This is a genomic window from Paraburkholderia sp. A1RI_3L, assembly GCF_048957895.1.
In the GTDB taxonomy this organism is placed as follows: domain Bacteria; phylum Pseudomonadota; class Gammaproteobacteria; order Burkholderiales; family Burkholderiaceae; genus Paraburkholderia; species Paraburkholderia kururiensis.
In genome coordinates, this window is record NZ_JARCHA010000005.1 from 171,124 (window position 1) to 225,318 (window position 54,195).

Here is a 54,195-nt window from a genome sequence, read left to right on the forward strand (position 1 = left end):
TCGACTCCACCGTGCAGATGATCCGCAACATTCCCGCGCTCGCAATGATTCCACTCGTGATCCTCTGGTTCGGCATCGAGGAAGAGGCGAAGGTGTTTCTGGTTGCGCTCGGGGTGTTCTTCCCCGTGTACGTGAACACGTTTCATGGCATCCGGTCGGTGGACGCGAATCTCGTGGAGATGGCGCGCAGCTACGGCGTGAAGGGTTTCGCGCTGTACCGCGACGTGATCCTGCCGGGCGCGCTGCCGTCGATCCTCGTGGGTGTGCGCTTCGCGTTCGGGCTCATGTGGGTCACGCTGATCGTGGCGGAAACGATTTCGGCGCAATCGGGCATCGGGTATATGACGATGAACGCACGCGAGTTTCTGCAAACCGATGTGGTGGTGGTCGGCATCCTGCTTTATGCCGGGCTCGGCAAGCTGGCGGATCTGCTCGCGAAGGGCATCGAACGCGTGGCGCTGCGCTGGCATCCGGCTTACCAGGGAGGCAGCAAGACATGAACGCCACGACATTCGCGGCGAACTTCGGCGGCATTACGGGCAGCGATCTGGAAGCGGAGTTGGCGCAGCCGCGCGAGCAGGATGGCGAGGTATCGCGTGCTGTGGCGTTAGAGCGCGAGGGCTTGCGTGCGCAGAGGCAGCATCAGGATGGCGCTCGTGAGACGTTACAGCGAAGCTGGGTTGCGCGCGACAGCGTGGCTACGCCCGGCGTAGCGACGCCCGACGCCCCCGCCGACTACTCCGTCGAACTGCGCGGTGTGATGAAGCGCTACGGCGAGCGCACCGTGCTCGACAGCTTCGATCTTTCCGTCGAGCGCGGCAGCTTCGTGGCGATCGTCGGTCGCAGCGGCTGCGGGAAATCGACATTGCTGCGGCTCGTAGCGGAACTCGAAACGCCGCAGGGCGGCTCGCTCGTGAAGCGCGCGGCGCACGGCGCGCCGCTCGACACGCGGATCATGTTCCAGGATGCGCGCCTTCTGCCCTGGAAAACCGTGCTGCAGAACGTGATGCTGGGTCTGCCGCGCGGTGCTCGCGAGAATGCGCGCGCAGTGCTGGCGGAGGTAGGGCTGCTTGCGCGTGCCGACGACTGGCCCGCGCAACTCTCGGGCGGCCAGCGTCAGCGTGTGGCGCTTGCGCGTGCGCTCGTGCATCGGCCGAGTCTGCTGTTGCTCGACGAACCGCTCGGCGCGCTCGACGCGCTCACCCGCATCGAGATGCACGCACTGATCGAACGGCTGTGGCGCGAGCACCGTTTCACGGCGCTGCTCGTCACGCACGACGTACACGAAGCCGTTGCGCTGGGCGACCGGATTCTGCTGGTCGAAGACGGCCGTATCGCGCTCGATCAGCCGGTGTCGCTCGAACGACCGCGCGTGCGAGCCTCGGCGCGTTTCGCGGAGCTCGAAGATTACGTGCTGCAGCGTGTGCTGAAGACGCAACCGGGCGATTCGGAGCCAACAGGGCCGCACAGTGCATTCGGCTTGCGGGCGAGTGTGCGGCCTCATGAAGTGCGGTGGGCTGTCTGAAACCGGAATACGAAGTCTGAATAGTCAGGATGCCGAATATCGGCACGGCACACACCCTCTCTCCACGGAGCCATCCCACATGAGCATTTCCGCCATCAACGTGCGCAACCAGTTCAGGGGCAAGATTCGCGAGATCATTCGCGGGCCGGTTGTCTCCGAAGTCGACGTCGATACGCCCTTCGGCATCGTGACGTCCGTCATCACGACGCGCTCCGTCGACGAACTCGACCTGAAGGTGGGCGCCGAAGTGGTGGCGCTCGTCAAGTCCACCGAGGTTTCTCTCGCGCGCCTCTGAGCGCCAGCTCCGCCGCTACTTTGGGGTTCCGCCGCTCGCGGGCGGCTCGCGCGCCATACCCTCGTTGACCGGTTTGCGCGGACGCTTGACCGGCATGTTGTCGGGGTTATCGGCGTTCACGGCGTCGGAGGCCGCCTGCGGCGGCTTCACCATCGACGCCGGGCGACCGACGGCTGGCGGGTGCACCGGCGCTTGGGGTGTCGCCTGGGCATGTGCCGTTGCCGGCAGGGTCCCGATCATCGCTATCGCTGCGACGGCGAGCACCCGTCGTTCTCCTGAAAGCGCTTTCCTGTCCATCTCGCGTGCCTCCGTTTCGGCATCGGACGCTTCGCGCGCATTCTGCGGTCGAACCGGCCGTTTGAATCGGCGAGGCGTCCGTTCTTCCGGCATGCCGCACGTAGCGTGCCGCTGCCTTCGCGCGTTTGTGGGCGTTGGCACGTCTCCCCTTGTCGCCTGGTGCTTGCACGAATTAAAGGTTCCAGGTCGCGTGCCGTAAATTCGCGGACGGGTCAATAAAGGGCAAAACCGGAGCGATCCGGCGACGCAAAGCTAGAGGGACTTCCATTCCTGGAAGTCAGCCAGTTGCCCGCCGGCTGCCGTCGGCGGCGGGCCGAACGATGGGCGCGTTCCGGCAACCGCTGGAGCCGCCGTTATCAGGAGGCACGACATGAATGCATCTTTGGGACGCCGCGCAACCAGCAGGGCCACGGCAGCCAACTGGCTCTGGACAGCGGTGATGGCTGCCGCTGCGCTGGCGGCGCCCGTTGCGGCACGCGCCGAAGCGCTCCTCGTGCCCGCGTACTTCGCTACGTACGGCTCCGGTCTCACCGGCTGGCACACGCTGGCCACCACCGCTCGCACGGTACCGACCACCGTGATCCTCAATCCCGACAGCGGGCCAGGAAAGTCGGTGGACACCGGTTACACGACGGCGATTGCCAACGTGCACGCGGCGGGCGGCAAGGTGATCGGCTACGTGTCCACCGTGTACGGCAAACGGTCGCTCTCGGCGGTCGTGAAGGACATCAATGCCTACGTGTCGTTCTACAAGCTGGACGGCTTCTTCATCGACGAGATGACGGCCGACAGCGTGATGTCGCACATTCAGTACTACCAGTCGGTCTACAACTACATCAAGGGCCTCTCGGCTGCGTACGCCGTGACCGGCAACCCGGGCACCAACGTGCCGGAAATCTACGCGAGCCTGCCTGTGGCCGATCAACTCGTCGTATTCGAAGACAGCGCGAAGCGGTATGTCCGATACACACCGCAGGCGTGGCAGACCGGCTATCCGAAGGCGCGGTTCGCGCACATCGTGTACGCCGTCAATGCCGGGCAGGTCGCGGCGTTTACCGCGCAGGCGTCGGCACGGGGCGCGGGCTCGGTCTATCTGACCTCGAAGACGCTGCCAGATCCGTACAACGGGTTGCCCAGGTACTGGAGCGAGGAAACCCAGGACGCGCTCGCGGTCCATTGAATTTGTACAGAGCGGTCGAACACCAGGCGTCGTCGCCGCTCTATACGCCGCCACACGTCGTGGGAAGTGCTAGCATGAATTTCGGCACCACGACGGAGACGGCCATGTCGAAGTCACTGAGTCTCGAAGCGATCGAAGCCCTGCGGCAGTTGAACGATACAGCCAGCGAGCAGGCGCCGCCTGTGCTGTCCCCGGATCTGACCCAGGAGCTGGTGGGCGCCGGCCTTGCGACAGGCGCCGGCGCCGATCGCGTCCACATCACCTGCGACGGCCGCAAGTACCTGGCCGGCGACTGCGACTGACGGTCGTTCGTCATCAAGGCGTGTATGCGGTGCGCCTCACGGCGTGTTCGCACGTCGTGCGGGCGATTTCGTGCCTGCGCGGCGAGTAGGGAAGGCCAGCCCTGCGCCACGCCGCGCCTTCGTCACGAAGGAGGCGAACATGGAGCCCAAGGGCATCGACATGGGCGACTACGCGGAGCGCTACCGGAATCACGACATCGAGGTAGCGGTCGAGCAGGTCATGACAGGCGTAAAAGCCCATTTTCGCGTGCTGAAAGACGGCGCCGTCGCGCTCGACTGGCGGCTCGTACACATCGACCGGCTGTGGCCGACCGAACGCGCGGCCGCCGAGGCCGGGCTCGAGGCGGCGCGCACCGTGATCGACCGGGAACTCGTTAAGGATTGAGAGGCGGGCGCGGGGTGTACGGAAAGAAAGGGATTGCGCGCTTGCGATAACGTCAGGAAGGGAAAAGGGCTGCCGCGCGATCTGCGCGAGCAGCCCTTTTCGTGTGTCCGCGGATCGGGCGCTTATGGCGCCCGGTTCGCGGGTAGCTCGATCAAGATGGGGACGCTTTGAGCGGTGGCCCGACGGCGATTAGTGCGCGCCGAAGTAGACCGACTGCGGACCGCGTTCCAGCGAGCGGGCGCTACCGGCTTGCGACGAAGTGCTCGATACGCCGCCGTAGGCGGTTTCGTTCGAGCGGGCTTGCGCGGCTTCCGCTGCCAGCGTCTGGCTGTTCTGGCCTTGCTGCGAAGCCGGCGCGCCGACGGCCGGGCTGTAGTACGGCGCGGGGCCGTAACCGCTGGCGAAAGCCGGAGCGGCGATGGAGGCGGAGGCTGCAACGAGCAGGGCGGCGAGGGTCTTGGTCTTCATGGTGTCAACTCCAATGAGGTTCAACTGCATTTCGGAATGACGCGGCGCCGAGGGTGGTGCGGTAGTGCCCGTGAGCTACGTCAGTGATGCTCAGTGTAAACACCTACTATTGGAAAATAATCACGATAATCCGAATTTACTGTTCTAGACCGGGAAACAATGCTGGAGACCAATGCCAGCATGCGTTTCCGGTGATTCAACCCCAAAAACTGCATTTTTCGACGCAGGCAGATTACATACTGGGAGAGGGGTTTTGCAGTGCGGCAATCCGTGTCGAGCGCCGTTGTGCGGCGAAAGTGACAGATCTTGGCGCCGGGAAGCCGCCTGCGCGGCTTGCGGTAGAATTACGGGCTGATTAGTGTCGTGCGGTCCGGTTTGCAGCCGGGTTGTGCGGCCCGCCGGTTTACCCGCTGTTCATCTGCTTTTTCCATGTCTCTTTCCCGTTCCCCCAGTCCTCGCCGCGTCAGCGTGGCGCCGATGATGGATTGGACCGATCGCCATTGCCGCGCCTTCCACCGTTTCGTGTCGCGCCACACGTGGCTCTATACCGAGATGGTGACGACGGGCGCACTGATCCATGGCGACGTTGCTCGCCATCTGGCCTTTACGCCCGAGGAGGCGCCCGTCGCGTTGCAACTGGGCGGCAGCGAACCGGACGACCTCGCGCGCGCGGCGCGGCTTGGCGAGCAGTGGGGCTACGACGAGATCAACCTCAACTGCGGCTGCCCGTCCGAGCGGGTGCAGCGCGGCGCGTTCGGCGCGTGCCTGATGAACGAGCCGCAGCTCGTGGCGGACTGCGTGAAGGCGATGCGCGACGTAGTGTCGGTGCCCGTCACGGTGAAGCATCGGATCGGCGTGGACGCCATCGAGGAATATGGCTTCGTACGCGATTTCGTGGGCACGGTGGCTGAGGCCGGCTGCAACGTTTTCATCGTGCACGCGCGCAACGCGATCCTTAAAGGATTGAGCCCAAAGGAGAATCGCGAGATTCCGCCGCTGAAGTACGAGTACGCGTACCAGTTGAAGCGCGACTTCCCGCAACTCGAGATCGTCATCAACGGTGGGATCAAGACGCTCGACGAAGTGGCGATGCACCTGGAGCACGTAGACGGCGTGATGCTCGGGCGCGAGGCGTATCACAACCCGTATGTGCTCGCGGACGTCGATGCGCGTTTCTACGGCTCGACTGCCGCAGCGCCGAGCCGCGCGGAGGTGGAGGCGAGGCTCGTCGAGTACTGTGCAACCGAACTCGCGCGCGGTACCTATCTCGGCGCGATGACGCGCCACGCGCTTGGCTTGTACCGCGGCGTGGCAGGCGCACGAGGCTGGCGTCGTGTGCTGTCGGACAGCCGCAAGCTTGCTGCCCGTGATCTCGCGATCTTCGACGAGGCGCGACAGCATCTGCGAGAAGACGCCGAAATGTTTGAATAAGGGCTAGGCAAATGCAGAAGGTGTTTGTATAATCTCGCTTCTTCATCGGCGAGCCATTCAAGGCAAGCCAAAAGTTGTAGCAGTGGTGGCTGTAGCTCAGTTGGTAGAGTCCAGGATTGTGATTCCTGTTGTCGTGGGTTCGAGTCCCATCAGCCACCCCAAAACACCGCCAAGGCTTTCACGCCTGCCCTCGTAAGTCCCCGTCCAGCAGCACCCACATCAGCCGGTCACCGAATAGCCGTAGCCACCCAAACATGTGCGGCGGCGTACTCCGTCGAGGCGTACCGTACGACGTTCCAGCCGGTGCGCCGCAAGATTTCGCGGAAGTAGGTTTCCTGGAATCCAAGCTCCAGCCACCCGTGTTGCCGGATTGCCCAGAGCGATTCGCCATCGAGGCGAACGCCCCATGGCATCGGTAGCCTGTCTTCAATAGGCTCCCCGACGAAATACACGCGCCCCTCGGGTCGGACGATTCGATGGAGCGCGCGCAGAAGCCGCGGATGATCCGCGCAATGGTGGAAGCACTCGAAGAAGACGACGGCGTCGAAGCGCTCCGCGGCAGTTTCCGCCCACATGAAGTCGGCGTTGATCGTTCGGACCGGAAGGTCCATCTGCGTCGCGCGTCGCCGGATCAGGTCCGTGAAACCTTTCTCGATGTCGACTGCTGTCACCTCGTATCCGGACTGCGCGAGAGCGAGCGCCATGTTGCCCCATCCCGCGCCGAACTCGACGATGCGAGCGGGCGCGCTGACATGAAGACGCCGGATAAGCGAGCCGATCGCCAGATACTGGCCGCCAATGACTTCGGGCGCGCCGGTGCTGTAGGGAAATGGCTTGTCGAGCTGGGCGATATCGTGCGGGTATGCCTCGTTCTGCAACCGATACGGCTTGCCCGCGATGCCCTCGTAAAGGGCCATCTGCTGGTTTGCGTACTCCTTGCCGAACGGGTCGAGATCGGTTCCGGTGGGCGCCATCCTGAAGGTCGTAAAGGCACGGCGCATGGCGGCGTCGGAAATGGCTGCAGCAGCATGGCACTCGGCCATCTTCCGGTCGAGTTCCTCGATCGTGAAGATCATGCCCGTCTCTTCTTTTGCGACGGGCTCCGGAACGGTGACGACTTCTTCGCGATGGGCGAAACGATTCATCAGGCTCTTGAGGCGATCCTTCACGTGGCACTCCTCTCGGCTGGCGGTGCGCCAATAATAAGCCGTGATTTCGTGAATCTTTCCAGAAGTTACCTATTTATGCTGTTTGAATCGGTCGAATTTGATCCGCCCCATCCCCCACGTTTGAGTGCCTATCGAGATCAAGCTTTTTCCTGATGAGATAAACACCAGTGAGGACTTTTTTGTAGACAAAACCGAAACCCCACATAGGGTCGGCACCCCTGATCTGCATCAATTACGCAGCTCCGACGCCGCCTATATTGAATTTCAGCAAGCACAAAAAAAGCGCTGCACGGGCACACAAAAACACGCACTCGCGCACCCGCAGCCACCACACCGCAAACAGGGGAGACACCATGATCAATCGGCCATTCGCGGCGCTTGCCGCGCTGCTTGTTGCGCATACAGCGTTCACAGCCGCTCACGCGCAAACCCTGGACAAGATCGCTCGATCGAACGAGATCGTCGTTTCCTCACGCGAATCCGCAGTGCCCTTCAGCTATCTGCTCACGCCGCATAAAGCGGTCGGTTTCTCGGTGGATATCACCGAGGCGATCGTTGACGACGTTCGCCGCACGCTCAAGCGTCCGGATCTTCGTACCCGATACATTCCCGTCACCGGGCAGAACCGGATTCCGCTGCTCGTCAACGGCACCTACGACCTCGAATGCGGATCGACCACCAACACGGCGGCGCGTGGCAAAGACGTCGCTTTCTCCATCAACTTTTTCTACGCGGGAACGCGTCTGATGGCGAAGCGCGCCTCGCATATTGGTGGCTACGCCGATCTTGCGCGCAAGACGGTCGTCACGGTCGCGGGGAGTACCAACGAGAAGGTGCTGCGTCGCCAGCTCGATACGCAGCACATCGACGCCGAGGTCGTGCTTGCAAAAGATTACGGCGAAGCGCTGAAAACCGTTGCGGACGGCCGCGCGGCCGCGCTCGCGCTGGACGACGTTCTGCTTTACGGCATGCGTGCGAACACGGGCGAGCCGGATACCTGGGTGGTTGCCGGAGAAGCGTTGCAGGTGGAACCGTACGCCTGCATGGTGCGCAAGGATGATCCCGGGTTCAAACGGCTCGTTGACGGCACGCTCGCGCGCTTGATGAAAAGCGGCGAGTTCGCGCGGCTCTATACGAAGTGGTTCGAGTCCCCGATCCCGCCGCGCGGCGCCAATCTCGACATGCCGATGAGCGCAGCGCTAAAGCGCAACCTCACGGTCCGCAGCGACCAGCCGGTGCAATAGACGGTGCAATAGACGGTGCAATAGCCAGGGTGCCCGCGTCCTACCGCTTTGCGTGTCCGCTTACCTCGGCGCCCGCATGTCGCGCCAATCCGAACACGTCGTAGAGCGCGGCAAACCCCACCAGCGAAACGAGCACGAATGCGAGACTGAAGTCCGCGGGCGTGACCGACTGCGCGGGATGTCCATGCAGCCACGCAGCAACGCGCATGGCGATGGCGCCCACGGCCACGCCCATGCCCATCGTCATCTGGCTGAGCGTGCTGGCGAAGGTGGAGGCGGCGCTCATCTGCGTTTTCGGCACGTCGGCGAAACTCAGTGTGTTGATCGCCGTGAATTGCAGCGAGCGTGCAAGGCCCGAGAAAAACAGCAGCGTGACGACCCACACGTACGGCGTGGTCGGCGTCAAAAGGCTCATGGCGGCGAGCGAGAGCGCGGCGAGCGCGCCGTTCACGAGCAGCACCGAACGAAAGCCGTAGCGCCGCATCACGGGCGTGGTGACCACCTTCATCGACAGATTGCCCGCGAACACTGCAAGCGTCAGCAGTCCGGATTCGAAGGCGTTGAGCCCGAAGCCGAGCTGGAACATCAGCGGCAGCAGAAACGGCACCGTGCTGATCGAGATGCGAAAGAGCGAGCCGCCGCCCATCGCCACCGCGAAGGTGCGCACGCGCAATGCGCTCAGATCGACGACGGGATGCGGGCAGCGCCGCAAGTGGAAGAACGCCGCGACACCGGTCGCCACGCTCGCGGCAAAGAACGCGAGCGCTTCGCGCCACGGTGCATCGCTGCGGCCAATCAGCTCCATCGCGTACATGAGCGCCGTGCAGCAGACACCGGACAGTACGAAGCCGAGGCTATCGAAGGGGCGACGCTCGGTATCGTCGTCGCGACCGTCGATGAAACGCCACGCGAGCACCATGCCGATCAAACCGAGCGGCAGGTTCAGGTAAAAGATCCAGCGCCACGACGAATACGTGGTGATGAGCCCGCCCAGCGGCGGCCCGATCACGGGCGCAACGAGCCCCGGCCACGTGATGATGGAGATGGCGCGCATGAGGTCGTCCTTCGGCGTGGCGCGCAGCACCGCGAGCCGACCGACGGGCACCATCATCGCGCCGCCTATGCCTTGCACGATGCGCGCCGCCGTGAAGCTGACGAGGCCATCGGTCATGCCGCACACCACGGAGGCCGCGGTGAACACCGCAAGCGCGGCCGTGAAGACGCGGCGCACGCCGAAGCGGTCGGCGGTCCACCCGCTGATCGGAATGAACACGGCGAGCGTGAGCAGATACGAGGTGATGCCGATGGAAAGATCGACGGGATGCACGCCGAACGAGCGCGCCATCTGCGGAAGGGCGGTCGCGATGATGGTGCCGTCGAGGTTCTCCATGAAGAACGCGCCTGCGACGAGGAACACGATCAATGGCGATTCCGGTGCGCGAAGGGCGGTAGACGAGGAACCTGACATGGGTGGCAAGCGAGGAACGCAGCGCGCGAGGCTAAATGGATTGACTGTGGAAAACCGGCCTGCTTGAGACTGCTTGAGACCGCTTGAGACTGATTGAAACTGAATTGCGACGTAATCGAAAAGCGTCTGAAATCCGTTTGAAAAAACGTCGCGCGTCGCGAATGACACAGTACCGAGCGAGCGACATGCCGCGCCGGATCGCCATTGTAGCCACGCTGAAGAAATCGCGTCGCTATGGTACGTTTTGCGTTTTTGCCGCCCGCAGCCGCTGCACGGTCAATCTGCGGATCCGGCACACGGTCCACCCATAAATCAACGCACAATCAACCCACAGGACACTGCAATGGAATACCGCAAACTCGGCGATTCGGATGTAAAGGTGAGCCTGATCGGCCTCGGCACGATGACGTGGGGCCAGCAGAACACCGAAAGCGAGGCGCATGCCCAGATCGATTACGCGCTCGATCACGGCGTGACGTTGATCGATACAGCCGAAATGTATCCGGTGCCGCCGCGCGCCGAGACGCAGGGTCTTACGGAGCGCTATATCGGCACGTGGCTCGAGCAACATCCGGCCGCGCGCGAGCGCATCGTGCTTGCCACCAAGATGGCCGGTCCCGCGCGCCAGCCGCACAACCCGCGCTACATTCGCGGCGAAACCAACCAGTTCGACCGCAAGAACCTGACCGAGGCGCTGGACGGCAGCCTCGCGCGACTGAAGACCGATTACGTCGATCTCTACCAGCTGCACTGGCCGGATCGCAGCACGATGACGTTCGGGCGTGCCGCCTATCCGTGGATCGACGACGCGTACACGGTGCCCATCGAAGAAACGCTCGCCGTGCTCGCGGACTTCGTGAAGGCGGGCAAGGTGCGCCACATCGGGGTGTCGAACGAAACGCCGTGGGGCGTTGCCCAGTTTCTGCGCGCGGCCGAAAAGCTGGGGCTGCCGCGCATCGTGAGCATTCAGAACCCGTACAGCCTGCTCAACCGCACCTTCGAAGCAGGGCTTTCGGAGTTCAGTCATCGCGAGGGCGTGGGGCTGCTCGCATACTCGCCGCTCGCGTTCGGCTGGCTCTCGGGCAAATACGAAGGCGGCGCGCGGCCCGCGGGCGCGCGCATCACGCTGTTCGAGCGTTTTCAGCGCTACAGCAAGCCGCAGGCCGTGGAGGCGACGAGCCGCTACGTTGCGCTCGCGAGGCGCCACGGTCTTTCGCCGGCGCAACTGGCGCTAGCCTTCGTCAACAGCCGGCCGTTCGTGACGAGCAACCTGATCGGCGCGACGTCGCTCGATCAGTTGAAGGAAAACATTGCGAGCGCGGACGTGCGGCTCTCGCCGGAGGTGCTCGCCGAAATCGACGCGCTGCACGAAGCGCAGCCGAATCCCGCGCCGTAAGCCCGAGGGCAGGGCCGCCGGGGACGGCCAGGCCGCTGCCGGGTCGCGTGCGATAATTCGAGGCTTGCGCCCCCGGCGCCGGGCGTCGTCGCACGCCGACGGTGGCCGGCACGGGTGGCGCCCCGTTTCCGGTAAGGCCAAATTGAAGAACCTGCTTGCGACCCTGGACCAGCTCGGTGACTTCGACGAGATCGTCGACGTACGCACGCCGCTCGAATTCGCCGAGGACCACATTCCCGGTGCCACGAACGCGCCCGTGCTCAGCAACGAGGAGCGGGTGATCGTCGGCACGATGTACAAGCAGGTTTCGCCGTTCGACGCCACGCGCGTCGGCGCCGCGATGGTCGCGCGCAACATTGCCATGCATCTGGACACGATCTTCGCGGACCGGCCGCGCAACTGGCGCCCGCTCATCTACTGCTGGCGCGGCGGCAAGCGTTCGGGGTCCATGACGACGTGGTTCAACATGATCGGCTGGAAGGCGCGTCAGCTGGACGGCGGTTATAAAACGTGGCGACGCCACGTGCTGGACCAGCTCGAAGTGCTGCCGGGCCGCTACCGGTACGTGGCGCTCACGGGCCACACGGGCAGCGGCAAGACGCGCCTGCTGCAGGCGTTGCGGCTCGCGGGCGCGCAGGTGCTGGATCTCGAGCAGCTCGCGTGTCACCGCGGCTCGTTGCTCGGCGCGCTGCCGGGCCAGCCGCAGCCGTCGCAGAAGGCCTTCGAGACCTCGCTTGCCGGTACGCTCGAGCGCTTCGATGCGAGCCAGCCCGTGTTCGTCGAAGCCGAGAGCCGGCGCATCGGCACCGTCTCGCTGCCCGAGAACCTGCTGCGCGGCATCCACGGCGGCACCTGCATCGAAGTGCAGGCAACACGCGAGGACCGCGTCGCGTTCCTGTTGCAAGACTACGCGCACCTGTTCGACGCGCCGGAGCAGTTCAAGGCGCAGCTCGGCAAGCTCGTGGGGCTGCATAGCCACGAGCAGGTGCGGCACTGGCACGAACTGATCGACAGCGGCGCGCGCGCCGAGCTATTCGGCGAGCTGATCGAACGGCACTACGATCCGGCGTACCGGCGCAGCAGCCAGCAGCATTTTGGCAACCTCGCGCACGCGCTCTGTTTCGAGTTTCGGCCCAATGCCGTCGACAGCGTCGCGCAGGCGAGGGCGCTGCTCGACCGGCTGGGCGGCCACGAAGGTGCTGCGTCCGATGATGCATCGCAGGAGCGCGCGCATCATCCGGCTGCGCAGCCCTGAAGTACGGGCAGGCCGCGTAGCTTGTCCATAGAATTGCGAGGCGCGCGCGGTACAAGGCAACACAAGCAGCGCAAGTAGTACAGGCAATTGAAGCGCCCCGAGTTTTCAATCCGAATCACCCAACGACGATACCGATGAACACCACACGCCACACGCCAGCGCCACCCGCAATGGGATGGATGCTCTTTTTGCTGATTGCCGTCGCGGGCCTTTTCTACGTGAAGTGGTTCCCGTACTACCACCGCGCGTTCACAGCGGCGGAGACGCATTCCATCGGCAAGTCGATTCTGATGGGCACGGCTGCGAGCCCGCCCGCGCCGACGCTGCAGGCTGCGCTCGACTACGCCTGGGCATACGGCAAGGCCATCTGGCAAGCCATGGTGCTCGGTCTGCTGCTTGGCTCTGCCGTGCAGGCACTCGTGCCGGCGCAGTGGGTGGCGCGCATGCTGGGCCGCAACGGCTTCGGTAGCGTGGCGGCGGGCGGCTTGCTCGCTATCCCCGGCATGATGTGCACCTGCTGTGCCGCGCCCGTGGTGGCCGGTCTGCGCGCGCGTCAGGCTTCGCCGGGCGGCGCTATCGCGTTCTGGCTCGGCAATTCGGTGCTCAATCCGGCGACGCTGGTTTTTATGGGCTTCGTGCTGGGCTGGCATTGGACGGCACTGCGCCTCGTGCTCGGCGTGGCGCTCGTATTCGGACTCGGCTGGTTCCTGAACCGGCTCGTGACGCCGCAGGAATCGCGCTCAGCCGACGAACAACTGGCCCGGCTCGTGATGCAGCAGGCCGAAGGCAATATGTTTGCGCGATGGCTGCGCGTGCTCGGCCGCATGGCCGTGCGCCTCGTGCCCGAATACATCGTGCTGGTGCTGGTGCTGGGCGCCGTGCGTGCATGGCTCTTTCCGCACATCGGTCCGGAGATCGGCAACGGCCTCGGCTGGATCGTCGCTTTCGCAGTGGCCGGCATGCTGTTCGTGATTCCGACGGCGGGCGAGGTACCGATCATTCAGGCCATGCTGTCGCTCGGCATGGGTGTGGGGCCGGCCGGCGCGCTGCTGATGACGCTGCCGCCCGTGAGCGTGCCGTCGCTTGCGATGCTGGCGCGTTCGTTCCGCCCCCGAGTGCTCGCAATCGTCGCGCTGACCGTGGTGCTGTTCGGCGTCGCGGCTGGCCTCATCGCAACAGGGCTCGGCTTCTAACCGCGGCCGACGTGCCGGCCACCGGGCCGGTGAAGCGGTGTAGCATGCAACAACGGTGGGATATGCGGCGTACATGACTGGCTGCATGCGCGCCACCCGCCGCGCGCCGTGAGGGCGCGTGGCAGAAGCAAAGGAACCGGGGGCTCAGAATGGCGCAACAGAAAACGAATCCGAAACTCGAACAGGCGCTCACGCGCGGCGATCTGGCGATCCGCCAGGCCAATTCGGCACGCGCGACAGCGGTGCTGCGCGCGCTCGGCAAGATGATCGTGGAGGCATCGGCGACGATCGGCGTGGAAGCGCACACGTCGGTGCCGGACGGCGATCGCATTTACGATCCCGCGAACGGCTTGTGGCCGCAACAACTGTTGGTATCGCTCGACGGTCCGGTCGAGGAAACGGATCCTGAGGAACTGCGTGCGGTGCGTCTGCTCGCCGATACGGCGGCCACCGTGTTTCGCGTGGAATGGCATCGCGCAGACGGCAAGATGGGCCGTCAGGACGGCGGACCGTTCGCGACGGTCGCCTTCATTACCGACGTCGAGATTCCCTGGAGCGACGACGAGGACTGAATGTCTTGCTGAAAAGAGAGACGCCGCTACGGTAGCGGCGTCTCTGCTTCGATCGACGGCTCTTGACCGATGGCATTACGCGCACGCGGTAACGCCCATCACATCGTCTAGCGCATCATGCGCCGGCGGAACAACACCGCCGATATCGCAAACGTCACCACCACGTAAGCGGCCAGCACACCCACGTGCAACGCCGCGTTTTCCACCGGCCGGCCGAGCATGGCAGGCCGCACCAGCGCGACTGCGTGCGCGAGCGGCAGCAGCAGCGTCACCTGCTGCGCCGCTGCGGGCAACTGCGTGATGGGGAAGAACACGCCGGAAAGCAGCAGCATCGGCGTGAGCACCAGCGTCTGATAGAACATGAAGAAGTCGTACGAAGGCGCGAGGGCCGTCACGATCATCGCGAGGCTTGCAAACGCAAGGCCGGCGAGGGCAATGACAGGCAGCGCGAGCAGCATCGACGGAAAGCTCGCGTAGCCGAGCGCCGCGGCCACGATCATGATGGCCGTGCCGGAGAGCAGCGCCTTGCTCGCGGCCCACACAATCTCGCCGAGCACGACGTCGCCGAGCGTGAGCGGCGTGTGCATGATCGCTTCCCACGTGCGCTGCACGTGCATGCGCGAGAAGCTCGAGTACATCGACTCGAAGCTCGCCGACATCATCACGCTCGATCCCACCGTGCCGGCTGCGAGGAACGCGATGTACGAGACGCCGTCCACGTGCCCGACCATCAGGCCGAGCCCGAAGCCCAGCCCGAACAGATAGATCATCGGATCGGCCAGGTTGCCGAACATCGAGGCCAGCGCGAGCTTCTGCCAGACGAGGTAATTGCGCCGCCATACGGCGATCCAGTTCGTGGCGTTGGAGGGCAGCGCTGCAATGCGTTCTCGCATGGGGGCGGGCTGGCCGGGTGTGTCGTAGGTGCGTGCGTCCATGTCGTGCCGTTGGTTGGTCGCGTTCGTTCAGTCCTGCATCTCGCGCCCCGTGAGGCGCAGGAACACGTCTTCGAGATTGGCCGGCCGGTGTAGATAACGCAACTGCGGCCGGTTCTTGATCCGCTCGAGCGCGGCTTGCGGGTCGGTCACATAGCAGAAGAGCGTTTCGCCGCTGATCTCCGTGCGCGTGGCGAGCGGCGCGAGTTCGTCGCGCAGGGCAGCCGGGTCGGGACCATAAATCTCGATCACGTCGCAGCCGATCTCCGACTGGATCAGATCGTTGGGCGCGCCCTCGGCGATCTTGCGGCCTTCCTCGATCACGCACAGACGGTCGCAGAGTCGCTCGGCTTCTTCCATGAAGTGCGTGGTGAGCAGAATCGTCTTGCCGCGTGCGAGCAACGAGCGTAGTCGCTCCCAGATCAGATGACGCGCCTGTGGGTCGAGGCCGGTGGTGGGCTCGTCCATGATGAGCACGTCGGGATCGTTGACGAGCGCCCGCGCGAGGGTAAGCCGCCGGCGCATGCCGCCCGAGAGTTCGTTCACGCGGGCGTCGGCCTTGCTTTCGAGCCGCGCGAATTCGAGCAGCATGGGCACGAGCGCACGCGTGTGTGCGGCCGACAAACCGAAATAGCGGCCAAACACGAGCAGATTCTCGCGCACGGTGAAGTCGGGATCGAGATTGTCGAACTGCGGCACCACGCCGACCCGCGCGCGGGCAAAGCGTGCGCGCGAGGGTACCGGCTCTCCGCACAGGCGAATCGCGCCGGCGTTGGGCGACGAGATGCCGAGCAGCATCTTCAACGTAGTGGTCTTGCCCGCGCCGTTGGGGCCGAGCAGCCCGAAGCACTCGCCGGGACGGACATGGAACGACAGACCGTCGACTACCTTCTTCTCGCCGTAGCGTTTTTCTACCTGTTCGAATTCGATGGCGGCGGACATGGCGATTCGTGTTTGTGTACCAGGAAACCGCACCGGTCACGCAATGCACGGCGCGGTCCGGATGCGGGCAGGAGGGAGGCAAGGCGGCCTATTCTAGTGCATCGCTGCATTTGCGTTTGACCCGCAACGCCTGTCGCGGCAAGCATTTCCGCGCTGCGGCATCGCGCTGAAAATGGCCACGGGCAGGCTGCGGAGGGTTGCGCACACCTGGCGTTTTCCAGCCCTTGCAACCGGAATTGCGGCGCACCATGATGAAAGTACGTTCAAACCGCAGGGAAGGCGGATCGGAGAAACATCATGGCGAGCTACAAGAAAATCCTGCTGTGCTACGACGGCTCGCGCGAAGGCCGCAAGGCGCTGCGATGCGGCGCCGAACTGGCACTGGACCTGAAAGCGGAGACCCATCTGCTTTCAGTGGTCGACATGCGTTCCAGCATTGCCCAGAGCGCGGGACTCTTGACCGACGTGGCCTGCGGCCGCTTCGAAGAGACCGCGCGGCAAATTCTCCAGGAGGGCGTGGACTGGCTGACCGAGCACGGCGTGAAGGCACAGGGCCATTTCGCTTTTGGGCACCCTATCGACGAGATCGCGAATCTGGCCAACGAATTGCAGGCCGACCTCGTCGTGGTGGGGCACCGGTGCCGCACGGGCCTGTCGCGTTGGTGGATGGGAGCGGGCAACACTCAGCTGCTGGATCGTGTGTCGTGCAGCATTCTCGTTGCCTGTTCGTCTTCTGCCGAGGAGAAGCAGGAGGCTGCGGCCGCCTAGTCGGGGCGCGGGGCAGGAGCCGTCGACCGCGCGGAGCCAGACGGCTTACCCATTCAGATCCACGGCGGACAGCTTCCACGAGAAAAGGCCATCGCGACGCAGGATGGCGGCATACCGGGTGTCGCCGACGCCGTGCTGGTAGGTCACAACGAACTCGTTGAGGCTGCGGTATCCGGCGGTGGTCTGCGGTGGCTGAGGAGGGGGCGTTTGCGCCTGGGTAGGTGCCTGGGCGGGTGCCTGGGCAGGTGCCTGGTTAGGCGCTTGCGGAGTGGCAGGCACCGCGGGCGTCTGGCCAGTAGAGGGCGCGGTTGATGCGGTGCTGCCGGCCTCAGGGTTCGGCGTGCCGCCCGATGTACCCGCCGGCGGTGGCCGCTCGCCAGGCTGCCCGCGCGGCGGCATGCCATTGAGAATGGCCGCGACGCCATCGGGTGTGGCGTACGCATCCACCAGCGGACCGATCAGCGCAGCACCGATCATCGCGCCGATCACGGCGAACGGGTTGCCGTGCTTTTGCGCGTCGATGCGCCGCATCAGCAGTTCGGTGACCTGCTGTTTGAGACTCACGCGCAGGGCGGGATAGTCGACATAGGCGTTGACCGTCTCGGCGTCGCGCGCGTCCGCGGCACGTTTGAGCCGATCGAGCACGATGTAGGGCGACGCATAGGCGTAACCCAGCACTGCGACCATGAGCAACACGACGGCCGCGACGACGAGTCGCCGCGTAGCGTGCTTTGCCGGCTCGTTCACGCGCCCGCGCCCTGTTCGGCGATGCAATGGTCGATCATGCGGCACACGGCCTCGAACGTTCCCACCATGATGAGCCGGGAAGGTCCGTGATAGACGCGCACAGGGGCACGGCGCGCGGGCTCGCTGTGTACACCGGCGTTGAGCGAGACACGGGCGAACGCCGGTTGTGCCGATGGCAAGGCCGGCAGCGACTCCGCTTCGTTGCCGAAGAGCGGCGCGGTACGCGGTGCCGCTGCCGCGTCGATAGCGGAAGCAGCGGAAGCGACCGGAATGCAGGGTACCAGCGTGCGCAGGTGACGAAGGCGGCCGAACTGGCGGAAGGGCAGCAGGCGGGCAAGACGTTCCATGAATCTCTCCAGGCGGCGTTCAGATGTTCAGAATTCGGTCGGGCGGATCAGGCCGACCGCAATGCCTTCCAGTGCGAAATCTGCACTGCCGGCTTCCACAAAGATGTTTTCGTAGTCCGGGTTCTCGGCGATCAGCTCGATGCCGTTCGGCCGGCGCTTCAGGCGCTTCACCGTAACGTCGTCGCCCAGCCGCGCCACGATGATCTGGCCGTCTTTTGCCTCGGTGCGTTTTTGCACAGCGAGCAGATCGCCGTCGAAGATGCCCGCGTCGCGCATGGAAAGCCCGCGCACTTTCAACAGGTAGTCCGGCTTGCTCGAAAAGAGCGCGGGGTCGCAGGCGTAGTGCTGCGAAATATGTTCCTGCGCGAGGATCGGGCTGCCCGCCGCCACACGCCCGATGAGCGGTAGCGAAAGCTGCATGAGGCTGGAGTGCGGCAACGTGAACTGATGCGGCATGTCGTCGACGCCCGGCAGCAGGCGAATGCCGCGCGACGCACCCGCCGCCAGTTCGATCACCCCTTTGCGCGCCAGTGCCCGAAGATGCTCCTCCGCCGAGTTCGCCGAGCTGAACCCGAGTTCTGCGGCGATTTCAGCGCGCGTGGGCGGGAACCCCGTGCGCTCGATGGCCCGGCGAATCAGATCGAAAACCTGCTGCTGTCGTGCGGTGAGTTTGGTCATGGCGCCACTGTATGGATAGACAGGTGACTGTATTTTTATACAGTATCCGGCACTTTTCAAGCGTTACTTGAAGTTCGCGCGGCGAGCCTTCGCCGTAACGCCGGATTGCGCCGTTATCGCAGCCGAAAAAACGCCGGAGCGCCCCATCCCGCCGTCGTTACCACTTTTCCGTATTAAAAAATGAAGAAGGATTATTTTTAATCATGAAGGGGTCTCATTAGACTGGTTCGCATCACTTCGAAGCGCCGGCCACGCAACGCACGGGCCGCCACGCCACGACACGACACAAGCGCAGACGCAAGGCACAAGCGCAAAGCCAACACGACACAAAACGGAGCAGGCAGATGCAAAACCACACAACGGGGTTCGCCAGGGCAAGCGGTTCCGGGCCGGCGGCGGCACAGGTGGCACAGGCGGCGCAGGCGGCAAAGCGCCAGGCAAAACACTGGATCGCCGCCCTCGGCCTCGGACTTGCCGCAGCGCTGGGCGCACCGGGTGCCGTCACGACGGCGCACGCGGACACCACGCTGCTCAACGTCTCTTACGACCCCACGCGCGAGTTGTACCAGGACGTCAATCAGGCGTTCGCGAAGGAGTGGAAGGCGAAGACCGGCGAGACGGTGACCTTCAGGCAGTCGCACGGTGGGTCGGGTGCACAGGCGCGTTCGGTGATCGACGGGCTTCAGGCCGACGTCGTGACTCTCGCGCTCGCCTACGACATCGACGCGATTGCGAACAAGGGGTTCATCGACAAGGGCTGGCAGAAGCGCCTGCCCGACAACGCCTCGCCGTACACCTCGACCATCGTGTTCCTCGTGCGCAAGGGCAATCCGAAGCACATCAAGGACTGGGACGATCTCGTGAAGCCGGGCGTGTCTATCGTCACGCCGAACCCGAAGACCTCGGGTGGGGCGCGCTGGAACTATCTGGCGGCCTGGGCCTACGCGCTGCACCAACCGGGCGGCAACGAGCAGAAGGCGAAGGACTTCATCGCGAAGCTGTATCACAACGCAGGTGTGCTCGATTCCGGCGCCCGCGGCGCGACGACGAGCTTCGTGCAGCGCGGCATCGGCGACGTCCTGATCGCCTGGGAAAACGAAGCATTCCTGTCGCTCAAGGAATTCGGCCCGGAGAAGTTCGAGATCGTGGTGCCTTCGGTGAGCATCCTCGCCGAGCCGCCCGTCGCGGTGGTGGACAAGGTCGTGGATCGGCACGGTACGCGCAAGGTCGCCGAGGCTTACCTGAACTTCCTCTATAGCGAAGAGGGTCAGGAAATTGCGGCGCGCAACTTCTACCGACCGCGTTCGACGAAGGTGCCCGCCGAACTCACGCAGAAGTTTCCGAAGCTGAAGCTCTATACCGTGGACGACACCTTCGGCGGCTGGACGAACGCGCAGAAGACGCACTTTGCCGATGGCGGCGTATTCGATTCGATCTATCAGCCCCAGTAACGGCGGTGGCTGGAGCAGCACGGCGGGAGCAGCACAGCAGCACAGCAGCGCGGCGCCGAAGAGCAGTCCCGCGGCATCACCAACGCGTATCACGATAAAAGCGACCGGCAGAGCGCAGCGACGGGAACGGCAGCAGGGCGCGGGCATCATCGTCCGCGTGCGCGGCCGGCCTCGTCGGCTGCATGACCGGACGTCGATGTAACCCTGAAGCAACCCTGACAGAGCATTGGCATGACGACGTTCACCTTCCGCAAACCGGCGGCGTTGCCCGGTTTTGGCGTGACGCTCGGTATTACGGTGGCGTATCTGAGCCTCGTGGTGCTGATCCCGCTCGCCGCCACGTTTCTCAAGACGGCCACGCTCGACTGGGCGCAGTTCGTGCGCGCGGTCACCTCGCCGCGTGTGCTCGCCTCGTACCGGCTCACATTCTTCGCCGCGCTGGGCGGGGCCATGATCAACGCCGTGTTCGGGTTTCTCGTCGCATGGGTGCTCGTGCGCTACACGTTCCCGGCGAAGCGCGTCGTCGATGCGGTGGTCGATCTGCCGTTTGCGCTGCCCACCTCGGTGGCGGGCATTTCGCTTGCCGCCATTTACGCGGGCAATGGCTGGATCGGCCAGTTCCTCGCGCCGCTCGGCATCAAGATCGCGTTCACGCCGCTCGGCGTGCTGGTCGCGCTCACGTTCATCGGGCTGCCGTTCGTCGTGCGCACCGTGCAGCCGGTGCTCGAAGACTTCGAGCGCGAGCAGGAGGAAGCGGCGGCGTGCCTCGGTGCCTCGCGCTGGCTTACCTTCCGGCGCGTGGTGTTGCCCGCGGTGCTCCCCGCGCTGTTGACGGGCTTTGCGCTTGCGTTCGCACGCGCGCTCGGCGAGTACGGCTCGGTGATTTTCATTGCGGGCAACGTGCCGATGAAGTCCGAGATCACGTCGCTGCTCATCATCACCAAGCTCGAGCAGTACGACTATGCCGGCGCGACGGCGCTCGCGGTCGTGATGCTCGTGGTGTCGTTCCTCATGCTGCTGCTCATCAATTCGCTGCAGTGGTATCTGCAGCGGCGCACGAGTCGCAGTGCGTCGGCTGCATCGGCGGGGCCGGGCGCGATACCGGCGCTGGGCACTGCATCGCCCGCGACGGGAGGTGCGCAATGAGCGGCAACCGTAGAGCGGCGTGCGCCGTGAGCGCCGCCGGCGGCGCCGCAACCGAGCTGGGCGGCACGACCGGCGTGGGCGCGCGTCGGCCAGACCCTGTCACCGAATCGCGCTTCGTGCGCTGGAGCCTCACCGCAGTCGCGCTCGCTTTTCTCGCGCTCTTTCTCGCCGTGCCGCTCGCGGCGGTTTTCTACGAGGCGCTGCGCAAGGGCGTAGGTGTCTACTTCGAATCGCTCGCCGACCCGGACGCGCTTGCCGCCATCCGCCTCACGCTCACCACGGCCGTCATCGCGGTGCCGCTCAATCTCGCGTTCGGACTGGCGGCGTCGTGGGCCATCGCGAAATTCGAATTCAAGGGCAAGGCGCTGCTCACTACGCTGATCGACCTGCCGTTCTCGGTTTCGCCCGTCATTTCCGGGCTCATCTACGTGCTGATGTTCGGCGCGCAAGGCTGGTTCGGTCCGTGGCTGCAAGCCCACGACGTGCAGATCATTTTCGCGGTGCCGGGCATCGTGCTCGCCACGATCTTCGTGACGTTCCCGTTCGTCGCGCGCGAGCTGATTCCGCTCATGCAGGCGCAAGGCAACGACGAGGAAGAAGCCGCGCACGTGCTGGGCGCCTCGGGCTGGCAGATCTTTCGCCGCGTCACGCTGCCGAACATCCGCTGGGGGCTTCTGTATGGCGTGATTCTGTGCAACGCGCGGGCGATGGGCGAGTTCGGCGCCGTCTCCGTGGTGTCGGGACACATTCGCGGACAGACCGACACCATGCCGCTGCACGTGGAAATTCTCTACAACGAGTACAACTTCGCGGCGGCGTTCGCAGTGGCTTCGCTGCTGGCGTTGCTCGCGCTCGTCACGCTCGGCCTCAAGCTGCTTGCGGAGCGGCACATGTCGGCCGAGCAGGAGACGGCGCGCGGCGCGGTGCATGCCGGCGCCGCTGCGCTCGCGGGCACCATCGGAGCCGCGTCGAAGGAAACCGCAGCCGCACCGCGCGTGGCGCTGGCGCGCCCGGTTCATCATGGAGAGCAGTAAATGGGCATCATCGTTCGCAACCTGCAAAAGCGTTTCGGCGACTTCACCGCGCTCGACAACGTCTCCCTCGACTTTCCGCCCGGCGAACTCGTCGCGCTGCTGGGGCCTTCCGGCTGTGGCAAGACGACCTTGCTGCGCGTGATTGCGGGCCTCGAATTTGCCGACGCAGGGCAGGTTGTGCTGCAAGGTCAGGACGTGGCTGCCGTGGGCGCGCGCGAGCGGCAAGTCGGCTTCGTGTTTCAGCACTACGCGCTCTTTCGGCACATGACGGTGTTCGAGAACGTCGCGTTTGGTCTGCGCGTGAAGCCGCGCAAGGAACGACCTGCGGAAGCCGTGATCCGCGAGAAGGTGCACGAACTGCTGAAGCTCGTGCAGCTAGACTGGCTGGCGCAGCGCTATCCGTCGGAGCTGTCGGGTGGTCAGCGGCAGCGCATCGCGCTGGCGCGGGCGCTTGCGGTGGAGCCCAAGGTGCTGCTGCTCGACGAGCCGTTCGGCGCGCTCGATGCGAAAGTGCGCAAGGAACTGCGCAGCTGGCTGCGGCGCCTGCACGACGATCTGCACATCTCGACGCTCTTCGTTACGCACGACCAGGAGGAGGCGCTCGAAGTGGCAGACCGCATCGTCGTGCTCAATCACGGCCGTGTTGAGCAGGTGGGCAGCCCGCAGGAGGTGTACGACCATCCGCGCACGCCGTTCGTCTACGAATTCTTGGGCGCGGCGAACCGGCTGCGCGGCAGCGTGGACGGCGGCGGTTTCGTGGCGGAAGGGGCGGTGCAGCCGATCGGCATCGACGCCGCGTTCGAAGGGCCCGCGTATGCGTACGTGCGTCCGCACGATCTCGTGCTTTATCCGCAAGGGGCCGCGCGCGCCGACGGCATCGTCGTGGATGTGAGGCGCGTCGTGCCGCTCGGCGGATCGGTGCGGGTGGAACTCGCCGCACGCGAAGGCAGCGTGCTCGAAGCCGAACTCGACCGCGAAACGTGGCGCGAGCTGCGCCTTGCCGTGGGCGACGGCGCGACCGTCGTGCCGCGCGCGTTGCGCGTGTTTCCGGCTGTTTGAGCCGGTCCGGGTCCGTCCGAACCCATTACTATTTCACTCTGGCAGAACCGGAGACACAGATGAATTTTCAGCAATTGCGCTTCGTGCGCGAGGCCGTACGCCAGAACATGAATCTCACCGAGGTGGCCAATGTGCTGTACACCTCGCAGTCGGGCGTCTCGAAGCAGATCAAGGATCTGGAAGACGAACTCGGCGTGGACATCTTCATTCGCCGCGGCAAGCGGCTCACGGGCCTCACGGAGCCCGGCAAGGCGGTGCACCAGCTGATCGAGCGCATGCTGCTCGACGCCGAGAACCTGCGCCGCGTTGCACGCCAGTTCGCCGACCAGGACAGCGGCCACCTGGTCGTCGCCACCACGCACACACAGGCGCGCTATGCGTTGCCGAAGGTCGTGCATCGCTTCCGCGAAGTGTTCCCGAAGGTGCATCTCGCGCTGCGCCAGGGCAGTCCGCAGCAGATCGCGCAGATGATCATCAGCGGCGAGGCGGATCTCGGCATTTCCACCGAGGCGTTGGACCGCTTTCCCGACATCGTGACGTTCCCGTGCTACTCGTGGCATCACGTCGTCGTGGTGCCGAAGGATCACCCGCTCGTGGGCCGGCCGAACCTCTCGCTCGAAGAGGTGGCGGAGTATCCGATCATCACCTACGACCAGGACTTCACGGGCCGCTCGCACATCGACCAGGCCTTCGCGAAGGCGGGCGCGCTGCCCGACGTGGTGCTCACCGCCATCGACGCCGACGTGATCAAGACCTACGTCGAGCTTGGCATGGGGATCGGCGTGGTGGCGGCGATGGCGTACGACCCGAAGCGCGATACCGGGCTCGTTGCGCTCGACAGCGAGCATCTGTTCGAGGCGAGTACGACGCGCGTGGGCCTGCGCAAGGGCGCGTTCCTGCGCCAGTACGCGTACCGGCTTATCGAGATGTTCGCGCCGCATCTGACCGAAGCGCAGATCGCGAGCCAGTTGCGCGAGGCGGGCTGATGCGGGCGGATTGACGGGCGTGCAATGGCGGCGGCGCGGTTCGCTTGCCGCTCCTGCCGCGCCTGGCGCGCCTGGTGTTACGCGCGAGGCGGTTGCAGTGACTCGATTGCTGGACCGCTGCACCGCTGCACCGCCTATGGCCGCGAATCGCCCGCTCGCGTTCGCTTACAATCGCGGCCATGAATACACCTCTCACTTCCCCATCCGCGGCCGCTCGCGCGCTGCCGCGCATCGCGGTGCTCGCCACGGGCGGCACCATCGCCGGGGCTGCGCCGGACGCGGCCAATACCGCGGGCTATCAGGCCGGCGTGGTCGGCGTCGATCAATTGCTCGCGGCGGTGCCGGCGCTCTCGTCGGTGGCGCGCATTCAGGCCGAACAGCTCGCGAGCATCGACAGCAAAGACATGGCGCCCGCGCTCTGGACCACGCTCGCCGAACGCGTGAACGCGCTCCTTGCCAGCGCCGACGTGGACGGCATCGTGATCACGCACGGCACCGATACGCTCGAAGAAACGGCCTACCTGCTGCATCTCACCGTGAAGAGTGCGAAGCCCGTGGTGCTGACCGCTGCGATGCGTCCGTCGTCCGCGTTGTCGGCCGACGGTCCGCTGAACCTGCTCAACGCCGTGACCGTGGCGGCGAGCGAGAAGGCGCACGGGCAGGGCGTGTTGCTCGCCTTCAACAACCGCATTCACAGCGCGCGCGACGTGGTGAAGACGAGCACCTACGCCGTGGACGCGTTCCAGTCGCCCGAGATCGGCGCGCTCGGCTGGGTGCAGGACGGGCGTGTGGAGTTCCAGCGCAGCGTGGTGCGCGCGCATACGACGGCGACGCCGTTTGCCGTCGGCGCGCCGTGGCCGCAGGTGGAAATTCTGGCGAGCTATGCAGGCGTCTCGCGCCTGGCCGTCGACGCACTGGTTGCCGCGGGCGTGCGCGGCCTTGTCGTGGCGGGAACGGGCAATGGCTCGATCCACGCCACCTTGCAGCAGGCGTTAGCCGAAGCGGCGGCGCGCGGCGTGGCCGTGGTGCGCTCGTCGCGCGTGGGCTCCGGACACGTCATGCGCAACGGCGCCGCGCCCGACGACGCAATGGGTTTCGTCAGCGCAGGCACGCTCAATCCCTACAAGGCGCGCGTGCTGCTGATGCTGGCGCTTGCCTCGGGCGCGACTGACAGCGCGGCGCTACAGCGCGTGTTCGATACGTACTGATTGCCGCCCGATTGCGGCCCGATTACCGCTTGATTGCCGCTTGATCACGAGGGCGTTGACGGTATCCGCGCCGGCGGGCGGCTTCGTTTCTTCACTTCGATACGACAGGAATCCGACAGCCGGACACCCGGCGACGACGTCTGACCGACCAAGGCTTCCCCGCCTTCGCCGGGCGCCGCTGCGGACCCCACTGGCCGCCCTCAGCCCAGGGCGGCCCCGATGGCTCCTTCCCGCGCACTTCTATGCACGAGCCGGAGCGCCCCACCTGCAACCGTCGCCGCGTGAGGCGACGGTCGTCTGTCGATGGACGGGCAACGTACGAGACGCCGCCGCCCGCGCAACACATGCAGCCTTGCTCAGGCAGCCTTGGCTTGCTCATCGGGCGCTTGCGCGACCTCGAAGTTGGCCATGATTTCGAGCGCGCGCACCATCGCCGAATGGTCCCAGCCCTTGCCGCCGTTCGCGGCGCACACGCTGAAAAGCTGCTGCGCGCTCGCGGTGTGCGGCAGCGCGATGCCGAGCTTGCGCGCGCCGTCGAGCGCGAGGTTCAGGTCCTTCTGGTGCAGCTCGATGCGAAAGCCCGGGTTGAAGGTGCGCTTCGTCATGCGCTCGCCATGCACTTCGAGAATGCGCGACGACGCAAAGCCGCCCATCAGCGCACGACGCACGCGCTCAGGGTCTGCGCCCGAGCGCGCCGCGAACAATAGCGCTTCGGCCACGGCCTCGATGTTGAGCGCCACGATGATCTGGTTGGCCACCTTGCAGGTTTGCCCCGCGCCGTTGTCGCCGATGAGCGAGACGTTCTTACCCATCAGGTCGAAGAGCGGCTTTGCCTGATCGAAGGCCTTTTGCGGGCCGCCCACCATGATCGTGAGCGTTGCGTCGCGTGCGCCGATCTCGCCGCCTGACACCGGCGCATCGAGATAGTCGCAGCCCAGCGCGTTGATGCGCTTCGCGAAGGCCTGCGTTTCGAGCGGCGAAATGGAGCTCATGTCGATCACGAGCTTGCCGGCCGTAAGACCCTTCGCGACGCCGTCGTCGGCGAAGAGCACGTTCGCCACGTCCGGCGTGTCGGGCACCATGGCAATCACGATGTCCGCGGCTTGCGCGACGGCGGTCGAGTTTTCAACCACGGTCGTTTTCGCGCGCAGATCGTCGGGCACGGGGTAGGCGCCGTTCACGAACAGCGTGTGTCCGCCCTTGATGAGATTGCGTGCCATGTGCGCGCCCATGATGCCGAGTCCGATGAATCCGATCTTTGCCATGTGTGTCGTTCTCCGATGAATGAATGTCGGTATGGGTTCGTTGAGGCGAGCGTGTGACGGGCCGCCTCAGGCGGCCACGCGCGTTTGACCGGCGCGCTGCAGCCAGCCGAGCCCTTCCACCGTGGTGGTGCGCGGCTTGTACTCGCAGCCCACATAGCCGGTGTAGCCGAGCGAATCGAGCAGGTCGAACAGGAACGGGTAATGGATCTCGCCCGTGCCCGGCTCGTGGCGACCGGGGTTATCGGCTAGCTGAATGTGCGCGATCTGCGGCAGGTGTTTCGTGATGGTCGCGGCGAGTTCGCCTTCCATGCGCTGCATGTGATAGATGTCGTATTGCAGAAACAGGTTGTCCGAGCCGACTGCGCGAATCACGTCGAGCGCCTCGGCCGAACGGTTGAGCGCGAAGCCCGGAATGTCGTAGCTGTTGCATGGTTCCACCAGCAGCTTGATGCCCGCCTTCTTGAGTTCGCCCGCGGCGTAGCGCAGGTTTTCGACGATCGTTGCCCGCGCGGTGTCGCGATCCACGTCGGGCGTCGGAATGCCCACGAGGCAGTTCAGCTGCGGCACGCGCAACGCCTTTGCGTATTCGACCGCGCGGCCCACGCCTTCCTGGAACTCGGCAACGCGATGCGGCAGGCACGCGATGCCGCGCTCGCCGGCCTCCCAGTTGCCGGCCGGCAGGTTGTGCAGCACGAGACGCAGGCCGTGCTGCTCGAGCCGCGCGGCGAGCTCGGCCGCGCTGTACGGGTAAGGGAACAGGAATTCGACGGCATCGAAGCCCGCTTGCGCGGCCGCGGCAAAACGGTCGAGGAACGGCACTTCATTGAACAGCATCGTGAGATTGGCTGCGAATTTGGGCATGGTGCGTGGTCCAGTGGTCGGTCAGAAAGCAGGAGGAAAGCGGATCAGGACAGCACGCCGATCGACGTCGGCGCGTCTTCGGGCTTTTCGGCAAGCGCTTCGAACTCGTTGATCGCATCGATTTCGGTACCCATCGAGATGTTCGTCACGCGCTCCAGCATCACCTCGACGATCACGGGCACGTTGAACTCGCCGAGCATCGACTGCGCACGACGCAGGGCCGGCGCGATGTCTTCGGGCTTGAAGACGCGCAGCGCCTTGCAGCCGAGCCCTTCGGCGACGGCAACGTGATCCACGCCGTAGCCGTTCATCTCGGGTGCGTTGATGTTCTCGAAGCCGAGCTGCACGCAGTAGTCCATGTCGAACGCGCGCTGCGCCTGGCGAATCAGGCCCAGATACGAGTTGTTCACCACGACGTGCACGTACGGCAGCTTGAACTGCGCGCCCACCGCGAGTTCTTCGATCAGGAACTGGAAGTCGTAGTCGCCGGACAGCGCGACGATGGGCCGGGCCGGGTCCGCCGCGCGCACGCCGAGCGCGGCGGGAATCGTCCAGCCGAGCGGGCCGGCCTGGCCGCAGTTGATCCAGTTGCGCGCCTTGAAGACGTGAAGGAATTGCGCGGCCGCAATCTGCGAGAGGCCGATCGTGCTCACGTAGCAGGTGTCGCGGCCGAACACGCGGTTCATTTCCTCGTAGACGCGCTGCGGCTTCACCGGCGTGTTCTCGAAATGCGTGCGACGCAGCAGCGTGCGCTTGCGTTCGAGACATTCGGCGGCCCAGGCGCTGCGGTCCTTGAGCTTGCCGGCCGCCTTCCATTCTTTCGCCACGTCGACGAAGAGTTCGAGCGCGGCCAACGCGTCCGACACGATGCCGAGGTCCGGCCCGAACACGCGGCCAATCTGCGTGGGTTCGATATCGACGTGCACGAATTTGCGGCCCTTCGTATAGACCTCGACGCTGCCGGTGTGGCGGTTCGCCCAGCGGTTGCCGATGCCGAGCACGAAGTCCGAGGCGAGCAGCGTCGCGTTGCCGTAGCGGTGCGAGGTCTGCAGACCGACCATGCCGGCCATGAGCGGATGGTCATCGGGAATCGCGCCCCACGACATCAGCGTGGGGATCACCGGTACGCCCAGCGTTTCGGCGAACGCGACGAGCAGGTCTTCGGCGGCCGCGTTGATGACGCCGCCGCCCGAGACGATCAGCGGACGCTCGGCGTCGTTGAGCATCGTGAGCGCGGCTTCGATCTGATGGCGCGTGGCGCGCGGCTTGTAGACGGGCAGCGGCTCGTACGTGTCGATGTCGAACTCGATTTCGGCCAGTTGCACGTCGATCGGCAGGTCGACCAGCACCGGGCCGGGGCGGCCTGAGCGCATCAGGTGAAAAGCCTGCTGGAACACGCGCGGCACAAGCGCCGGTTCGCGCACCGTAACCGCCCATTTGGTGACGGGCTTGGCGATGGATTCGATGTCGACGGCCTGGAAGTCTTCCTTGTAGAGCCGCGCGCGCGGCGCCTGGCCCGTGATGGCGAGAATCGGGATCGAATCCGCCGAGGCCGAATAGAGGCCCGTGATCATGTCCGTGCCCGCGGGCCCCGACGTGCCGATGCACACGCCGATGTTGCCGGGCGCCGCGCGCGTGTAGCCCTCGGCCATGTGGGAAGCGCCTTCCACATGGCGCGCGAGCACGTGGCTGATGCCGCCCGCCTTCTTCATCGCGGAGTAGAGCGGGTTGATGGCGGCGCCGGGCACGCCGAACGCAGTGTCGATCCCTTCTTTTTCGAGCACCAGAACGGCGGCGTCGATGGCTCTCATCCTAGTCATGCGTGTCTCCTGGAGTTCTCAAGATCTGCGAAAGCGGATGGCGCGAATCGCGCGATGGATCACGGGAAGCGCCTGTCGAGAGTCACTTTAGGGGTGCATCAAAGGTTTGATAAGATCAGTGCTGGTCGTTTAATACGAAACAAAAAGTATCGAATGGCGGCGGCTGGTCGAGCCGGCCGCCGCTCAGGAGACGAACATGGACCGCTTCAAGCAGATCGAGACGTTCGTGCGCGTGGCCGAGGCCGGGAGCCTTGCGGCAGCGGCGCTCGAGGAAGGCGTGTCGCCGGTGATCCTCGGGCGGCGTATCGACGCGCTCGAAAAGCGCCTCGGCGTGAAGCTGATGTATCGCTCCACGCGGCGGCTCGTGGTGAGCGAGGAGGGCGCCGCGTTCCTCGAACGCTGCCGCGGGTTGCTCGCCGAATGGGAGCAGGCGGAAAACGAACTGGCGGCCGGCCGGCGCGCGGTGAACGGCCATCTGATCGTCTCGGCGCCCGCGGCTTTCGGGCGCAAGCATGTGGCGCCGCTCGCGCCGGCGTTTCTCGCCGACAAGCCCGGGCTGCAGATTTCCTTCAACCTGACCGACCGCGTGGTGGACCTCGTGCGCGAGGGCTACGACCTGTCGATTCGCATCGGCGGGGCGGTGGATCCGAATTTCGTTGCCGTGAAGCTGGCGTCGAACCGGCGCGTGGTTTGCGGCACGCCGGGATACTTCAGCCGCCACGGCCGGCCGAAGACGCTCGAAGACCTGCCGCGCCACAACTGCCTCGCGTTCAACCTGCAGGGCGGCCAGAACCGCGGCTGGTATTTCCGCCGCAACGGCAAGCTCGTCACCGTGCGGGTGGGCGGCACGCTCGACTGCAACGACGGGGAGCTGCTGCATCGCTGGGTGTCCGAGGGGCTTGGCCTCGGCTGGCGGTCCACCTGGGAAGTCGAGGAACAGCTCGCAAGCGGTCAGCTGGAGACCGTGCTCGACGAGTTCGCGCTGCCCGACTACGACATCCTCGCGGTGTACCCGCAGCAGCGTTACGTGCCTGCCCGGGTGCGCTATTTCATCGATTACCTGAAGGACGTCTACGCCCAGCCAGGGTATTGGCGGGGGGCCGCAGCCGCCGGGCCCGGGAATAAACTCGCGGTGTGACCGGTATTGCCGGGTGAAGCGTGGTGCGGATCAGGAGCGACGGGGTGAGGCCGGCGCCGTGAGCCGCGCACGCACGGCGAAACGATGAGCGACCGGAGGGCCGGGGTGGCGCAAACCTTGGACGAGGACAGGCAAGGCGGCGACGTGCACGGCACGGCGGGCGAGGCAGCGCGCGGGGCAGACGTCGGCGGTGACGGCGCTGGCGGTAGTGCGGGCGGTAGTGCTGGCGGTAGTGCGGGTGATACCGGCGCGGCATATGGCGAGGCTGAGCCGACCGCGTTGCACCGTATGGACCGCTCGCCGGACGACGCCTGCTCTGGTGCCCAGGCTGCCGCACGCAGCTTGCGCTTCCAGCAGCTCGCGCTGCCGCATCTGGACGCGGCCTACAACCTTGCGCGCTGGCTCTGCGGCAATCCGAGCGATGCCGAAGACGTCGTCCAGGAAGCCTGCGTGCGCGCGTTTCGCTTCTTCGACACCTTTCATGGCGACAGCGCGCGGCCGTGGCTGCTCACCATCGTGCGCCGCACCTGGTACACCGAGTGGCGGCGCCGCGCCAACACGCACGAAGTCGCGCCCTTCGACGACAACGACGGTAACGACGGCGAGATCGCCCTCGACGGCTGGAGCGTGAGTGGTCTCGATCCCGAGGCGTTGCTGATTCGCGAGGAAGACGCCCGGCGCGTGCACGCGGCCCTCGAACAGTTGCCGCCCGAATTTCGCGAGGTGCTGGTGCTGCGCGAAATGGAGGATATGAGTTACCGCGAGATCGCGGCGATTGCCGATCTGCCGGTCGGCACCGTGATGTCGCGCCTTGCCCGCGCCCGGCGCAAGCTCGCCGCGCTGCTCAGCGGCGCGCCGGGACGGCCGCCGCAGGGGAAGCCAGCGCCGCAGGCAGGCGGCCTCGCAGCGAAGCCCGCCCGTCCGGGCGGCGACGCCGCGCGGCGGGCCCATCCAGACAACACCGCATCGGAGGCCTTCGATGGAATGTAAGGAAGTGCGTCCGCTGCTCGATGCGGATCTCGATCGTGAACTGCCGGCGCTCGAAGCGCTGCGTGTGCAGCAACACGTCGATGGCTGTGCGGCGTGCCGTGAAGCACGCGATGCGCTCGCGGCGCTGGCCAGTACGGTGAGGCGTGGAGGGCACTATTACCGGGCGCCCGAGGCGCTGAGGGCGCGAATCGTCGCGATGCTGCCGGGGGAGGCTCACGCGCAGACACGCGTCCCCATGTCTGCCGCCGTGGCGGAAGCGGACGAGCAGCGCGAACGGCGTGTCGAGCGCGACGGACGGTCCGCATCGGGCGGGCATGAGGATAACGGTGCGAGGGCGGGCGGCGAAGCGGGCTACGGGGACGCGGGCGTCGGTGGCGGCGCAAGCAACGGTGTGAACAACGGTGTGAACGACGGTGTAAACAACGGCGCCAGCCATGATGGCAGCGGCGTGGGCGCTGCCGTGGTGGGCGGAGCCGGCAATGGCGCACGCGCTCGCCCGCCTTCGCGCGGCCCATTGTCATGGCTCGCTGACGCGTTCCGACCCTCCGACGCCGCGGGCGCACGAGCCGGACGGGGAGGTGTGGCCGCCGGAGCAGGCGCAGCGGGCTGGTCGAGCGCCGGGGCCGCGGCTGCTGCGTCGCGCGGGAGCCTGCTCGCCGGCGTGGGACTCCTGCTCGTGGCCGCGGTCGCGACGACGGTGCTGCTGGTCCGCCGGCCGGCCGAGAGCGGTCTTTTCGTGAACGAACTCGTCGCGAGCCACGTGCGGGCGGAGCTTTCCGGACGGGACATCGACGTGGTCTCCACGGACCAGCACACCGTCAAACCCTGGTTCAACGGGCGGCTCGACTATGCCCCGCCGGTGGAAGATCTTGCGGCCAGCGGTTTCGCGCTCACGGGCGGACGGCTCGACTACGTGGGGCATCGGCGTGTCGCAGTGCTGATCTATCGTTACCGCAAGCATGTAATCGACGTCTACGTGCTGCCCACGTCCGAGGCGGCGAAGCGCGGCGAGAGCGCGCCGCTCGCGACGCTGTCGGACGGCTATGCCGTGCGCCGCTGGCAGGCGGCCGGCATGACGTGGTGGGCGGTGAGCGACGCCGAATCGTCCGTGCTGGCCGGCTTCCAGGCGGTGCTTGCTGCGCGGCTGGGCGGCGGCGCGTGAGGTGGCCCCGCGTGTGAGGTAGCCCCGCGTGAGGTGGCCGCGGGCCGCGTAGTGGCCGTGCGAGGACCGCTTGGGGCGGCTGAAATCACATCACCATGGCTGCTTTTGAGCCCAGCCCGTCCTGCTCGCCCTGTCCGCCCCTCAAGTCCTTGAAAATACGGCCGAATCTCGCGCCCGATTCACCGCAATCCTTGCGTGTCCCAGCCATTCGGGTTACACTCTTCGGCTTCTCACTTGCCACACCGGTTCCGACGCCCGGGTGGCTTCTATCCACAAGGAGTGTGTATGCGTCATTACGAAATCGTCTTCATCGTGCACCCGGACCAGAGCGAACAGGTGCCCGCGATGATCGAGCGGTACAAGTCCATGGTCACGTCGCACAGCGGCCAGGTCCATCGTATCGAAGACTGGGGCCGTCGCCAGCTGGCCTACATGATCGAGAAACTCGCGAAGGCTCACTACGTCTGCATGAACATCGAATGCGACCAGCCCACGCTGGACGAGCTGGAACACGCGTTCAAGTTCAACGACGCCGTGCTGCGCCACCTCATCGTCAAGATGAAGAAGGCTGAAACCGGCCCGTCGCCGATGATGAAGGAAGTGCAGCGCGAAGAAGCCCGCAAGGCGGCTGCCCAGCCTTCCGAAGCGCAGGCTTAAGAGAGCACAAGCCATCAGGGAAGCGTTTCGCTCACGCTCACGGCCCACGTGAACCGGCTGCAGCTCACGGCAACCATCGTTGAACGCGAACCGGTGCGGTACACCCCGGCCGGCGTTCCGATCGCAAGCTGTACGTTGCAGCACCACGCCGAAGTCGTCGAAGCCGGTGTCTCCCGGCAGATCGAGCTGACGATGCCGGCCGTTGCGGCCGGCGAAGCGAGCGGCAAGCTGGAAAGCTGCGAGATGGGCGTCGAAGCGCTCTTCACCGGTTTTCTGGCGAAGAAAAGCCGCAACGCGCGAACCCTGGTGTTTCACATCACAGAACTGCAGTACACAGGAAAGGACTGAACATGGCCCGCCCGACTGGCAAGAAATTCGACAAGCGTCGTCAGCAACAAAACCCGCTCTTCAAGCGCAAGAAGTTCTGCCGTTTCACGGCAGCTGGCGTCGAGCAGATCGACTACAAGGACATCGAAACGCTGAAGGACTTCATCGGCGAAAACGGCAAGATCACGCCGGCGCGTCTCACGGGTACCAAGGCGCACTACCAGCGCCAGCTCGACACGGCGATCAAGCGCGCGCGTTTCCTCGCGCTGATGCCGTACACCGACCAGCACAAGGCTTAACCCGAACGACGACGCAACAAGGAGCATCCGAATGCAAATCATTCTTCTGGAAAAGGTCGTCAATCTGGGTAACCTGGGCGACATCGTTAAGGTCAAGGACGGTTACGCACGTAACTTCCTGATCCCGCAAAAGCAGGCTCGTCGTGCCACGAAGGAAGCGATCGCCGAATTCGAAGTGCGTCGCGCCGAACTCGAGAAGGTCGCCGCTGAAAAGCTGGCAGCCGCTCAGGCACAAGGCGAGAAGCTGGCTGGCCTGACCGTGCAGATCGCGCAGAAGGCAGGCGTGGACGGCCGTCTGTTCGGCTCGGTCACGAACGCCGATATCGCCGAGGCGCTCAAGAAGCAAGGCTTCGAAGTCGAGAAGGCGCAGGTTCGCCTGCCGGAAGGTCCGCTGAAGATGGTCGGCGACCACCCGGTGCAAGTCGCGCTGCACACGGACGTCGTAGTCGACGTCACCGTGTCGGTGCTCGGCGAGCACGTCTAAAGACGGCGGCGGCCGGCCGCGGGCGTTTTGCTTCGCAAGACCGGTTGTCAGCATCGCAGCACACGAAGGCAGGAGCCGTTATTCGGCTCCTGCCTTTTTTCTTCTCCGCTTTTTTTCGTTTATCTTCGGCCGCTGCCGCGCTCTGCCCGCCGCTGTCGCACTTCGCTGGGACGGCGCTCGTACAGATTCCCGCCGCCTCTGATTTCGCCGATAATTGCCGACCATGAACGCACCGAAAGATCCCCAAATCGAGTCGCTGAAAGTCCCGCCGCATTCGATCGAGGCCGAGCAGTCGGTGCTCGGCGGTCTGCTGCTCGACAATGGCGCCTGGGACCGGATCGCCGACTTTCTCTCCCAGAGCGACTTCTACCGCTACGACCACCGGATCATCTTCGAGCACATCGGCAGGCTCATTGCCGGCTCACGCCCAGCCGACGTGGTCACGGTGTACGAGGCGCTCGGCACCTCGGGCAAGGCGGATGAGGTCGGCGGCCTCGCCTATCTGAACGCGCTGGCGCAGAACACGCCGAGCGCAGCCAACATCCGCCGCTACGCGGAAATCGTGCGCGATCGTGCGGTGCTGCGCCGGCTTGTGTCGGTGGCCGACGAAATTTCGGCCGACGCGTTCAATCCGCAGGGCAAGGAAGTTCGTCAACTGCTCGACGAGGCTGAAGCCAAGGTGTTCTCGATTGCCGAAGACGGAGCGCGCGGCACCCAGGGCTTTCTCGAGATCGGGCCGCTGCTCACGCAGGTGGTGGAGCGCATCGACACGCTGTACCACACGGCCAATCCGAGCGATGTGACCGGCACGCCCACCGGCTTCGTCGACCTCGACCGCATGACTTCCGGCATGCACGGCGGCGAACTGATCATCGTGGCGGGCCGACCCTCGATGGGTAAGACCGCGTTTTCGATGAACGTCGGCGAATACGTGGCGGTGGAGTATGGCTTGCCGGTCGCCGTGTTCTCGATGGAAATGCCGGGCACGCAACTCATCATGCGGATGCTCGGCTCGGTGGGCCGGCTCGACCAGCACCGCATGCGCACCGGGCGTCTCACCGACGAAGACTGGCCGAAGCTCACGCACGCCGTGCAGAAGATGAGCGAGGCGCAGATCTTCATCGACGAAACCGGTGGCCTCAACCCGATGGAGCTGCGCTCGCGTGCGCGGCGTCTGTCGCGGCAATGCGGCAAGCTCGGGCTCATCATCGTCGACTATCTCCAGCTCATGAGCGGTTCGTCGCAGGGGGAGAACCGCGCGACCGAAATCTCCGAAATTTCGCGTTCGCTCAAGAGTCTTGCCAAGGAACTCGACGTGCCCGTCATCGCGCTTTCGCAGCTCAATCGGGGTTTGGAGCAGCGGCCCAACAAGCGTCCGGTGATGTCGGACCTGCGCGAATCGGGTGCTATCGAACAGGACGCCGACGTGATTCTCTTCATCTACCGCGATGAGGTGTACAACCCGGACAGCCAGGACAAGGGCACCGCGGAAATCATCATCGGCAAGCAGCGTAACGGTCCGATCGGCCCGGTGCGCCTGACGTTCCATGGTCAGTTCACCAAGTTCGACAACTTCGCGGGCCCGCAGAATTTCTACGGCGGGGAATGAGGCCGCTTTAGGGTGTTTTTGCGCCACGCCGTGGCAAGAACGCCGCGATACGACATGGGACGGGTGCGTGCCCAAGGCTGCAACGGTACAATATTGCACTTTTGTGTCAGCACCCTGATTCCACTACAGGACTCCCATGTTCGGTCGATTTATGCCCACCGAGGGCAAAAAATAGCGTCTCCGTTTGCCCACAGTGGTCTACAGAGTATTTTTAAGTTATTGATTTTTCGAGTTTATTGGGTAAGGTTGTCTATCGGCGTCCAGCCTTGAAAGTACGTATAGAATACGTGCGAGAGTACGTACGGGCAAAGGGGCGGATGGTGTCGAAGGAAAGTATCAAGTCGAAGACTGCACGTGGGAAGCTCGCGCCGCGTCGCGACCCGTATTGGGAGCGCATCAGCTTGGGCGTCCACATCGGATTTCGGAAGCTGGAGTCGGGCGGGGGCACCTGGATCGGCCGTCGAAAGGACGAGAGCCGTAAATATCAGTTCAAGGCGTTCGGCTCCGATCTTCTCGACTACGACGCTGCGCGCAAGCTGATTGAGAAATGGGCCGACGAACTGGCGTCCGGCGCACAGCACGAAAAGAAGATTTCGACTGTTGCCGACGTGTGTCGTCAATATGTGGAAAACCGGCGAGTCGAGAAGGGCGAGAAGACGGCCTACGATGCGCAAAAGCGATTCGAGCGTCTCGTTTACGGGAAGCCTATCGGCGCTATTCAGTTCGATAAACTGCGGCCGCTCCACGTGGAGAAATGGCGAAACGCACAGTTGGACGACATTGAGCCGGAAGACGAAGAAGGCTACAACCGTGCTAGGGACACGGTTAATCGAGAACTGAAATCATTGAAAGCCGCGCTCAATTATGGAAAAGACAGGCTCAAGCTCGTCTTGACCGATGCGGGGTGGAAGGAGATCAATCAGTTTCCTGACGTGGCTTCGCGCCGCAAGGGCTGGTTGACTGTAGAGCAGCGCAATCGACTGCTCGACAAAATGCCGGGAGATTTGCGGTTGCTCGCGACTGCGCTCTTACTAATCGGCGCGCGTCCTGGCGAACTCGCGAGTGCGAATGTCGCCGATTTCAACCGTGAGGGTGGGTTACTCGCGCTTAACGGAAAAACCGGATGCCGCGACGTACCGTTGTCGAACAAGGCGCGGGAATTCTTCGCGACGCACACGAGAAATAAAATCGGCAATGCACCTTTACTCGCGACGGCTGACGGTCAACGTTGGACCGCTCCTGTCTGGGGCCGGATGTTCCGTGAGGTTCGCGAACTGGCTGGCCTGCCGGATGCTGTGCTTTACTGTATGCGCCATACGTACATTAGCGAGGCCATTGCGCAGGGCATCGACGTGTACACCGTCGCTACACTGACGGGCACGAGCGTCGAAATTATCCAATCGAACTACGGCACTTTGACCGACAACATCGTCGAACGCTTGAACCGGGTCGCCATTTTATAGAAGCAGGAATTGTGGGCCGCGTGGCCCACGCCTCGGCGCGCGTCTATTTTGATTTGCGCACGACCTTGCTCGTCTTCACTTTCGGCACCATCGTCCGCTTGTGTTCAGTCAATGCTTCGCACACGTGCCGAACGATGCTAACGACGGAATCCCGCTCGTCGGGGGCTAGGTCGCGCATCGCTATCGCTATGGCGGCGAGGTGTTCGTCAGTCTGATCGAGGGGCGTGCCCGTCTGCAAAAGGTCGTCCACTGAACAATTTAAAGCGTCACAAATTTTCCGCAGGGTATCAAGCTTTGGCGGCGTGGCCTTGCGCTCGATGCGGGAAATGAATTCCTGCCCGACATCGATCATCTGTGCAAGCTGGGCCTGCGTCAAACCAAGTGCGCGCCTCCGCATGGCGATGGCTTCGCCTACACGCGGGTCTTCGTGCGGCTCGCTCTTCGGGTCATGTTTTTTCTTCATGACACCGATCCTCACGAACATTCTATGGCATTTGAAGAACCAAACATACATGCTACGATATGTATGTTTGTGCATATATTGCTATGCTTTGGCGCAGTGCCTCAGTGTGGCCTTGCCGGACTGCTGGTCTACAAGACATGCCTGGAGCGCTGGACGCAGCACCTACTACCCTTCACGACACGAGCAGTGACTAATGAATAGCGAACGCACTGAGGGATACTGGACCGACGCAGACCTTGCTGATGCAGGCTTCGGCAGCATCGGACGCAACGTGCGGATCGCGCGGGACTGCGCAATCGTGGGCGTGCAGAACATCCAGCTCGGTGACGAAGTGACGATTGATGGGCTGACCACGCTGCACGCGATCACGGGCCACATAACCATCGGTCACGGAGTCCATATCGGCCCCAGGTGCTTTCTCGGTGGTGCGGGCGAAATTGACATCGGCGCGTTCTGCCATCTGGTGGACAACGTTCACCTTTACAGCGCCGCCGATGACTATTGCGGGGAATTCCTGGACAGCCCCGCCGTCTCTCCTGGCCACTTTTCCGATGTCGACACGGCACCTGTGCGCCTGGGCAGACACGTGAGTATCGGTTCGTGTTCCGTCGTTCTGCCGGGCTGCTCGATTGGCGAGGGCGCGTCGGTGAAACCGAGGTCGCTCGTAACAGAGAGTCTCGCTCCCTGGGGAGTTTATGCGGGGACACCTGCGCGGTTTGTCGGGACGCAATTGCAACCGCTCTTGCCGTCGGATACGGAACCTTTGGGGGGAGAGCAGGGCGGGTCCTGAGAAGTGGTGCGCGGATGCGGTTGTGTATTTTCCGGCAATTTTGCATGTCCTCGGATGCCGGAATTCTTTCGCCGGCAGGGAGACCTGCCGGACTTTTTCGACACAGCGTGCATGCAATTGCGGGAGGCGATCCGACCGATCAGGACTTTCTTGCCAGGGGCCACGCGCCGATATCGAAGACGAAGGAAGCGCAGGGCGGGCATGTACGAGAGCAGCCCGGTGAATAGAACGGCGGCGATTTTTATGTGCAGGTCGAGACGCCTCCCAGGTGTGTCGCAGTGAATATTCGTCGCGCGGAGATTGTGTACAAGGAGAAATGAAGCGATGCAGCGGAAGGGCAGGAACGCTATCTGGGTTTTGATGCTGGTCGCGCTCTGTATTGGGGTGCTCGCTGTGTACGTAACCGGCCAACCCGCACCACGGGTAGAGGTGCCTGCATCGAAATACCAACCCGCAGAATTCACCATCGCACCGGCGTCGCCTGCCGTCGCAGTACAGCGCCATGCCGTAACCGATCCACAGGCACAGGAACAGGTAAGCATCGCAGCATCGGAGGCGGCATACCGGATCGTGACGCCGCTGATGAAAGTCATCAGGGACTATCACGCCAACGAGGTTGCCGCCGACAATGCATATCGCGGGCGGTGGATACATTTCCGGGCAGTAGCGGAAAACGTGGAAAAGGACATCGGTGATGTGCCCTTTCTGTTCGTCCGCCCGACCGATCCCGCTTCAGAAGATCGCGCTTCTGTGCGTTTCGCACCCGACAGCATGGCGGATGTTGCGAAGGTGCAGCCAGGCCAGATTATCGATCTGTACTGCAAGGGAAACGGCATGTCGTTGCGTACGCCTGGCTTCACCTCGTGCAGCTTTCTGTCAGGCGGTTACGTGACCGCGCCGTACGCTGCGGCTCAGGGCGCAATATCTGCGATATCAACTGACGATCCACGCTTCGAGCCATCATTCGACTGCACAACGCAGAAGGGCACGGCAACATGGCTCATCTGCCACGACGCTGACCTTGCCGCAGCAGATGTGCGTCTTGATGCAGCGGCACATACCGTGCTGAAGCAGGCGCGTGCGCTCGACGGCCTGACGCAATCAACGGACGCTGGAGGAAAGTTCAATCAGGCGCTGCACGCTGCGCTGGAAAAGCGCGATGAATGTACAGACGTGCCGTGTCTTGCAGCATGGTACTTCGACGCAGAAAAGCGTCTCCACGACACAGCCGGCAAGCTGGATACGCTTGTGGAGCAAGGCACGCTAGCGGGCTCGCTGTCGCAGTAGAACGTCGTGTCCGCTGGTTTCGTAAATGATTGTGCTGGTCGTGCCGGCTGATATGGTCCGGCACGCAGTAAATAAGAAGCCGTTCAAATTGCCTTTCGGGGGTCTTCGATGAAAAAATCCATCGTGTTCGTGCTGTCATCCGCTCTGGTGCTCGCTGCCTGCAAACCGGCCACGCAGGTTCCTTCACTGGACCGTGTATACAACGTCAGTGAGTACGACGCGGACTTTGAGTTGCGGCAGCGCGTGCTTGCCGCGTGCGCCGCGAATCCAGGAGAATTGCAGCACGATCCGAACTGCGTGAACGTGACAACTTCTCACCTCGGAAATGCCCGCGACGAGGACCGGCAATACGAGGCAAGGAAGATCGCTGCTACCCAGGACATTGCCGTCATCATGATGGCACTCAAACTGTATCGGCTCGACAACGGCGCGTATCCTACCCAGGCGCAGGGGCTGAAAGCGCTGGTAGAAAAACCTGTCGTTGCACCGGTTCCGGCAAACTGGAAGCAGGGCGGGTACCTGGAGCGATTGGTGAACGATCCCTGGGGGCGCCCATATCAGTTCCTGAATCCTGGTGCCCACGGCGAAATCGACGTGTACAGCGTTGGACCGCTCAATCACCCGAATGATGAAGGCACCGGCGCAATCGGCTCGTGGCAACCCGCGGTTTCCGCCGCAGAGAAAGAGGACATGAACAAGTCGGGACAATGACGTAGCCGCGGCGCAGCGCGCTTCGTCATGCATCTAACCTCCGCCGGGAATTTCTTGAACGGGGCGCACCTCGCTACGTGCGGCGCTATATAGTGAATATTCGGGTACGGCTTTCTACGTACTGTCCAGAATCGTGAACATGGATATCCCGGCAGACTTGATCACCGCGTTGCGCAACGCAAACCACGTTGTGTTCCTGACCGGGGCAGGCGTTTCCGCAGAGAGTGGCATACCGACGTTCCGTGATGCGCTGACCGGCCTGTGGGAGAATTTCGACGCAGAGCAGCTGGCTAGCGCGGACGCCTTCAGGCGGGACCGCGAACTCGTATGGGGCTGGTACGAGTGGCGCAGGATGACGGTGATGAAGACGAAGCCGAACGCCGCGCATCGCGCAATTGCAGAGATTTCCTCTGAGGTCCGGCGTGTCGATGTGATTACACAGAACGTTGATGACCTGCATGAACGTGCAGGCAGCCAGAACGTCATCCATCTACACGGCAGACTGGATTGCCCGATTTGCTTTACGTGCCAACGCCCGCACGAGTTGTCGCCGGGAATTCCAGGCGAGCCGGAGGGCGGTCGCCGTCTTGCGCCACCGCGATGTGAATATTGCGGCGGCTACGTCCGTCCTGGTGTTGTCTGGTTCGGCGAGCAGTTGCCACGGCCCGAATGGAGCGCTGCTGTAGAGGCGTGCGAAACTTGCGATGTGCTTTTCAGTGTGGGCACAAGCTCCATTGTGCAGCCTGCTGCAAGCTTGCCTTCCATGGCCGCGAGACACGGAGCGACGGTTGTACAAGTAAATCCCAGTCGGACGTCTCTTGACGACATCGCAGCGTTCAATCTTGCCGGAAGCGCGGCTGTTGTGATGCCCGCGCTGCTCGAAGCGGTAAGGGCGCATTCTAGATAGTCACTCGTGTTCCGGCCGGGGCGTTATTGAAGAACGCGTCTACCTGCGTGTCTGTAAATTAAGTACTGGGCATGTGCCGCTCGGTGGGGAAACCAACTGCACGATGCGCCAGGATGCTCTGGGGAAATCATGCCGGGAGAATGACAATGAAGGTCGCGGTCACTATCTTCCTCGCGGTGTCGACCGCTCTCGTCGGCTTCTACGCCGCGCAACTGTGGCTACATTCCAGCAAGGTTTGCATCGTTCCAGCCTGGGCGAAGTACGGCGGTGTTGAGCAGGCTGACGGCGAGTCGCAAACGAACAGCGGCTGGGTTGCGGGGATTATGGAAGCGAGCGAACAAGCGGCGAGACTCAACCAACGCGCTGCTATTTGGACCGCATTCTCGGTCGTTCTCGGCGCGGTCACGACGATCACGAGCGCTGTGCTGACGCTCGTTCATTGAAAGAACCTTCTACAGCGTCATTCAGACGGTCATGGTCGATCCAGTCTCAACTGCAATTTCCGGCCTCGCGCTGATTGTCTCAGCTTCTACCGCGTGGCTTACCTATGTGCGACGCGGCACGGTGAAGATGACCCGGCCAACGCAAATTTTCTTCGGCGAGGATGTGTCCTCGCGCAACGGGCACAATCGCTCGCCGAAAATATACCTACGTGCGCTGTTGTTTGCTACCGGCGCACGCGGCCGCGTCATCGAGAGCATGCATGTTTGCCTCGCCAACGGCGAAATAACCCAAACCTTCAATATCTGGGTGTATGGACAGCGCGAAAAGCTCGTACGTGGTAGCGGAGTTTTCGTTCCTCCCGCTGGAGTCGAGGCGAACCATCACTTCCTGATTTCACTCGACGTTTCGGCGTTCAGCTTCACAGAAGGTAGCTGCCGCATCGACGTGTATGCACACCTCGTAGGAGACCGCCGTCGACGGTTGCTGTTCTCGCATGTTCTGCATGTGACTGCGGAAGCCGCGAAGCGCATGAGTGTATACCGAGACGGCCTGTATTTCGATTGGGCCTCTGACCTGTCGCGCTATGTCAGCCATATCGAACCGTATCCCGGCCAGCCGGTCTCTTGGGACCTGGGCTCGTTTGCGCGCGAGGAGGCACAGCGCTTCTGGAGGGCAGGCTAGGTATCGCGCATCGCTATTTAGCCACCAATGATTCGCGGAATTTCAGGGACACTGATTTTTTTTAGTGGCACTACCGTCTGCGTGCCATCAGGATGAGCATCCAGGCATACGCGCGCTTGCCAGAGCGGACATCTTGAACGTCACGCCAACATTCCCTTGTTGCTTACCGGGGCTTTCCATTCAGGTTGTCGCACCACATCGACGCAGCCGCGTAAGCCATCGCTAATGCAACCGCCAGCCATCAAACGGTAAAAGCTGGAGCGGTGGTGGCCATTCCATCGATGCGCGCCAGCACGCGCCGCAGTCACGTCGTTTATGCTTGGGCCACTGTAGACACCTCCGTTGCGGCGATGTCGCGCAATTTAACAGCGTCGATCCGCTTCAACACGTTCTGCAATTGCAGCAAGGACCATTGACCGCCACGCGTGGCCGGAATATTCAACTGGTTCAACTGCTCGACCATCTTGCGTTGGCTCAGACCTTGAGCGCGAAAACCATTGATAACCGGGGCGAGCCGATGCGCAAAGTCATCTGCCGCTTTCCGCCGGGCCTCGATATTCGACTTCAGGTTAGCCGGGCCCGCCTTTCCGAGCACCACGCCCCTTGCTTTTGCAGCACGCAGCGCGTCGCTGACACGTTCACTGATCCTCTTTGCCTCGTGTTGGGCGAAGGCGGCAAAAATATGCAAAGTCAGCTCGTTGGCTTCAGGCAGATCGCACGCGACGAACCGCACCTTCGCGGTTATAAGATTCACAATGAAGGATAAATCCCTTGACAATCTGTCCAACTTAGCGCAAATCAACGTCGCCCCGGTTTTCTTACATAAAGCGAGCGCTTCGGACAGTTTGGGCCGGTCATTGCGCCGACCACTTTCCACCTCGGTGAATTCGCCGAGGATTTCGCACACGCCGCCGTTCAGATAATTCTTGACGGTTTCGCGCTGCGCCTCTAAGCCGAGTCCAGATTGCCCTTGACGCTGGGTCGAGACTCGAAAGTAGGCCACAAATTTCCCGTTTGCCATCGTTTTAGCTGCCTGACAAATTTTCTATACACTAGTTTAATGATTAGTCAGTCTACTGGGGACACGCTCCGTTTACAACGAAAAGTCGAGCCAACCCGGAATGCTGTTGACGTTATGTGCGTGGTGTGGCCGACGCCGTGCGACGGTGCTATTGTGTCGCGCTCGCGGCGTTGCGTTGGATAGCGCTGGACGGGCTGACCCTAGCCCACAAAACTGTCCCACTTGGAAGTGGAAAATTCCGGCATGACGCTGTCATCGAGACCAGGAGGTCATGCCGTGAAGAAGAGCAAGTTCACCGAAGAACAGATCGCCTATGCGTTGAAGCAGGCCGAGCTGGGCACGCCGGTCGCGGAGGTCTGCCGCAAGATGGGAATCAGCGACGCGACGTTTTACAACTGGCGGACGAAGTACGGTGGGCACAGGTCGGATGTCGAAATTTGTGATAGGCAATTTGATAGTGCAGTAGTAAATACATCGGGCACAAAGCGCTGCACGAAACGTCAGCTGACGTGATACACAGTTCGATGTTCGTTATGAAGATCGTACGTCTAGTCAGGCATGGCGTTGCGAGGCACACAAAGCACAAGGGGAATGCTTCGTGTTTGAGTCACCGAACGAAACGCTGTTCGATCCAGACTCGGTGAAGTAAGCTTGGATTACCGAAGGAAAAGGGGCGCCCACGATGGAATGGACGCCTGATGGTTGGTACAGGTTATTGAGAAACGCGAATACTGCTCTTGCCGGGGTCAGTACTCGACAGTCGGCCCTTCGGGGCCGATTTCTTTTGGCGAACCAGTTCCTGCAATTCTGCGGCTGTGCGCACATTGAAGGCCGCGAGTGCCTTGGCAGGGATAAATGGCGAGGGCTGATCGTACGTTTTTCCCGTGTACTTGAACTTCGTGCCTGTGCTATCTTTTTCGCGGGCTCCTGGTTGATACCAAGTGCTTTCGAAAATGTACAGGCGCTTGCGGGTGCGGCTGACGGCAACATAAAACAGCTTACGCTCATCGTCCCACGGTTCGCCCTTTTTGGGCATGACGCCGTCCACACACCCGACGACGAAATTATGGTCCGCCTCACCGCCTTTAAACGCGTGAATAGTTGTGACTAAAATAGGTGGTTGCTCGCACAGTTCCTCGATGTACGCCTTGAACTGCTTGGGCTCCGAGAAACCTGCCGCCACTGCTGCCCAGCGACGGATTTCGATTGCCAAAAGCTGCTTGTCAGCTTTGGACATACCGCGTTGCAGGCTCATGAAAAGACGGGCAGTAGCGTTGTACTTGCCGGTGAAAGACGGCGTACGGACACAGCCCCAAAACGTTTGACAGCAGGTCTTCTTGTGGTCAGCACTGATTGGCATAGCGCGGTCGAGCACATAACGGTCAAGACGCTTTGCAACGGTCCGATATGTTTCCTGATCGGGCGGCTCGCTGCCGGGTTTGCCGTACCGCGTGGCGGTCTCGATCACGAAATCCAGAAGATCGAGCAACGGAAACATGCGTGGCCACATCGACCCCTTGACCGAGGTTGCTACGCAGTTTATGCCCTCCTCCGTCAGGGCGTTCGCGATGAAGCGTTGCTGGCCGTTCAGGCGTGTCTGTATCACGATGCTGCTCGGTGGGTCACCTAACTGAAGAATCGTTTTCACTTGTGGGACGATCAGGTCGATTGCATCGATATGGTCGCACTCCGTGATCAACATGGGTTTCTGTCCTTCACGAACGCCGTAAATTTCAATGCCGAGCGTGCTACGGATAAAATCGCAAACTGGGGTGGGTACGCGTTGCGAAATCGTGAGCCGTTTCACCGTTGCGCCCAGGCGTTGTTGAATATTGATCGCGCGGACGTGGTTCTTGCCGAAATTCATGATGGACTGGTGCGCGTCGCCGAGCAGCCGGATATGTGGAATGTGTTTTTGCAGTTCCAACACGAACTGAAACTTGTACTCATCCATGTCCTGATATTCATCGATGAACAGCCACTTGAACTCACCGGGAGGGAAAATTGCGCCCGCACGCAGCAGACGCGTTGCTTCGATAATCGCCTCGGAGTAGCTGTCGGGCCGGGCTTTTACGCCTTCCTGTAAATCATCCGGCAACATGTAGAACGCGACGGAACTGAACGACCGAATCTGAGCGCCTTCCAGATTTTCTGATAGCCGTTCCTTGTTATCCGCAACGACCTTTTTGCTGTGCGCCAGCACAAGAATATCGCGGGGTTCGTAGTAACCGCTTTCCACAAGATACTCCATAAACGCGTGCATTGTGGAGCTCTTGCCCGTGCCGGCTGCTGCCCCGAGAATTTCCGCCGATGTTGCGGTCGTCGGCAAATAAATAAACGCCCGTTGCTCGTACGTCAGCTTTTTCTTCGACGGTACAGCAGGGGCGTCTTTCTCCCGCTTGGCCGTGCAAAGAAACACTTTCGGCTGCGGAATTACCGGAAGGTCAGGCAGTGGTTGCAGGCCTTTCGGCAGCAGATCGCGAACGTCCAGCGGCTTCAACAGCTTCTTGACGCTCTCGCCATACTCTTTGTGCTGAACCATATTTTGCAGGATAGGCCAGCCTTCAGGGTGCGTTGACGTATCGCGCATGAACTTCTGGGCACGTTTGATCTTCCCTTCCTTCGATAGCTCGGGTGCCAGCAGCGCACCTAGATCGACCTTGGAAAAATCGAAAATCTGCGCATTCTCACGCCAGTACGCACAAACATCGAACAGCGGAACATCATGCACTGTACGAATACCCATACGACCGATTGCTGCAAGGGACACAATACGATATTCAGTGTGACCGGCAGGATTGCCTGGAGCCTGCTTGCTGTCGCGTGTCGGGTAGATGACGTAGCGGTACGCGCTGCGACCGTAATTCTCAGCGCTGTTGAAGTACGCCGTTGTCAGTCGCTCTATCTTTACTTCCTGCTTAAACCGGTATTGATTGGGCAGCACGATCTGCAAAAGAATTTGCTGAACTGTCTTGGCGTCTTCTACCGAACGGGTCACGAATTCCAGCACTGGTTCGATATGGTTGATCTTCGTGTCGTAGCGCGTACCGATCATCGACAGAAACAGCGACCAGAAAGACGGCTTAGGTGCAACAATTGTGAACTTGGACAGATAATCGTGCTTCGCACGGCTCTTGCCTGCTGCGTCCTTGACGTTATCTACCGTGGCGGTGAACAGATGAAACGAGGCGCAATGTTTACGCAGTTCGTCCACGTCGAGCTTCGGATTCGGATCGCATATACTTCCTGCGATTTTGTCGAGTCCTACACGGATATTTATAGAGAGAGAAAGCAGGCGTTTGAGGATAGCGGGTAGTCTGGTAGATGCTGTCATTGACATTCTCCTGAAAAACGATGGAAGGCCTTTGCGTACTGTTGAGTGAATTTCTGACCGGCCTTCATGTATTTACTGGCAGGTTGAAGATTGCCTTGGGAGTACACTTTTCGTAGGGACCGGGAATCGCGAAAACGTCGAAAAGCACTGCAAAAACGTTCGGAAATTGCTTGTTTTGGGTTGAGAGGAAGGGTGGGGGTGGTGTATTAATTAAATCGTGAGCCATCCCCCTGTGTGCTCCACATCACTCGAAGGTTATATATTCGTCATCCGGGTCTTTCGTGGGGACCTGCGCTTGGTGTTCTTGCATTTTCTGAAGGCGTGTGTTGCGCTTGATTGCGTACTCGGCAGGCCGGTCGAACCTTTGGAGCTTTGGGTACATGTCGCACAACGAGTGGCGCACAAACTCGGAAATAGACATTTCCTTTGCCATCGCGAGTTCTAACACGGCGTCTTTGAATTTTCCTGACGACGCAATGGTTAGGTTGGTTCGCACGTGTTGTTCCACCGCACGATGATCGGGCGAGCGTTTTGCGGGTAAACGGATGCGGGCTGAATTCATTTTGTGCGTCCTTCATGTGGGAATCGACAAAATGAAATTGCACTTGCGCTGTCAGCGCTGCGGGAAAATGGGTAGGTGACGCTGGAGCAGTTTGTGGACAGCCTTGGAGGGGTGCTGTATTTTTGTACAGTATCGAGAGCAGAAAACCATGAATGGCCACATACTGGCAAAACCCGTATGGCCCGTATGGCCCGTATGGCCCGTATGGCCCGTATGGCCCGTATGGCCCGTATGGCCCGTATGGCCCGTATGGCGCGCGCGTGCCGTGGCAGCAAGCACCGGGGCGGTGACGTGCCGAGTACGGCTACCGACTACTGTACTCGTGCAGGATCGAACCCGGTGCAATGGAACGCGGCAAGTGGCGGCGTGTTCTGGGTGCGTGCGGTCGGCGCGGACGACGAGCGGCAGACGCGGAAATTGGTCGTGGCGAGCGTCTTCGAAGAATGGTTTCCGGATGACGGATGACGCGCGGAACGAAGCGACGCATAATCGGCTCTCTGAGCAAAATATTATCCGCAGCAGCTATCCATTTATCCATTGACTGAGTGCCGGGGCGCGGCGTGAACGGTCCGAAGAGCAGCGCATGGGATGCAGCAGAAAGGCCGACCTATGAGCCGGTACGGCTAAAGGAGGGTTCGGGATATATCGTCCGTATTACGTGGTCGGACGGCTTTGAGAACGAAATTGACGGCTTTGCGGACGAAGCCGAAGTACGCGACTGGATCGGCAGCAACAGCGCCGATTGGCACGAGTTGGCATCACACCGCGTGCAGCTGAAATGCTGACGCGCTGCAGAATAAGTCATCGGGGGCCACATGTGCTTTGACTTGGAAACGGCAAAAAAATGGGCGGAATTTCTGTTGGCGTGCGGCTCGTTGATCGCGCTTCCGACAGGTGCGTGGTGGGTCCTGCACAATTTCTTGGCAGAAGACACGCACGAAGTGAATTCTATTACGGAATGTCAGGTGCGACAATGCTCTTAAAGTTCCGGTGCGATATTTGTGGTTCGCCCGCTGGCCAACCTAATTAGTTTCCCGAAGGCGCGATCCGTGGGCCTTGGGATGAGATCGCCGTTTACTGCTGTTTAGAATAGACAATTAATTAGATATAGGAAATCATTAAAATGAAGCTGCGAAGAGTCGTAATTAAGAATTTCAGGAAATTAGCAGACATTGATTTCGACCTATCTCAGAATCTTTCCGTGATCGTCGGACCTAATGCGGTCGGGAAAAGCACAATTTTTGAGGCAATTCGTCTTGCAAAGGCTGTACTGTTTCCTCGTACGCATGATGAGTTAAGATTGGTCTTGGTTAGTCTCGGCGCGACCAGTGCTCACTTTATGCAAGGTCAATTTCAATATGATATTTCCGCGTTGGCTGGCGATATAGACAAGCCAGTCACGGTCGGTCTCACCATTGAATTCTCGAATGACGAGATTGAATCTATTCGTCAGGCAATACCCCAAATTACGAGAAATCTAGTTGCAACGCAATTGGGCCGACAGCCGAATGATCCGACGTTGGACTTGACGGCATACTTCGCTACCCCGATGGGCCAGAAGGCCCAGCTTGAGGCGTCAAAAACGATTGTTGAAGCGATAAAAAATCTCGATGCGTCAAATAAGGTAGAAGCTAGGATCGACATTAATCAACTTCAAATTCAAGGCTCCTCAACATTAAATAATCTATTTATTGCTCATCTTGAACAGCGTTTGGTGCCTGAAAAAACCATTTTTAGTTATTTTCCGGCTGATCGCTCGATGCCTGCCGGAGAAGTGGCGATTCAAATAGGGCCGCAGGATTTTAAGGCGCAGCTCGATAGCCATTTTTCGCAGGCGATATCGAAGTATGGAAGATTAAAGCAAACTGTGGTTAATCGAGCCATTTTGGCGCGGATAAATGATACTGATCTTAAGCCGGAATTTGATTCTATTTTTGACACCTTTTTGCCTGGAAAAAGATTTGTTGGGTTGAGCCAAAAACCAACTGGACTCGTATCCGTTCTTGTTAGGGACGATGTTTCGCAGAAGACGTTCGACATAGACAGTCTCAGTAGTGGCGAGAAGGGTCTTGTTCTAAGTTTTTTATTGTTCAAAACAGCACTTGCTTTGGGTTCCATTGTATTGGTAGATGAGCTAGAATTGCATTTAAATCCCGCTGTTTGCCGGAAAATTATTCCCTATCTTGCTGAACACGTAGCCAAGAACTTCGACTGTCAATTTATAATTTCAACACACAGTGCAGAAATTACACGGGACGCGTACGAGCGTGACGATACAGCGTTGTTTCACTTGCGCAGCGGGACTGACATTTCCCCGGTTCTGAAGCAAGACGTGTACGAGGTTGTCGAAGCTATTCGTCGTCTTGGTGTCAGCGCAGAGCAGGCGTTGACCGCAAAGGCGACCGTGTTTGTTGAGGGGGATACTGACATTTCGATACTCGAAGCTGCATTTCCAGAACTTCTTTCCGGTGTGCAACTTCGCGCCCTCCACGGGCGCACAGAAGTCGAAAAATCAATCAGAGAGCTTCAGGAAGCGGAAAGAAAAGGGGTGTTAAAGGAGCGACAGGGATTCCTGTTTGACAATGATCGCAAGACGACAAATCTTTCTAGTACTGACTTGGTTAAGATTGAGCAGCTTGAACGTTATTGTCTTGAGAACTATCTAATCGATGAGACAATATTATTTGATCTTATAAAAATTTATGCTACCAACCCACCTGAATCTCGGGGGAGATTTTCAATGGAGTTGAAGGGGTTTGCTATAAATCAACTGGACTCTGTTATCTTGAACGAAATGCTTTCTGAGTTTAGAGAAATTCGGAATGGACTTAGGAGTGAGGAGATAAAGGGGAGAAGTGTTGCGGAGATTGCAAATATCCAGTTGGAAAGACTTTCTGAAAATCAGAGAAATATAAACACGAAACTTGCTAATAAAGATTGGGTTGGCGAATTCGAACGAATTCATGCGTCAAAGCGTGCCGAGCGGGAGCCGCTATGGCAAAACGACTGGAAGGTCTTGTGCAGTGGTAAAATTCTTTTGGAGAGCGTCCAGCGCACGTATCAAGTCAACATAGACCTAACAAAATTCAAGTGTATGTTAGCCGCAGAGCTGGCACGCAAAAATAAAGACGATATTACGGCTCTAAAAGGTATTATAGGGAGGCTGTTGCCGTCGTAATTTTATCTCGTCAAGCGATTTTTTGGCTAGGTGGGTTGAATATGTCTAGAGGTTTCATAGGTGCACGGGATTGGTGATGGCCAGATTCAATTGCACGCGGCCTTGGCAGCTGCCCCGCGATTTATCGTCGTCACAGTTGACGCCGTTCGAGCCTCATACTTAGGCTCATGATAAGGTTCAGACAAAACAGCAGCACGGAGGGCCGCGTGTCACGGAGCATTATTTGCAAGGGCGATACCACGTCGCACGGCGGCAGGGTTCTTGAAGGAAATCCGACCGCAACACTGGAAGGCAGGCCCATTTCGGGCGTGGGGCACATGGTCGCGTGCCCGCAATGCAAGGGCACATTTCCGATCCTGCCTGACCTGCTGGGTCGCCGTATTCCGCACGTGATTGATGGCCGAAATACGGCTGTTGAAGGTATGCGTACTGCATGTGGTGCGGCGCTGATTGCATCACAGTCGAATTCCACTATCAGCGACGATGGCGAAGGCCACGCAAGTACCGGCGCAACCGTAGCAGCAGCTACGGCTGCGGCGCTGTCACCAAGCCCCACGCTCTGCCTTGAATGCCTGAAAGCCGCAGCGGAAAGCGGCGCAACGATGGTGATGCGGGGGTAAGCCGTGGCGTCCCACATCGAAGCCCATCTCGCGCAACGACAGGCGCAGGCAAGCTTGCCCGTGCGGCTGTACGCGCTCGTTGACGCGTTGCTCTATGGGAGAGGGGAACCGGTTGAACGGCCAGCAGGCACCATCGCATTGTTCGACGGCACGCCCGATGCGTCACTCGCCGACGCGGGGCCGTGGTTAATCAATTTCGCCGAAGCTTCGCACGGCGTGCGGCAAAGACTGTTCAGCATGGGCCGTGAAGCCGAAGGTGTGTCGTGGCTCATCAGCGCCTATCCTTTCCTGGGCCTCGCTGACGAGCTTCGTGAGCGTCTGAATGTGCGCATGCCCGATGGTCGGACGGCGTTGCTGCGCTTTTACGATGCGCGCCTGGTAGCCGACATCGCCGATCTGCTCTCGTTTTCACAACGAGCCGAATTCTTCGTATCGACGTTCGACTGGCTTGTCCAGATCAACGGCGAACTGACGAGGATACATCCGCATGCTTGAACTCACGACGGAACAGGTTGCGGCGCTTGCCGAAATTGATGCCAGACGGTTTGTCGATGGCGTGCGCGTGGATTTGTGCAAGGACGATCCCAAGCTCGCCGATGATCCTGCGCTCCCGTCACGGCTGTGGAAGGCGTTCAAGGCCGCGCGAGTGCTTGGCATTGAACGTGACGAAAATCTGGTGGCGTTCCTTCGCATCGAAGCATACGCCCCCAGCTTCTACGAGCAGCCCGGGACACGTGCGTGGCTGACGCGTCCAGGTCGCTCGGCAGACGAACGTTTTCACGATTATCTGCGCGTGGTGCGCTGGAAAATCGAACATCCTGAATTTCAGGGAGGACTGAACAATGGCGGGGCTCGCAGTTCCGTTGTTAGAGGGAGCAGTGGAAGCACTTGGTCCGGTCTTGGCGCGCGCTGGCGCAGCTTTATTGGGCGGGGCAGCAGTGGGGGCAACGGGTAGCCTGTCCGGCGACACGAAAAAGGAAGATAGCAAGGCCGCTGAACGCTCCTTGCCGCGCACCGACCGCCAGTGCGATAAATGCCCGCCTGAAGGCGGCGCGAGGATTCGCCGCAATCACGGTGTCAACTGGAATTCGTACCGTTACCAAGCACGCATCACGGGTTTTCCGTTCGATACGGAAGAATGCCGTTGGTCCGAAGAGTGGCAATGGCTCGGTATCGATTTCGACGGGTTTCAGCCCGGCGCGTGCCTGCTGCAAGAAGCGAAGGGCAATTACGATCAATTTCTCGATGGGTCGATCCCGAAGGCGGACAAATGGTTTGAAGGTTTCCGCTCGATGGAAGACCAGATCGTTGAGCAAGGCACGACCGTGCGCATGAATCCGCCGACCCGCTTGACGTGGTACTTTCAAACCCCGCTCACCTACAAAAAGATGGCTCCGGTGCTCACGCGCATGGGTGTGCCAGCCGTCTATCAACCGTGAACAGAACATGGAAATAAATGCGATGTTCCGGGACGCTTCGCTGGCGTCTCAAGACTTTCGGGAAATGCTGGCTCGCGAATCGCAGCTTGTGGCGGCGCTGTCCGCGAAACAGCCGTTGATGGCACATGTGAACTGGCGACTCACGGCTGATTCGGCGGAAGAGGCGAATCTGTACCCGGCCTTTGACGAGAATGGCGAACCGTCAACAGCAGCACTGGCCGTGCTGACGACACGAGCGGGTGGCAAACGGCGCAGCGTGTCGCATGCTGCGATCTGGAGCGCGGCAGAAGGGGACGATAGCGCCGCGATATCTTGCCAAGTATCCGACGCAAAGATGTTGCCTGATCGCGTCACACTCGACATTGACGCTGCGCTTTCTCCGCAGTCTCCCAACGACATGGCAGGCATCGTTCAGTCAGTTGTTGCCAATTTCGCGCCGCTCGTCGTGGAAGTCGCGCCCAAGGAATATTTCGATAAGCGTGTGTTTGACGACAAGCCAGGCGTCGGCTGGATGCTATACCTACCGCGCAAGATCACCGTGCAGCAAGTTCCCGAAGCGCGGGCGTTGATTCCGGTGAGGAACAACGACGGGAAGGAAATCGGGACGATCATTGTCAGCGTCGCGGATGGCGTATTCTCTGCGGACAACCCGGAGCACGTTGAGGCCGCGAACCGCATCGAAATCCGTCTGGTCGATCAAGACCTGCTGCCTGCCTACGCCGATATCTGAACGCACTGACCATTCCGTCGCACGCCAATCAATTCGAACCCAACGCCGCAGGACAGGGCCGCGATGAAGGCCATCGATGATTTGATAGGCGCGGAGAAGTTGAGCGATGTGAAGAAGATATGCAAGCAGGCGGTGATTACCGAAACGGCCTTCGGCGACCTGATCGCGGCTTGCGAGTCGGCCTCATCCATCCTTGGCGGCACTGCATTTCGTATCGAGACTTTCTGCCGAACTGGCAGTGGACCGACGAGGACGCGAAGCGACTCGACAACATCCACAATGGCCCGCTGACCGAGACGCAAACGAAGGCGATGCGCAAGTGGTACCAACTGCTCGCGGAGCGCAGGTATCTCGTCGGGCACATGTTCTACTGGCCCGATCACTCGAAATGGCTGTTCTTCTATTTTGACAACCGCGACGTGTGGCAGTACGACAACCATTTCGAACATGGGCCGCACATGCACTTCACGAATCA

The 54,195-nt window shown here is 61.9% G+C and carries 60 protein-coding genes, 1 tRNA gene, 1 pseudogene and 1 riboswitch (2 of these 63 cut by a window edge); of the genes and pseudogenes, 46 read left to right on the forward strand and 16 right to left on the reverse strand.

Annotated features, from left to right (window positions below):
- The 3 genes from ssuC to PXJ20_RS16120 all read left to right on the forward strand — a co-directional run.
- Positions 1-500 carry the 3' portion of an aliphatic sulfonate ABC transporter permease SsuC gene (gene ssuC / locus PXJ20_RS16110; RefSeq protein WP_017776650.1) on the forward strand. It extends 364 nt beyond the left edge of the window, so the window shows 500 of its 864 coding nt (coding positions 365-864); the start codon falls outside the window, past its left edge; its stop codon occupies positions 498-500.
- Positions 497-1,525 (forward strand): ATP-binding cassette domain-containing protein, encoded by a 1,029-nt coding sequence (locus tag PXJ20_RS16115; protein ID WP_421029380.1) that lies wholly within the window; start codon positions 497-499, stop codon positions 1,523-1,525. Before ssuC ends, PXJ20_RS16115 begins: the two co-directional genes overlap by 4 nt.
- Positions 1,526-1,604: 79 nt before the next feature.
- On the forward strand, positions 1,605-1,820 hold the full coding sequence (locus tag PXJ20_RS16120) for a TOBE domain-containing protein (protein ID WP_017776652.1): 216 nt from the start codon (positions 1,605-1,607) through the stop codon (positions 1,818-1,820).
- Between the two features lie 15 nt (positions 1,821-1,835).
- Here PXJ20_RS16120 and PXJ20_RS16125 read toward each other — a convergent pair whose 3' ends face one another.
- Positions 1,836-2,117 (reverse strand): hypothetical protein, encoded by a 282-nt coding sequence (locus tag PXJ20_RS16125; protein WP_421029379.1) that lies wholly within the window; start codon positions 2,115-2,117, stop codon positions 1,836-1,838.
- 211 nt (positions 2,118-2,328) lie between these two features.
- A riboswitch (cyclic di-GMP riboswitch) is annotated at positions 2,329-2,410 on the forward strand.
- A 146-nt stretch (positions 2,411-2,556) separates the two neighbouring features.
- On the opposite strand from PXJ20_RS16125, the gene PXJ20_RS16130 reads away from it, so the two are divergent.
- The 3 genes from PXJ20_RS16130 to PXJ20_RS16140 all read left to right on the forward strand — a co-directional run bounded on the left by PXJ20_RS16130 (position 2,557) and on the right by PXJ20_RS16140 (position 3,984).
- Positions 2,557-3,297, forward strand: a complete 741-nt coding sequence (locus PXJ20_RS16130; RefSeq protein WP_199540169.1) for a spherulation-specific family 4 protein — start codon at positions 2,557-2,559, stop codon at positions 3,295-3,297.
- A gap of 104 nt (positions 3,298-3,401) precedes the next feature.
- Positions 3,402-3,599, forward strand: coding sequence for a hypothetical protein (locus PXJ20_RS16135; protein WP_421029378.1), 198 nt, complete (start codon positions 3,402-3,404; stop codon positions 3,597-3,599).
- Positions 3,600-3,738: 139 nt separating this feature from the next.
- The gene (locus PXJ20_RS16140; RefSeq protein ID WP_199539936.1) at positions 3,739-3,984 is read left to right on the forward strand and encodes a DUF6566 family protein; all 246 of its coding nucleotides are present in this window, start codon (positions 3,739-3,741) and stop codon (positions 3,982-3,984) included.
- Positions 3,985-4,173: 189 nt separating this feature from the next.
- On the opposite strand, the gene PXJ20_RS16145 is transcribed toward PXJ20_RS16140, so the two are convergent.
- Positions 4,174-4,452: a hypothetical protein gene (locus PXJ20_RS16145; RefSeq protein ID WP_017776657.1), complete on the reverse strand. Its 279-nt coding sequence runs from the start codon at positions 4,450-4,452 to the stop codon at positions 4,174-4,176.
- 477 nt (positions 4,453-4,929) lie between these two features.
- On the opposite strand from PXJ20_RS16145, the gene dusA reads away from it, so the two are divergent.
- Both dusA and PXJ20_RS16155 read left to right on the forward strand, forming a co-directional pair.
- Complete coding sequence (gene dusA / locus PXJ20_RS16150; RefSeq protein WP_421029377.1) at positions 4,930-5,883, forward strand: tRNA dihydrouridine(20/20a) synthase DusA; 954 nt, start codon at positions 4,930-4,932, stop codon at positions 5,881-5,883.
- An 85-nt stretch (positions 5,884-5,968) separates the two neighbouring features.
- A tRNA-His gene (locus PXJ20_RS16155) sits at positions 5,969-6,044 on the forward strand.
- Between the two features lie 66 nt (positions 6,045-6,110).
- On the opposite strand, the gene PXJ20_RS16160 is transcribed toward PXJ20_RS16155, so the two are convergent.
- Positions 6,111-7,052 (reverse strand): class I SAM-dependent methyltransferase, encoded by a 942-nt coding sequence (locus PXJ20_RS16160; protein ID WP_126877384.1) that lies wholly within the window; start codon positions 7,050-7,052, stop codon positions 6,111-6,113.
- A gap of 353 nt (positions 7,053-7,405) precedes the next feature.
- Here PXJ20_RS16160 and PXJ20_RS16165 point away from each other — a divergent pair, with 353 nt between their 5' ends.
- Entirely contained in the window at positions 7,406-8,296 is an 891-nt protein-coding gene (locus PXJ20_RS16165; RefSeq protein WP_421030920.1) for an amino acid ABC transporter substrate-binding protein, read from the forward strand.
- A 40-nt stretch (positions 8,297-8,336) separates the two neighbouring features.
- Here PXJ20_RS16165 and PXJ20_RS16170 read toward each other — a convergent pair whose 3' ends face one another.
- Positions 8,337-9,764 (reverse strand): MFS transporter, encoded by a 1,428-nt coding sequence (locus PXJ20_RS16170; RefSeq protein WP_126877383.1) that lies wholly within the window; start codon positions 9,762-9,764, stop codon positions 8,337-8,339.
- 343 nt (positions 9,765-10,107) lie between these two features.
- Here PXJ20_RS16170 and PXJ20_RS16175 point away from each other — a divergent pair, with 343 nt between their 5' ends.
- The 4 genes from PXJ20_RS16175 (at position 10,108) to PXJ20_RS16190 (ending at position 14,180) form a co-directional block, all read left to right on the forward strand.
- On the forward strand, positions 10,108-11,160 hold the full coding sequence (locus PXJ20_RS16175) for an NADP(H)-dependent aldo-keto reductase (protein WP_421029376.1): 1,053 nt from the start codon (positions 10,108-10,110) through the stop codon (positions 11,158-11,160).
- 142 nt (positions 11,161-11,302) lie between these two features.
- A complete protein-coding gene (mnmH, locus tag PXJ20_RS16180; RefSeq protein WP_421029375.1) occupies positions 11,303-12,415 on the forward strand; it encodes a tRNA 2-selenouridine(34) synthase MnmH in 1,113 nt (370 codons plus the stop codon).
- A 134-nt stretch (positions 12,416-12,549) separates the two neighbouring features.
- A complete protein-coding gene (locus PXJ20_RS16185; RefSeq protein ID WP_026121833.1) occupies positions 12,550-13,608 on the forward strand; it encodes a permease in 1,059 nt (352 codons plus the stop codon).
- A 149-nt stretch (positions 13,609-13,757) separates the two neighbouring features.
- The gene (locus tag PXJ20_RS16190) at positions 13,758-14,180 is read left to right on the forward strand and encodes a hypothetical protein (RefSeq protein WP_017776717.1); all 423 of its coding nucleotides are present in this window, start codon (positions 13,758-13,760) and stop codon (positions 14,178-14,180) included.
- Positions 14,181-14,287: 107 nt separating this feature from the next.
- Here PXJ20_RS16190 and PXJ20_RS16195 read toward each other — a convergent pair whose 3' ends face one another.
- Positions 14,288-15,115: an ABC transporter permease gene (locus PXJ20_RS16195; RefSeq protein WP_017776718.1), complete on the reverse strand. Its 828-nt coding sequence runs from the start codon at positions 15,113-15,115 to the stop codon at positions 14,288-14,290.
- A 27-nt stretch (positions 15,116-15,142) separates the two neighbouring features.
- On the reverse strand, positions 15,143-16,054 hold the full coding sequence (gene nodI, locus PXJ20_RS16200) for a nodulation factor ABC transporter ATP-binding protein NodI (RefSeq protein ID WP_199539944.1): 912 nt from the start codon (positions 16,052-16,054) through the stop codon (positions 15,143-15,145).
- Positions 16,055-16,351: 297 nt separating this feature from the next.
- Between nodI and PXJ20_RS16205 the strand changes: the two genes are divergently transcribed.
- Positions 16,352-16,822, forward strand: coding sequence for a universal stress protein (locus PXJ20_RS16205; protein ID WP_126877379.1), 471 nt, complete (start codon positions 16,352-16,354; stop codon positions 16,820-16,822).
- Positions 16,823-16,867: 45 nt separating this feature from the next.
- Here the strand turns inward: PXJ20_RS16205 and PXJ20_RS16210 are convergent, their stop codons facing one another.
- Genes PXJ20_RS16210 through lexA form a run of 3 tightly spaced genes read right to left on the reverse strand, consistent with a single transcriptional unit; the run spans position 16,868 to position 18,594 of the window.
- A complete protein-coding gene (locus PXJ20_RS16210) occupies positions 16,868-17,509 on the reverse strand; it encodes a DUF2939 domain-containing protein (protein ID WP_421030919.1) in 642 nt (213 codons plus the stop codon).
- 56 nt (positions 17,510-17,565) lie between these two features.
- Entirely contained in the window at positions 17,566-17,916 is a 351-nt protein-coding gene (locus tag PXJ20_RS16215; RefSeq protein ID WP_413211924.1) for a hypothetical protein, read from the reverse strand.
- 27 nt (positions 17,917-17,943) lie between these two features.
- A complete protein-coding gene (gene lexA / locus PXJ20_RS16220) occupies positions 17,944-18,594 on the reverse strand; it encodes a transcriptional repressor LexA (RefSeq protein WP_026121834.1) in 651 nt (216 codons plus the stop codon).
- 344 nt (positions 18,595-18,938) lie between these two features.
- Between lexA and PXJ20_RS16225 the strand changes: the two genes are divergently transcribed.
- The 6 genes from PXJ20_RS16225 (at position 18,939) to PXJ20_RS16250 (ending at position 25,478) form a co-directional block, all read left to right on the forward strand.
- A complete protein-coding gene (locus PXJ20_RS16225; protein ID WP_017776723.1) occupies positions 18,939-20,045 on the forward strand; it encodes a sulfate ABC transporter substrate-binding protein in 1,107 nt (368 codons plus the stop codon).
- A 231-nt stretch (positions 20,046-20,276) separates the two neighbouring features.
- Positions 20,277-21,191: a sulfate ABC transporter permease subunit CysT gene (cysT, locus tag PXJ20_RS16230; protein ID WP_277596265.1), complete on the forward strand. Its 915-nt coding sequence runs from the start codon at positions 20,277-20,279 to the stop codon at positions 21,189-21,191.
- Positions 21,188-22,225, forward strand: a complete 1,038-nt coding sequence (cysW, locus tag PXJ20_RS16235; RefSeq protein ID WP_421029374.1) for a sulfate ABC transporter permease subunit CysW — start codon at positions 21,188-21,190, stop codon at positions 22,223-22,225. The genes cysT and cysW overlap by 4 nt, the downstream gene beginning before the upstream one ends.
- Positions 22,226-23,284, forward strand: a complete 1,059-nt coding sequence (locus PXJ20_RS16240) for a sulfate/molybdate ABC transporter ATP-binding protein (protein WP_126877375.1) — start codon at positions 22,226-22,228, stop codon at positions 23,282-23,284. It begins immediately after the preceding gene.
- A 59-nt stretch (positions 23,285-23,343) separates the two neighbouring features.
- Positions 23,344-24,270: a CysB family HTH-type transcriptional regulator gene (locus tag PXJ20_RS16245; RefSeq protein ID WP_017776727.1), complete on the forward strand. Its 927-nt coding sequence runs from the start codon at positions 23,344-23,346 to the stop codon at positions 24,268-24,270.
- Positions 24,271-24,449: 179 nt separating this feature from the next.
- Positions 24,450-25,478: an asparaginase gene (locus PXJ20_RS16250; protein WP_421029373.1), complete on the forward strand. Its 1,029-nt coding sequence runs from the start codon at positions 24,450-24,452 to the stop codon at positions 25,476-25,478.
- A gap of 356 nt (positions 25,479-25,834) precedes the next feature.
- Here PXJ20_RS16250 and PXJ20_RS16255 read toward each other — a convergent pair whose 3' ends face one another.
- The 3 genes from PXJ20_RS16255 to gcl form a co-directional block, all read right to left on the reverse strand.
- Positions 25,835-26,743 carry a 2-hydroxy-3-oxopropionate reductase gene (locus PXJ20_RS16255; RefSeq protein ID WP_199539949.1) on the reverse strand — a complete coding sequence of 303 codons (909 nt, stop codon included), beginning with the start codon at positions 26,741-26,743 and terminating at the stop codon, positions 25,835-25,837.
- A gap of 66 nt (positions 26,744-26,809) precedes the next feature.
- Positions 26,810-27,604, reverse strand: coding sequence for a hydroxypyruvate isomerase (gene hyi, locus PXJ20_RS16260; protein WP_421029372.1), 795 nt, complete (start codon positions 27,602-27,604; stop codon positions 26,810-26,812).
- Between the two features lie 44 nt (positions 27,605-27,648).
- Positions 27,649-29,424 (reverse strand): glyoxylate carboligase, encoded by a 1,776-nt coding sequence (gene gcl, locus PXJ20_RS16265; protein WP_026121836.1) that lies wholly within the window; start codon positions 29,422-29,424, stop codon positions 27,649-27,651.
- Positions 29,425-29,620: 196 nt separating this feature from the next.
- Between gcl and PXJ20_RS16270 the strand changes: the two genes are divergently transcribed.
- The 9 genes from PXJ20_RS16270 to PXJ20_RS16310 all read left to right on the forward strand — a co-directional run bounded on the left by PXJ20_RS16270 (position 29,621) and on the right by PXJ20_RS16310 (position 37,553).
- Positions 29,621-30,562 carry a substrate binding domain-containing protein gene (locus tag PXJ20_RS16270; RefSeq protein WP_413211917.1) on the forward strand — a complete coding sequence of 314 codons (942 nt, stop codon included), beginning with the start codon at positions 29,621-29,623 and terminating at the stop codon, positions 30,560-30,562.
- Positions 30,563-30,850: 288 nt separating this feature from the next.
- Positions 30,851-31,552: an RNA polymerase sigma factor gene (locus PXJ20_RS16275; RefSeq protein WP_421030918.1), complete on the forward strand. Its 702-nt coding sequence runs from the start codon at positions 30,851-30,853 to the stop codon at positions 31,550-31,552.
- Positions 31,542-32,714, forward strand: a complete 1,173-nt coding sequence (locus PXJ20_RS16280) for a zf-HC2 domain-containing protein (RefSeq protein WP_421029371.1) — start codon at positions 31,542-31,544, stop codon at positions 32,712-32,714. Before PXJ20_RS16275 ends, PXJ20_RS16280 begins: the two co-directional genes overlap by 11 nt.
- Before the next feature lie 285 nt (positions 32,715-32,999).
- Entirely contained in the window at positions 33,000-33,371 is a 372-nt protein-coding gene (rpsF, locus tag PXJ20_RS16285; RefSeq protein ID WP_017776736.1) for a 30S ribosomal protein S6, read from the forward strand.
- A gap of 48 nt (positions 33,372-33,419) precedes the next feature.
- A complete protein-coding gene (gene priB / locus PXJ20_RS16290) occupies positions 33,420-33,719 on the forward strand; it encodes a primosomal replication protein N (protein WP_017776737.1) in 300 nt (99 codons plus the stop codon).
- Positions 33,720-33,721: 2 nt separating this feature from the next.
- Positions 33,722-33,997: a 30S ribosomal protein S18 gene (rpsR, locus tag PXJ20_RS16295; protein WP_017776738.1), complete on the forward strand. Its 276-nt coding sequence runs from the start codon at positions 33,722-33,724 to the stop codon at positions 33,995-33,997.
- Between the two features lie 31 nt (positions 33,998-34,028).
- The gene (gene rplI, locus PXJ20_RS16300; RefSeq protein WP_017776739.1) at positions 34,029-34,481 is read left to right on the forward strand and encodes a 50S ribosomal protein L9; all 453 of its coding nucleotides are present in this window, start codon (positions 34,029-34,031) and stop codon (positions 34,479-34,481) included.
- Positions 34,482-34,704: 223 nt separating this feature from the next.
- Complete coding sequence (locus tag PXJ20_RS16305; RefSeq protein WP_017776740.1) at positions 34,705-36,090, forward strand: replicative DNA helicase; 1,386 nt, start codon at positions 34,705-34,707, stop codon at positions 36,088-36,090.
- A 266-nt stretch (positions 36,091-36,356) separates the two neighbouring features.
- Complete coding sequence (locus PXJ20_RS16310) at positions 36,357-37,553, forward strand: tyrosine-type recombinase/integrase (RefSeq protein ID WP_421029370.1); 1,197 nt, start codon at positions 36,357-36,359, stop codon at positions 37,551-37,553.
- 43 nt (positions 37,554-37,596) lie between these two features.
- Here PXJ20_RS16310 and PXJ20_RS16315 read toward each other — a convergent pair whose 3' ends face one another.
- Entirely contained in the window at positions 37,597-38,016 is a 420-nt protein-coding gene (locus PXJ20_RS16315) for a helix-turn-helix domain-containing protein (protein WP_421029369.1), read from the reverse strand.
- A 193-nt stretch (positions 38,017-38,209) separates the two neighbouring features.
- On the opposite strand from PXJ20_RS16315, the gene PXJ20_RS16320 reads away from it, so the two are divergent.
- The 6 genes from PXJ20_RS16320 to PXJ20_RS16345 all read left to right on the forward strand — a co-directional run bounded on the left by PXJ20_RS16320 (position 38,210) and on the right by PXJ20_RS16345 (position 42,836).
- Positions 38,210-38,806 (forward strand): acyltransferase, encoded by a 597-nt coding sequence (locus PXJ20_RS16320; RefSeq protein ID WP_421029368.1) that lies wholly within the window; start codon positions 38,210-38,212, stop codon positions 38,804-38,806.
- A 324-nt stretch (positions 38,807-39,130) separates the two neighbouring features.
- Positions 39,131-40,093: an OB-fold protein gene (locus tag PXJ20_RS16325; RefSeq protein WP_421029367.1), complete on the forward strand. Its 963-nt coding sequence runs from the start codon at positions 39,131-39,133 to the stop codon at positions 40,091-40,093.
- Between the two features lie 108 nt (positions 40,094-40,201).
- Positions 40,202-40,804 (forward strand): type II secretion system major pseudopilin GspG, encoded by a 603-nt coding sequence (gene gspG / locus PXJ20_RS16330; protein WP_421029366.1) that lies wholly within the window; start codon positions 40,202-40,204, stop codon positions 40,802-40,804.
- A gap of 139 nt (positions 40,805-40,943) precedes the next feature.
- Positions 40,944-41,711, forward strand: a complete 768-nt coding sequence (locus PXJ20_RS16335) for an SIR2 family NAD-dependent protein deacylase (protein WP_421029365.1) — start codon at positions 40,944-40,946, stop codon at positions 41,709-41,711.
- A 146-nt stretch (positions 41,712-41,857) separates the two neighbouring features.
- On the forward strand, positions 41,858-42,154 hold the full coding sequence (locus PXJ20_RS16340) for a hypothetical protein (RefSeq protein ID WP_421029364.1): 297 nt from the start codon (positions 41,858-41,860) through the stop codon (positions 42,152-42,154).
- A gap of 31 nt (positions 42,155-42,185) precedes the next feature.
- Complete coding sequence (locus PXJ20_RS16345) at positions 42,186-42,836, forward strand: hypothetical protein (protein WP_421029363.1); 651 nt, start codon at positions 42,186-42,188, stop codon at positions 42,834-42,836.
- Positions 42,837-43,149: 313 nt separating this feature from the next.
- On the opposite strand, the gene PXJ20_RS16350 is transcribed toward PXJ20_RS16345, so the two are convergent.
- A complete protein-coding gene (locus tag PXJ20_RS16350; RefSeq protein ID WP_421029362.1) occupies positions 43,150-43,857 on the reverse strand; it encodes a recombinase family protein in 708 nt (235 codons plus the stop codon).
- A gap of 276 nt (positions 43,858-44,133) precedes the next feature.
- Between PXJ20_RS16350 and PXJ20_RS16355 the strand changes: the two are divergent.
- Positions 44,134-44,274, forward strand: a pseudogene (locus PXJ20_RS16355) (transposase); the annotation flags it as partial.
- Positions 44,275-44,569: 295 nt separating this feature from the next.
- Here the strand turns inward: PXJ20_RS16355 and PXJ20_RS16360 are convergent.
- Positions 44,570-47,191 carry a UvrD-helicase domain-containing protein gene (locus tag PXJ20_RS16360; RefSeq protein WP_421029361.1) on the reverse strand — a complete coding sequence of 874 codons (2,622 nt, stop codon included), beginning with the start codon at positions 47,189-47,191 and terminating at the stop codon, positions 44,570-44,572.
- A gap of 244 nt (positions 47,192-47,435) precedes the next feature.
- Entirely contained in the window at positions 47,436-47,753 is a 318-nt protein-coding gene (locus PXJ20_RS16365) for a hypothetical protein (protein WP_421029360.1), read from the reverse strand.
- A 152-nt stretch (positions 47,754-47,905) separates the two neighbouring features.
- Here PXJ20_RS16365 and PXJ20_RS16370 point away from each other — a divergent pair, with 152 nt between their 5' ends.
- The 10 genes from PXJ20_RS16370 to PXJ20_RS16415 all read left to right on the forward strand — a co-directional run.
- A complete protein-coding gene (locus PXJ20_RS16370) occupies positions 47,906-48,043 on the forward strand; it encodes a hypothetical protein (protein WP_421029359.1) in 138 nt (45 codons plus the stop codon).
- Between the two features lie 270 nt (positions 48,044-48,313).
- Positions 48,314-48,538 (forward strand): hypothetical protein, encoded by a 225-nt coding sequence (locus tag PXJ20_RS16375; RefSeq protein ID WP_421029358.1) that lies wholly within the window; start codon positions 48,314-48,316, stop codon positions 48,536-48,538.
- A gap of 338 nt (positions 48,539-48,876) precedes the next feature.
- A complete protein-coding gene (locus tag PXJ20_RS16380) occupies positions 48,877-50,931 on the forward strand; it encodes an ATP-dependent nuclease (RefSeq protein ID WP_421029357.1) in 2,055 nt (684 codons plus the stop codon).
- Between the two features lie 167 nt (positions 50,932-51,098).
- Positions 51,099-51,551, forward strand: coding sequence for a PAAR domain-containing protein (locus PXJ20_RS16385; protein WP_421057429.1), 453 nt, complete (start codon positions 51,099-51,101; stop codon positions 51,549-51,551).
- Between the two features lie 3 nt (positions 51,552-51,554).
- Positions 51,555-52,046, forward strand: a complete 492-nt coding sequence (locus PXJ20_RS16390) for a DUF4123 domain-containing protein (RefSeq protein ID WP_421029355.1) — start codon at positions 51,555-51,557, stop codon at positions 52,044-52,046.
- Positions 52,039-52,506 carry a hypothetical protein gene (locus PXJ20_RS16395; protein ID WP_421029354.1) on the forward strand — a complete coding sequence of 156 codons (468 nt, stop codon included), beginning with the start codon at positions 52,039-52,041 and terminating at the stop codon, positions 52,504-52,506. Before PXJ20_RS16390 ends, PXJ20_RS16395 begins: the two co-directional genes overlap by 8 nt.
- Entirely contained in the window at positions 52,394-52,990 is a 597-nt protein-coding gene (locus PXJ20_RS16400) for a restriction endonuclease fold toxin 5 domain-containing protein (RefSeq protein ID WP_421029353.1), read from the forward strand. The genes PXJ20_RS16395 and PXJ20_RS16400 overlap by 113 nt, the downstream gene beginning before the upstream one ends.
- Before the next feature lie 22 nt (positions 52,991-53,012).
- Positions 53,013-53,720, forward strand: a complete 708-nt coding sequence (locus PXJ20_RS16405; protein WP_421029352.1) for an immunity 52 family protein — start codon at positions 53,013-53,015, stop codon at positions 53,718-53,720.
- 63 nt (positions 53,721-53,783) lie between these two features.
- Positions 53,784-54,011, forward strand: a complete 228-nt coding sequence (locus PXJ20_RS16410) for a hypothetical protein (RefSeq protein ID WP_421029351.1) — start codon at positions 53,784-53,786, stop codon at positions 54,009-54,011.
- Positions 54,012-54,031: 20 nt separating this feature from the next.
- Positions 54,032-54,195, forward strand: partial view of a hypothetical protein gene (locus PXJ20_RS16415; RefSeq protein WP_421029350.1) — the 5' portion only. Its footprint extends 121 nt past the window's final position; only the first 164 of its 285 coding nucleotides appear in the window; it begins with the start codon at positions 54,032-54,034; its stop codon lies off the right edge, out of view.

Bases quoted from the DNA above. Each gene is read 5' to 3' on its own strand.
- PXJ20_RS16115 (WP_421029380.1), top strand. From the start codon at position 497: ATGAACGCCACGACATTCGCGGCGAACTTCGGCGGCATTACGGGCAGC.
- PXJ20_RS16120 (WP_017776652.1), top strand. From the start codon at position 1,605: ATGAGCATTTCCGCCATCAACGTGCGCAACCAGTTCAGGGGCAAGATT.
- PXJ20_RS16125 (WP_421029379.1), bottom strand. From the start codon at position 2,117: ATGGACAGGAAAGCGCTTTCAGGAGAACGACGGGTGCTCGCCGTCGCA.
- PXJ20_RS16130 (WP_199540169.1), top strand. From the start codon at position 2,557: ATGGCTGCCGCTGCGCTGGCGGCGCCCGTTGCGGCACGCGCCGAAGCG.
- PXJ20_RS16135 (WP_421029378.1), top strand. From the start codon at position 3,402: ATGTCGAAGTCACTGAGTCTCGAAGCGATCGAAGCCCTGCGGCAGTTG.
- PXJ20_RS16140 (WP_199539936.1), top strand. From the start codon at position 3,739: ATGGAGCCCAAGGGCATCGACATGGGCGACTACGCGGAGCGCTACCGG.
- PXJ20_RS16145 (WP_017776657.1), bottom strand. From the start codon at position 4,452: ATGAAGACCAAGACCCTCGCCGCCCTGCTCGTTGCAGCCTCCGCCTCC.
- dusA (WP_421029377.1), top strand. From the start codon at position 4,930: ATGATGGATTGGACCGATCGCCATTGCCGCGCCTTCCACCGTTTCGTG.
- PXJ20_RS16165 (WP_421030920.1), top strand. From the start codon at position 7,406: ATGATCAATCGGCCATTCGCGGCGCTTGCCGCGCTGCTTGTTGCGCAT.
- PXJ20_RS16170 (WP_126877383.1), bottom strand. From the start codon at position 9,764: ATGTCAGGTTCCTCGTCTACCGCCCTTCGCGCACCGGAATCGCCATTG.
- PXJ20_RS16175 (WP_421029376.1), top strand. From the start codon at position 10,108: ATGGAATACCGCAAACTCGGCGATTCGGATGTAAAGGTGAGCCTGATC.
- PXJ20_RS16185 (WP_026121833.1), top strand. From the start codon at position 12,550: ATGAACACCACACGCCACACGCCAGCGCCACCCGCAATGGGATGGATG.
- PXJ20_RS16190 (WP_017776717.1), top strand. From the start codon at position 13,758: ATGGCGCAACAGAAAACGAATCCGAAACTCGAACAGGCGCTCACGCGC.
- PXJ20_RS16195 (WP_017776718.1), bottom strand. From the start codon at position 15,115: ATGGACGCACGCACCTACGACACACCCGGCCAGCCCGCCCCCATGCGA.
- nodI (WP_199539944.1), bottom strand. From the start codon at position 16,054: ATGTCCGCCGCCATCGAATTCGAACAGGTAGAAAAACGCTACGGCGAG.
- PXJ20_RS16205 (WP_126877379.1), top strand. From the start codon at position 16,352: ATGGCGAGCTACAAGAAAATCCTGCTGTGCTACGACGGCTCGCGCGAA.
- PXJ20_RS16210 (WP_421030919.1), bottom strand. From the start codon at position 17,509: ATGGTCGCAGTGCTGGGTTACGCCTATGCGTCGCCCTACATCGTGCTC.
- PXJ20_RS16215 (WP_413211924.1), bottom strand. From the start codon at position 17,916: ATGGAACGTCTTGCCCGCCTGCTGCCCTTCCGCCAGTTCGGCCGCCTT.
- lexA (WP_026121834.1), bottom strand. From the start codon at position 18,594: ATGACCAAACTCACCGCACGACAGCAGCAGGTTTTCGATCTGATTCGC.
- PXJ20_RS16225 (WP_017776723.1), top strand. From the start codon at position 18,939: ATGCAAAACCACACAACGGGGTTCGCCAGGGCAAGCGGTTCCGGGCCG.
- cysT (WP_277596265.1), top strand. From the start codon at position 20,277: ATGACGACGTTCACCTTCCGCAAACCGGCGGCGTTGCCCGGTTTTGGC.
- cysW (WP_421029374.1), top strand. From the start codon at position 21,188: ATGAGCGGCAACCGTAGAGCGGCGTGCGCCGTGAGCGCCGCCGGCGGC.
- PXJ20_RS16240 (WP_126877375.1), top strand. From the start codon at position 22,226: ATGGGCATCATCGTTCGCAACCTGCAAAAGCGTTTCGGCGACTTCACC.
- PXJ20_RS16245 (WP_017776727.1), top strand. From the start codon at position 23,344: ATGAATTTTCAGCAATTGCGCTTCGTGCGCGAGGCCGTACGCCAGAAC.
- PXJ20_RS16250 (WP_421029373.1), top strand. From the start codon at position 24,450: ATGAATACACCTCTCACTTCCCCATCCGCGGCCGCTCGCGCGCTGCCG.
- PXJ20_RS16255 (WP_199539949.1), bottom strand. From the start codon at position 26,743: ATGGCAAAGATCGGATTCATCGGACTCGGCATCATGGGCGCGCACATG.
- hyi (WP_421029372.1), bottom strand. From the start codon at position 27,604: ATGCCCAAATTCGCAGCCAATCTCACGATGCTGTTCAATGAAGTGCCG.
- gcl (WP_026121836.1), bottom strand. From the start codon at position 29,424: ATGACTAGGATGAGAGCCATCGACGCCGCCGTTCTGGTGCTCGAAAAA.
- PXJ20_RS16270 (WP_413211917.1), top strand. From the start codon at position 29,621: ATGGACCGCTTCAAGCAGATCGAGACGTTCGTGCGCGTGGCCGAGGCC.
- PXJ20_RS16275 (WP_421030918.1), top strand. From the start codon at position 30,851: ATGGACCGCTCGCCGGACGACGCCTGCTCTGGTGCCCAGGCTGCCGCA.
- PXJ20_RS16280 (WP_421029371.1), top strand. From the start codon at position 31,542: ATGGAATGTAAGGAAGTGCGTCCGCTGCTCGATGCGGATCTCGATCGT.
- rpsF (WP_017776736.1), top strand. From the start codon at position 33,000: ATGCGTCATTACGAAATCGTCTTCATCGTGCACCCGGACCAGAGCGAA.
- rpsR (WP_017776738.1), top strand. From the start codon at position 33,722: ATGGCCCGCCCGACTGGCAAGAAATTCGACAAGCGTCGTCAGCAACAA.
- rplI (WP_017776739.1), top strand. From the start codon at position 34,029: ATGCAAATCATTCTTCTGGAAAAGGTCGTCAATCTGGGTAACCTGGGC.
- PXJ20_RS16305 (WP_017776740.1), top strand. From the start codon at position 34,705: ATGAACGCACCGAAAGATCCCCAAATCGAGTCGCTGAAAGTCCCGCCG.
- PXJ20_RS16315 (WP_421029369.1), bottom strand. From the start codon at position 38,016: ATGAAGAAAAAACATGACCCGAAGAGCGAGCCGCACGAAGACCCGCGT.
- PXJ20_RS16320 (WP_421029368.1), top strand. From the start codon at position 38,210: ATGAATAGCGAACGCACTGAGGGATACTGGACCGACGCAGACCTTGCT.
- PXJ20_RS16325 (WP_421029367.1), top strand. From the start codon at position 39,131: ATGCAGCGGAAGGGCAGGAACGCTATCTGGGTTTTGATGCTGGTCGCG.
- gspG (WP_421029366.1), top strand. From the start codon at position 40,202: ATGAAAAAATCCATCGTGTTCGTGCTGTCATCCGCTCTGGTGCTCGCT.
- PXJ20_RS16335 (WP_421029365.1), top strand. From the start codon at position 40,944: ATGGATATCCCGGCAGACTTGATCACCGCGTTGCGCAACGCAAACCAC.
- PXJ20_RS16340 (WP_421029364.1), top strand. From the start codon at position 41,858: ATGAAGGTCGCGGTCACTATCTTCCTCGCGGTGTCGACCGCTCTCGTC.
- PXJ20_RS16345 (WP_421029363.1), top strand. From the start codon at position 42,186: ATGGTCGATCCAGTCTCAACTGCAATTTCCGGCCTCGCGCTGATTGTC.
- PXJ20_RS16350 (WP_421029362.1), bottom strand. From the start codon at position 43,857: ATGGCAAACGGGAAATTTGTGGCCTACTTTCGAGTCTCGACCCAGCGT.
- PXJ20_RS16360 (WP_421029361.1), bottom strand. From the start codon at position 47,191: ATGACAGCATCTACCAGACTACCCGCTATCCTCAAACGCCTGCTTTCT.
- PXJ20_RS16365 (WP_421029360.1), bottom strand. From the start codon at position 47,753: ATGAATTCAGCCCGCATCCGTTTACCCGCAAAACGCTCGCCCGATCAT.
- PXJ20_RS16370 (WP_421029359.1), top strand. From the start codon at position 47,906: ATGGCCACATACTGGCAAAACCCGTATGGCCCGTATGGCCCGTATGGC.
- PXJ20_RS16380 (WP_421029357.1), top strand. From the start codon at position 48,877: ATGAAGCTGCGAAGAGTCGTAATTAAGAATTTCAGGAAATTAGCAGAC.
- PXJ20_RS16385 (WP_421057429.1), top strand. From the start codon at position 51,099: ATGATAAGGTTCAGACAAAACAGCAGCACGGAGGGCCGCGTGTCACGG.
- PXJ20_RS16395 (WP_421029354.1), top strand. From the start codon at position 52,039: ATGCTTGAACTCACGACGGAACAGGTTGCGGCGCTTGCCGAAATTGAT.
- PXJ20_RS16400 (WP_421029353.1), top strand. From the start codon at position 52,394: ATGGCGGGGCTCGCAGTTCCGTTGTTAGAGGGAGCAGTGGAAGCACTT.
- PXJ20_RS16405 (WP_421029352.1), top strand. From the start codon at position 53,013: ATGTTCCGGGACGCTTCGCTGGCGTCTCAAGACTTTCGGGAAATGCTG.
- PXJ20_RS16410 (WP_421029351.1), top strand. From the start codon at position 53,784: ATGAAGGCCATCGATGATTTGATAGGCGCGGAGAAGTTGAGCGATGTG.